This window comes from Glaciecola sp. XM2 (genome assembly GCF_018595715.1).
In the GTDB taxonomy this organism is placed as follows: domain Bacteria; phylum Pseudomonadota; class Gammaproteobacteria; order Enterobacterales; family Alteromonadaceae; genus Glaciecola.
Genome location: NZ_JAHEOJ010000020.1, coordinates 749,730 through 807,400, shown reverse-complemented (window position 1 = coordinate 807,400; position 57,671 = coordinate 749,730). Strand labels below are relative to the sequence as shown.

The 57,671-nt window shown below is 44.5% G+C and carries 52 protein-coding genes (2 of these 52 cut by a window edge); 3 read left to right on the top strand and 49 right to left on the bottom strand.

Annotated elements, in window-relative coordinates; genetic code table 11:
• A protein-coding gene (locus KJ365_RS08140) for a M13 family metallopeptidase (RefSeq protein ID WP_214451116.1) crosses the window boundary here: on the top strand, positions 1-1,839 show its 3' portion. Its footprint begins 243 nt before the window's first position; the window shows 1,839 of its 2,082 coding nt (coding positions 244-2,082); its start codon lies beyond the left edge, outside the window; the stop codon is at positions 1,837-1,839.
• A gap of 220 nt (positions 1,840-2,059) precedes the next feature.
• Here KJ365_RS08140 and KJ365_RS08135 read toward each other — a convergent pair whose 3' ends face one another.
• The 15 genes from KJ365_RS08135 to flhA all read right to left on the bottom strand — a co-directional run bounded on the left by KJ365_RS08135 (position 2,060) and on the right by flhA (position 18,686).
• Positions 2,060-2,677, bottom strand: a complete 618-nt coding sequence (locus KJ365_RS08135) for a DUF938 domain-containing protein (RefSeq protein ID WP_214451115.1) — start codon at positions 2,675-2,677, stop codon at positions 2,060-2,062.
• A gap of 31 nt (positions 2,678-2,708) precedes the next feature.
• Entirely contained in the window at positions 2,709-5,336 is a 2,628-nt protein-coding gene (gene metH, locus KJ365_RS08130) for a methionine synthase (protein ID WP_214451114.1), read from the bottom strand.
• Positions 5,337-5,360: 24 nt separating this feature from the next.
• The gene (locus KJ365_RS08125; protein WP_214451113.1) at positions 5,361-6,440 is read right to left on the bottom strand and encodes a homocysteine S-methyltransferase family protein; all 1,080 of its coding nucleotides are present in this window, start codon (positions 6,438-6,440) and stop codon (positions 5,361-5,363) included.
• An 18-nt stretch (positions 6,441-6,458) separates the two neighbouring features.
• Positions 6,459-7,376, bottom strand: a complete 918-nt coding sequence (locus KJ365_RS08120) for a homoserine O-succinyltransferase (RefSeq protein ID WP_214451112.1) — start codon at positions 7,374-7,376, stop codon at positions 6,459-6,461.
• Between the two features lie 135 nt (positions 7,377-7,511).
• Positions 7,512-7,952 carry a DUF2802 domain-containing protein gene (locus KJ365_RS08115; protein WP_214451111.1) on the bottom strand — a complete coding sequence of 147 codons (441 nt, stop codon included), beginning with the start codon at positions 7,950-7,952 and terminating at the stop codon, positions 7,512-7,514.
• A gap of 163 nt (positions 7,953-8,115) precedes the next feature.
• Positions 8,116-8,607: a chemotaxis protein CheW gene (locus KJ365_RS08110; RefSeq protein WP_214451110.1), complete on the bottom strand. Its 492-nt coding sequence runs from the start codon at positions 8,605-8,607 to the stop codon at positions 8,116-8,118.
• A gap of 5 nt (positions 8,608-8,612) precedes the next feature.
• Complete coding sequence (locus KJ365_RS08105) at positions 8,613-9,371, bottom strand: chemotaxis protein CheW (protein WP_214451109.1); 759 nt, start codon at positions 9,369-9,371, stop codon at positions 8,613-8,615.
• Complete coding sequence (locus tag KJ365_RS08100; RefSeq protein ID WP_214451108.1) at positions 9,361-10,128, bottom strand: ParA family protein; 768 nt, start codon at positions 10,126-10,128, stop codon at positions 9,361-9,363. Before KJ365_RS08100 ends, KJ365_RS08105 begins: the two co-directional genes overlap by 11 nt.
• A gap of 54 nt (positions 10,129-10,182) precedes the next feature.
• Positions 10,183-12,375: a chemotaxis protein CheA gene (locus KJ365_RS08095; protein ID WP_214451107.1), complete on the bottom strand. Its 2,193-nt coding sequence runs from the start codon at positions 12,373-12,375 to the stop codon at positions 10,183-10,185.
• A 12-nt stretch (positions 12,376-12,387) separates the two neighbouring features.
• Positions 12,388-13,152: a protein phosphatase CheZ gene (locus KJ365_RS08090; RefSeq protein ID WP_214451106.1), complete on the bottom strand. Its 765-nt coding sequence runs from the start codon at positions 13,150-13,152 to the stop codon at positions 12,388-12,390.
• 22 nt (positions 13,153-13,174) lie between these two features.
• Entirely contained in the window at positions 13,175-13,558 is a 384-nt protein-coding gene (cheY, locus tag KJ365_RS08085; RefSeq protein ID WP_214451105.1) for a chemotaxis response regulator CheY, read from the bottom strand.
• 47 nt (positions 13,559-13,605) lie between these two features.
• Positions 13,606-14,334: an RNA polymerase sigma factor FliA gene (locus KJ365_RS08080; protein WP_214451104.1), complete on the bottom strand. Its 729-nt coding sequence runs from the start codon at positions 14,332-14,334 to the stop codon at positions 13,606-13,608.
• Positions 14,335-14,344: 10 nt separating this feature from the next.
• Positions 14,345-15,193 (bottom strand): MinD/ParA family protein, encoded by an 849-nt coding sequence (locus KJ365_RS08075; RefSeq protein ID WP_250884073.1) that lies wholly within the window; start codon positions 15,191-15,193, stop codon positions 14,345-14,347.
• A complete protein-coding gene (gene flhF, locus KJ365_RS08070) occupies positions 15,193-16,554 on the bottom strand; it encodes a flagellar biosynthesis GTPase FlhF (protein WP_214451103.1) in 1,362 nt (453 codons plus the stop codon). The genes KJ365_RS08075 and flhF overlap by 1 nt, the downstream gene beginning before the upstream one ends.
• A 32-nt stretch (positions 16,555-16,586) precedes the next feature.
• Positions 16,587-18,686 carry a flagellar biosynthesis protein FlhA gene (flhA, locus tag KJ365_RS08065; RefSeq protein ID WP_214451102.1) on the bottom strand — a complete coding sequence of 700 codons (2,100 nt, stop codon included), beginning with the start codon at positions 18,684-18,686 and terminating at the stop codon, positions 16,587-16,589.
• Positions 18,687-18,873: 187 nt separating this feature from the next.
• Here flhA and KJ365_RS17025 point away from each other — a divergent pair, with 187 nt between their 5' ends.
• Together KJ365_RS17025 and KJ365_RS08055 are read left to right on the top strand one after the other, a co-directional pair.
• Complete coding sequence (locus KJ365_RS17025) at positions 18,874-20,421, top strand: bifunctional metallophosphatase/5'-nucleotidase (protein WP_214451101.1); 1,548 nt, start codon at positions 18,874-18,876, stop codon at positions 20,419-20,421.
• Positions 20,418-22,046: a GGDEF domain-containing protein gene (locus KJ365_RS08055; RefSeq protein WP_214451100.1), complete on the top strand. Its 1,629-nt coding sequence runs from the start codon at positions 20,418-20,420 to the stop codon at positions 22,044-22,046. The genes KJ365_RS17025 and KJ365_RS08055 overlap by 4 nt, the downstream gene beginning before the upstream one ends.
• On the opposite strand, the gene ppk2 is transcribed toward KJ365_RS08055, so the two are convergent.
• The 34 genes from ppk2 to KJ365_RS07885 all read right to left on the bottom strand — a co-directional run.
• Positions 22,043-22,810: a polyphosphate kinase 2 gene (gene ppk2, locus KJ365_RS08050; RefSeq protein ID WP_214451099.1), complete on the bottom strand. Its 768-nt coding sequence runs from the start codon at positions 22,808-22,810 to the stop codon at positions 22,043-22,045. The two genes, KJ365_RS08055 and ppk2, sit on opposite strands and share 4 nt — an antisense overlap.
• A 16-nt stretch (positions 22,811-22,826) precedes the next feature.
• Positions 22,827-22,985 carry a YqaE/Pmp3 family membrane protein gene (locus KJ365_RS08045; RefSeq protein WP_214451098.1) on the bottom strand — a complete coding sequence of 53 codons (159 nt, stop codon included), beginning with the start codon at positions 22,983-22,985 and terminating at the stop codon, positions 22,827-22,829.
• Positions 22,986-23,176: 191 nt separating this feature from the next.
• A complete protein-coding gene (flhB, locus tag KJ365_RS08040; protein WP_214451097.1) occupies positions 23,177-24,310 on the bottom strand; it encodes a flagellar biosynthesis protein FlhB in 1,134 nt (377 codons plus the stop codon).
• Positions 24,311-24,317: 7 nt separating this feature from the next.
• Complete coding sequence (fliR, locus tag KJ365_RS08035; RefSeq protein ID WP_214451096.1) at positions 24,318-25,094, bottom strand: flagellar biosynthetic protein FliR; 777 nt, start codon at positions 25,092-25,094, stop codon at positions 24,318-24,320.
• A gap of 9 nt (positions 25,095-25,103) precedes the next feature.
• Positions 25,104-25,373 (bottom strand): flagellar biosynthesis protein FliQ, encoded by a 270-nt coding sequence (gene fliQ / locus KJ365_RS08030; RefSeq protein WP_214451095.1) that lies wholly within the window; start codon positions 25,371-25,373, stop codon positions 25,104-25,106.
• A 1-nt stretch (position 25,374) separates the two neighbouring features.
• Positions 25,375-26,088 carry a flagellar type III secretion system pore protein FliP gene (gene fliP / locus KJ365_RS08025; protein ID WP_214451327.1) on the bottom strand — a complete coding sequence of 238 codons (714 nt, stop codon included), beginning with the start codon at positions 26,086-26,088 and terminating at the stop codon, positions 25,375-25,377.
• A 49-nt stretch (positions 26,089-26,137) separates the two neighbouring features.
• Positions 26,138-26,647 (bottom strand): flagellar biosynthetic protein FliO, encoded by a 510-nt coding sequence (gene fliO / locus KJ365_RS08020; protein WP_214451094.1) that lies wholly within the window; start codon positions 26,645-26,647, stop codon positions 26,138-26,140.
• Positions 26,607-27,008, bottom strand: a complete 402-nt coding sequence (fliN, locus tag KJ365_RS08015; protein ID WP_214451093.1) for a flagellar motor switch protein FliN — start codon at positions 27,006-27,008, stop codon at positions 26,607-26,609. Before fliN ends, fliO begins: the two co-directional genes overlap by 41 nt.
• 14 nt (positions 27,009-27,022) lie before the next feature.
• Positions 27,023-28,102, bottom strand: a complete 1,080-nt coding sequence (gene fliM / locus KJ365_RS08010; RefSeq protein ID WP_214451092.1) for a flagellar motor switch protein FliM — start codon at positions 28,100-28,102, stop codon at positions 27,023-27,025.
• Positions 28,103-28,165: 63 nt separating this feature from the next.
• Positions 28,166-28,684 (bottom strand): flagellar basal body-associated protein FliL, encoded by a 519-nt coding sequence (gene fliL / locus KJ365_RS08005; RefSeq protein ID WP_214451091.1) that lies wholly within the window; start codon positions 28,682-28,684, stop codon positions 28,166-28,168.
• A 29-nt stretch (positions 28,685-28,713) separates the two neighbouring features.
• Positions 28,714-30,849, bottom strand: coding sequence for a flagellar hook-length control protein FliK (locus KJ365_RS08000; RefSeq protein ID WP_214451090.1), 2,136 nt, complete (start codon positions 30,847-30,849; stop codon positions 28,714-28,716).
• A 126-nt stretch (positions 30,850-30,975) separates the two neighbouring features.
• Complete coding sequence (gene fliJ, locus KJ365_RS07995; protein WP_214451089.1) at positions 30,976-31,422, bottom strand: flagellar export protein FliJ; 447 nt, start codon at positions 31,420-31,422, stop codon at positions 30,976-30,978.
• A 2-nt stretch (positions 31,423-31,424) separates the two neighbouring features.
• The gene (fliI, locus tag KJ365_RS07990; protein WP_214451088.1) at positions 31,425-32,774 is read right to left on the bottom strand and encodes a flagellar protein export ATPase FliI; all 1,350 of its coding nucleotides are present in this window, start codon (positions 32,772-32,774) and stop codon (positions 31,425-31,427) included.
• The gene (locus tag KJ365_RS07985; RefSeq protein WP_214451087.1) at positions 32,755-33,540 is read right to left on the bottom strand and encodes a flagellar assembly protein FliH; all 786 of its coding nucleotides are present in this window, start codon (positions 33,538-33,540) and stop codon (positions 32,755-32,757) included. Before KJ365_RS07985 ends, fliI begins: the two co-directional genes overlap by 20 nt.
• A gap of 2 nt (positions 33,541-33,542) precedes the next feature.
• Positions 33,543-34,592, bottom strand: coding sequence for a flagellar motor switch protein FliG (gene fliG / locus KJ365_RS07980; protein ID WP_214451086.1), 1,050 nt, complete (start codon positions 34,590-34,592; stop codon positions 33,543-33,545).
• A gap of 7 nt (positions 34,593-34,599) precedes the next feature.
• Positions 34,600-36,297: a flagellar basal-body MS-ring/collar protein FliF gene (gene fliF / locus KJ365_RS07975; protein ID WP_214451085.1), complete on the bottom strand. Its 1,698-nt coding sequence runs from the start codon at positions 36,295-36,297 to the stop codon at positions 34,600-34,602.
• 13 nt (positions 36,298-36,310) lie between these two features.
• On the bottom strand, positions 36,311-36,637 hold the full coding sequence (gene fliE, locus KJ365_RS07970) for a flagellar hook-basal body complex protein FliE (RefSeq protein WP_214451084.1): 327 nt from the start codon (positions 36,635-36,637) through the stop codon (positions 36,311-36,313).
• Positions 36,638-36,938: 301 nt separating this feature from the next.
• Positions 36,939-38,300, bottom strand: a complete 1,362-nt coding sequence (locus tag KJ365_RS07965) for a sigma-54-dependent transcriptional regulator (RefSeq protein WP_214451083.1) — start codon at positions 38,298-38,300, stop codon at positions 36,939-36,941.
• A complete protein-coding gene (locus KJ365_RS07960; RefSeq protein ID WP_214451082.1) occupies positions 38,297-39,496 on the bottom strand; it encodes a sensor histidine kinase in 1,200 nt (399 codons plus the stop codon). Before KJ365_RS07960 ends, KJ365_RS07965 begins: the two co-directional genes overlap by 4 nt.
• Positions 39,497-39,640: 144 nt before the next feature.
• Positions 39,641-41,110 (bottom strand): sigma-54 dependent transcriptional regulator, encoded by a 1,470-nt coding sequence (locus KJ365_RS07955; RefSeq protein ID WP_214451081.1) that lies wholly within the window; start codon positions 41,108-41,110, stop codon positions 39,641-39,643.
• Positions 41,111-41,225: 115 nt separating this feature from the next.
• Positions 41,226-42,074 (bottom strand): pirin family protein, encoded by an 849-nt coding sequence (locus KJ365_RS07950; RefSeq protein WP_214451080.1) that lies wholly within the window; start codon positions 42,072-42,074, stop codon positions 41,226-41,228.
• A 101-nt stretch (positions 42,075-42,175) separates the two neighbouring features.
• On the bottom strand, positions 42,176-42,868 hold the full coding sequence (pseF, locus tag KJ365_RS07945) for a pseudaminic acid cytidylyltransferase (RefSeq protein ID WP_214451079.1): 693 nt from the start codon (positions 42,866-42,868) through the stop codon (positions 42,176-42,178).
• The gene (gene pseC / locus KJ365_RS07940) at positions 42,865-44,010 is read right to left on the bottom strand and encodes a UDP-4-amino-4,6-dideoxy-N-acetyl-beta-L-altrosamine transaminase (protein ID WP_214451078.1); all 1,146 of its coding nucleotides are present in this window, start codon (positions 44,008-44,010) and stop codon (positions 42,865-42,867) included. Before pseC ends, pseF begins: the two co-directional genes overlap by 4 nt.
• Positions 44,007-45,005, bottom strand: coding sequence for a UDP-N-acetylglucosamine 4,6-dehydratase (inverting) (gene pseB / locus KJ365_RS07935; protein WP_214451077.1), 999 nt, complete (start codon positions 45,003-45,005; stop codon positions 44,007-44,009). Before pseB ends, pseC begins: the two co-directional genes overlap by 4 nt.
• Positions 44,998-48,573, bottom strand: coding sequence for a motility associated factor glycosyltransferase family protein (locus tag KJ365_RS07930; RefSeq protein ID WP_214451076.1), 3,576 nt, complete (start codon positions 48,571-48,573; stop codon positions 44,998-45,000). Before KJ365_RS07930 ends, pseB begins: the two co-directional genes overlap by 8 nt.
• A 3-nt stretch (positions 48,574-48,576) precedes the next feature.
• Positions 48,577-48,894 (bottom strand): hypothetical protein, encoded by a 318-nt coding sequence (locus KJ365_RS07925; RefSeq protein WP_214451075.1) that lies wholly within the window; start codon positions 48,892-48,894, stop codon positions 48,577-48,579.
• Positions 48,891-49,304 (bottom strand): flagellar export chaperone FliS, encoded by a 414-nt coding sequence (fliS, locus tag KJ365_RS07920; RefSeq protein WP_214451074.1) that lies wholly within the window; start codon positions 49,302-49,304, stop codon positions 48,891-48,893. The genes KJ365_RS07925 and fliS overlap by 4 nt, the downstream gene beginning before the upstream one ends.
• Position 49,305: 1 nt before the next feature.
• Positions 49,306-50,787 carry a flagellar filament capping protein FliD gene (gene fliD / locus KJ365_RS07915; RefSeq protein ID WP_214451073.1) on the bottom strand — a complete coding sequence of 494 codons (1,482 nt, stop codon included), beginning with the start codon at positions 50,785-50,787 and terminating at the stop codon, positions 49,306-49,308.
• A gap of 14 nt (positions 50,788-50,801) precedes the next feature.
• A complete protein-coding gene (locus tag KJ365_RS07910) occupies positions 50,802-51,308 on the bottom strand; it encodes a flagellar protein FlaG (protein WP_214451072.1) in 507 nt (168 codons plus the stop codon).
• Positions 51,309-51,403: 95 nt separating this feature from the next.
• Positions 51,404-52,228 (bottom strand): flagellin N-terminal helical domain-containing protein, encoded by an 825-nt coding sequence (locus tag KJ365_RS07905; protein ID WP_214451071.1) that lies wholly within the window; start codon positions 52,226-52,228, stop codon positions 51,404-51,406.
• 817 nt (positions 52,229-53,045) lie between these two features.
• A complete protein-coding gene (locus KJ365_RS07900; protein ID WP_214451070.1) occupies positions 53,046-53,876 on the bottom strand; it encodes a flagellin N-terminal helical domain-containing protein in 831 nt (276 codons plus the stop codon).
• 747 nt (positions 53,877-54,623) lie between these two features.
• A complete protein-coding gene (locus KJ365_RS07895) occupies positions 54,624-55,448 on the bottom strand; it encodes a flagellin N-terminal helical domain-containing protein (RefSeq protein ID WP_214451069.1) in 825 nt (274 codons plus the stop codon).
• A 357-nt stretch (positions 55,449-55,805) separates the two neighbouring features.
• On the bottom strand, positions 55,806-57,029 hold the full coding sequence (flgL, locus tag KJ365_RS07890; protein ID WP_214451068.1) for a flagellar hook-associated protein FlgL: 1,224 nt from the start codon (positions 57,027-57,029) through the stop codon (positions 55,806-55,808).
• Between the two features lie 4 nt (positions 57,030-57,033).
• Positions 57,034-57,671, bottom strand: the 3' portion of a protein-coding gene (locus KJ365_RS07885) for a FlgK family flagellar hook-associated protein (protein WP_214451067.1). It continues 1,510 nt past the right edge of the window; the window shows 638 of its 2,148 coding nt (coding positions 1,511-2,148); its start codon lies beyond the right edge, outside the window — the gene reads right to left on this strand; it ends in the stop codon at positions 57,034-57,036.

Sequence of the window (57,671 nt, the reverse complement as noted above, 5' to 3'; positions counted from 1 at the left end):
GATAAAACTCGCTTTGGCGCGTTTACTAAGCTAGCCGAGCGCAGCGAAGAGCGCGTAAAAGCCATTATCGAAAACGCCGCACAAGTAGAAAACAAAAGCTTTGAACAAGAGCTGATTGCGAACTACTTCACCGCTTACATGGACGAGCAAGCTATCGAAGAAAAAGGCATCGCGCCTATTCAGAGCATGCTTGACGATATTGCTGCCATAGAAAACATGGAGCAACTTACCAAGGCATTTGGTTATGCATGGCTCACGGGTACCAATAGCCCAATCGGTGGTGGACTTGGCTTTAACCGCTTAAAGCCCGATGAATATCAGCTATCATTAAGCGTAGGTGGCTTAGGTTTGCCAGACCGTTCTTATTACCTGGAAGAAGGCGAGCGTTTTGAAAACATTCGTAACGCTTATGTAGAAAACATCGTAACAATGATGGGTTTTGCAGGTATTGAAGATGCTCAACAAAAAGCCGAAGGTATTTTAGCGCTTGAAACGCAAATTGCAGAGCTTCAATGGCCAAGAGAGAAGCGTCGTAATCGTGACCTTACCTTAAATCAAATTGCGCGCGAAGATTTGTCTAGCGAGTATGCGGGTTTTGATTGGGATACTTACTTTGCACCCTCTGGATTTGTGCTTCCTGAGATCAACGTATCGCAGCCTGAGCCACTAAAAGACGTGATTGCGTTAATCAACGAACAGTCTTTAGATACTTGGAAAGATTACCTGACCTATCATTTGATTCAAGGCAACGCGAGCTTCTTGTCTAACGACATCTACCAAGCGAGCTTTGATTTTTACGCAACCACGCTTAGCGGACAACAAGAGCCACGTCCACGTTGGAAGCGTGCAGTTAGCGCAATGTCTGGCACACAGTCTCTAGGCTTTGCCATTGGTAAAGTATATGTAGACCAGCACTTCCCTCAAAGTTCTAAAGCACAAATGCAAGAACTCGTTGAAAACTTGCGCACTGCGCTTGGGGAACGTATCGTCAGCCTTGATTGGATGGGCGAAGAAACAAAGCAAAATGCCTTGGCGAAATTGGAAGCGTTTAATCCTAAGATTGGTTACCCAGACGAGTGGGAAAGCTTTGAAGGTTTAGAGCTTACAAGTTCCGACATCGTTACCAACATTCAAAATATGCGCAAGTTTTTCCAAGCGAAGCGTGTTGAAGATGAGCTTAAGCCAACTAACCGAAATGATTGGTTCATGCCACCACAGCAGGTGAATGCTTATTATAACTCTTCATTTAATGAGATTGTTTTCCCAGCAGGCATTCTAGAAGCCCCCTTCTTTGATCCAAATGCTGATCCAGCCGTCAACTACGGCGCAATCGGAGCGGTAATTGGCCACGAGATGGGACATGGCTTTGATGATCAAGGTTCAAAATCAGATGCCAATGGCGTACAGCGTAATTGGTGGACAGAAGAAGACCGCGCGGCATTTGAAGTGAAAACCCAAAAATTAGCTGAACAATACAGTGCATATGAGCCTATCGAAGGAAACTTTGTGAATGGCGCAAACTCACTTGGTGAAAACATTGGTGATGTTGGTGGCCTCGCAATGGCTTACCACGCATACCAGTTAAGCTTAAACGGTGAAGAAGCACCGCTGATTGACGGCTTGACCGGCGACCAGCGCTTTTTCTTAGCATGGGCCCAAGTATGGCGTGAAAAGCGTACAGAAGAGAGTATGCTTAATCAACTGCGCGCTGGCACGCACGCACCGGGTCGTTTCCGCGCCCTAGCGCCGCGTAACCATGATGCTTGGTATGAAGCGTTTGACGTACAACCAGGCGATGCACTATACCTAGCACCAGAAGATCGCGTGCGTATTTGGTAGGGCTGCATAAGTCTAATTTAGGTTAAGCCATAATTGTAAGGCCGCTCTCATTGAGCGGCCTTTTTTATGAGTTTGCATTTTCACTAGAGCGAGGCTTGATGCTAAGGGTTGGAGAAAGTATGCCTTCATCAAATCCCGATTGCTTTTTCTCGTTACTCTCTATTATAAAGAGCCTAATTGCGCAACGTTGAGGAAAACGGTTAGCGTACAAAAATGAAGCCTAAGCACGTCTCCACATCAACATCAAATTATTCGCTGGCATATCAATGCACTTTGTTAAAGATAGGTTGGGAGCCCACTTTTGCAGCTCTTGTAAATCACGATAGCCGCCATAGCCATTTTCAATCAAGCTTTGATGGAAGTCGGCATTACTTTGACTATTGAATACCCCGTTTTGTGTAAACGGTCCATACTGACAAAACACGCCATCTACTGGCAGATGCTCATCGATACTATGCATAAGCGCTTGGACTTCATGCTTTTGCATAATGTGTGCGGTATTGGCAGAGAAATATCCGTCAAACACAGCCTCATCGTTAGGCCTTGGCCATCGCTCTTGAGGGATTTTTAAGGATATGGGAGGCACAATATTCGGGGTTGGATATTCTTTTATCCAAGCATTAATGCCCGCGTGGTACTCCACTTGATCAGCACAATGCCATGTAAGATGCGGCAGATGTTTGGCAAAATAGACCGCGTGCTGTCCGGTGCCTGAGCCTATTTCTAACACCTGACTCAGGTTTTCGAAAGCGCCGGTTAGCAAATCTAAGATCGCGCGCTTGTTGTTTTCACACGGTTGACTAAATGGGGCTTGTTCAAAGGGCAAGTCATTGTTCATATGCAGTTCCTGCTCATCAAAAACCCCACCGTTAGTCTTGCAAGTTTGGCATCAGCCATTTTTCAGCTTGCTCAATCGTCCACCCCTTGCGCTGAGCGTAGTCTTGCAATTGATCTTGTTGAATCTTAGCAACCGCAAAATAGCGTGATTCAGGATGCGCAAAATACCAGCCTGACACTGCTGCGCCCGGCCACATGGCATATGACTCAGTGAGTTTCATACCGATACTATTTTCTACATCTAGTAAGTCCCAAATAAGCTGTTTTTCAGTGTGCTCTGGACAGGCGGCGTAGCCTGGGGCTGGACGTATACCTTGATACTTTTCAGAAATAAGCGCGTTGTTATCTAGTTTTTCGTCTTTCGCGTAACCCCATAACTCTTTGCGAACCCGCTCATGCAAATATTCAGCAAACGCCTCTGCAAGTCTATCGGCGATTGCTTTGCTCATAATAGAATTATAGTCGTCGCCATCTTTTTCAAACGCCGCTGCAAGTTCGTCTTCACCAATGCCGGCAGTTACCGCGAATGCGCCCATGTAGTCTCGGCCATAACGGCCTTCGGGCATGACAAAATCACTCAAACAATAATTGAACCCTTTGGGCTTTTCTGTTTGCTGACGGCAATGATGAGCAATGCCAATTACCGTGTCTGGGGATTCAGGAGAAAACACTTTAATGTCCTCATTGACGCTGTTTGCTGGGAAGATACCCACTCGGGCTTTGGCCTGAAGCTTGGCGTTTCTAATAACGTCGTCGAGCATCTTATTGGCATCGGCGAACAAAGACGTCGCCTCTTCTCCTACCACTTCATCGGTTAAAATCCTCGGGTACTTGCCCGCAAGGGACCACGTTAAGAAAAACGGCGTCCAATCAATGTAGGGGCGAAGGGTATTCAAATCCACTGATATGGTTTTTACACCTAAAAAGTTAGGTACTGGCACTTCGTAGTTTTGCCAATCACAGGTAAATCGATTATCACGAGCTTGAGCAAAACCGATGGCTTTTGTGCGAGGACGTTTACGGGCATGCTGCTCACGCACCACTTCGTATTCTTTTTTGATTTGTATTGCGTACTCTTCTCGCGCGTCTTTTGAAATTAACTTTTGGCATACGCCCACCGCACGGCTAGCATTTGGTACATATACCACAGGATGGTCGTAGTTTAATTCAATTTTAACCGCCGTATGAGCTTTTGAAGTCGTGGCGCCACCAATAAGTAAAGGGATGTCTAAACCTAAGCGTTGCATTTCTTGTGCAACGTTGACCATTTCATCAAGGGATGGAGTGATTAAGCCCGATAGACCGATCATATCGGCTTTTTCATCTATCGCGGTTTGAATAATTTTGGCCGCCGGTACCATCACGCCTAAGTCTACGACTTCAAAGTTGTTACATTGCAGCACCACCCCAACGATATTTTTACCGATATCATGCACATCGCCTTTCACCGTTGCCATTATGATTTTGCCGTTGGACTGGGATTTTCCTGATTTTTCAGCTTCAATATAAGGCTGTAAATAAGCAACGGCTTTTTTCATCACGCGTGCTGATTTTACCACCTGAGGCAAAAACATTTTACCTTCGCCAAACAAGTCCCCTACTACATTCATCCCATCCATCAGTGGACCTTCGATAACGTGCAAAGGCTTTTGGGCGTTAGCTCGGGCTTCTTCGGTATCGTCAAGGATGTATTCGGTAATGCCCTTAACCAAAGCATGCTCAAGACGTTTATTCACGCTCTGCTCGCGCCATGACAAATCCTCAACGGCAGCCGCCTTGCCATCACCTTGATATTTCGGAGCAAGTTCTAAGAGTTTGTCGGTCGCATCAGGGTGGCGGTTTAGGATCACATCTTCTACCGCGTCTTTTAATTCTTTGGGGATCTGATCATACACTTCAAGCTGGCCTGCATTAACAATGCCCATGTCCATACCAGCGCGAATGGCATAGTACAAAAACACCGAATGCATGGCTTCACGAACGGGGTTGTTTCCTCTGAACGAAAACGAGATGTTCGATAGCCCGCCAGAAACATGACAATGTGGGAGTTCTTGCCGAATTTGGCGGGTCGCTTCAATAAAGTCTACCGCATAATTGTTATGCTCTTCGATGCCCGTTGCTACCGCAAAGATGTTGGGATCAAAAATAATATCTTCAGGGGGAAAGTTCAGCTTATTGACAAGCAATTCATAACTACGCTTACATATTTCGAATTTGCGCGCTTGCGTATCGGCCTGACCTTTTTCATCAAAGGCCATCACTACCGTTGCCGCGCCATAGCGTTTGATTTTTTTCGCTTGCTCTAAGAACGGTGCTTCGCCTTCTTTTAAGCTAATGGAGTTTACAATGGCTTTACCTTGAACACATTTAAGGCCCGCTTCGATAATTGACCACTTTGATGAATCAATCATGATGGGAACGCGAGAAATATCAGGCTCCGATGCAATCAGCTTTAAAAAGCGCACCATCGCCGCTTGTGAGTCAAGCATGGCTTCATCCATGTTGATATCGATTACTTGCGCGCCGTTTTCAACTTGTTGGCGCGCTACATCTAAGGCCGCCTCGTAATCTTCAGACAAAATAAGGCGCTTAAACATAGCCGAGCCAGTTACATTGGTGCGTTCGCCCACATTAACAAAGGTAGAAAATTCTGCAGTCACTCTTTTACTCGCTTAACATTAACGCTAGTGGACAAATGGCTCTAAGCCCGAAAGCCTGAGTTTAACATCTATTTGTGGGAGCTTTCTTGGGCTGACACCGTCTATCACATCACTTATGGCTTTTATGTGCTCTGGCGTGCTTCCGCAGCATCCACCTACAATATTCACTAAGCCTGAGCGCGCCCATTCTTTTACATGCTCTGCCATTTCATCGGGTTGCATATCATACTCACCAAACTCGTTAGGAAGCCCCGCATTGGGGTGCGCCGATACCAAAAATTCAGATACCCGAGACAGCTCGGCGACATATTGACGAAGTAAATCAGGGCCAAGTGCACAGTTAAGACCAAAGGCAATGGGGTTAACATGGCGAAGGGAATAATAAAAAGCTTCGGTGGTTTGCCCTGATAACGTGCGGCCAGAAGCATCGGTAATTGTGCCAGAAACCATCACTGGTAAGCGCACGTCAAGCTCTTCGAATACCTCATCTACTGCGAAGGCTGCGGCTTTTGCATTAAGCGTATCAAATATGGTTTCAAGGAGAATAATATCGACCTTGCCTTTAATAAGCGCTTTGGTCGCTTGTTTATAGGTGGTTACCAGTTCATCAAAATCGACGTTTCGATATCCAGGGTCATTCACATCAGGCGATATTGATGCAGTGCGGCTGGTCGGGCCTAATACACCGGCTACAAAACGAGGCCGCTGGGGGTTTAAGGCCGTGACTTCATCAGCGGCTTCTCTGGCTAATTTTGCCGCGCAGAGGTTAATTAATTCAACCTCATCTTGCATATCATAATCGGCCATTGAAATGGTGGTCGCGTTAAAGGTGTTTGTTTCAATGATATCTGCACCGGCATGCAAATAGGCCAAGTGGATATCTTTTATAATTTTAGGTTGCGTGACGGCCAACAAATCGTTGTTACCTTTTAAATCACAGTGCCAATCTTTGTATTGCTCACCGCGATAATCAGCTTCGTCTAATTTGTGTGTTTGAATCATCGTGCCCATGGCACCATCGAGCAATAGAATGCGTTTTGCCGCATGTTGATGAAGTAGCTTTGCAGTATCGGTCACTGAAGTATCCTGTAAAATATGGCGCATCTGCGCTGACAAGCTTGTTTAGTTTAACTCGTTTAGGTCGTAAGGCGTGGTTTGATACACATAATAGTTAAGCCAGTTTGTAAAAAATAGATTCCCATGGGACTTCCATCGCACCATCACATCTTGCTGAGGGTTATCATTTCGATAGTAATTCTCAGGAACAGATGGTCCTAAATCAGCCTCTATGTCGCGATGATATTCTTGGTCTAGCGTAAGAGGGTCATACTCTGGATGTCCTGTTACGTATACTTGGCGTTTGTCATCACTAGCGGCGATATACACGCCCGCTTGTTCAGAAGATGCCAATACAGATAGGCCATTTACGCTAGCATAGTCTTGCTCAGGTATTTCACCTACGCGTGAATGAGGTGCCCAAAAGTATGGGTCAAAGCCACGCATGAGTTCGTTTTTCTCATCTAAAACCTGATGTTCAAACACACCCGAGAGCTTGGATTCTCTGAGTATTCTCGGGACCTTGTAAAAATGATACATAGCAGCGTGCGCCGCCCAACATAAAAAGATTGTGGACTGAACATTGCGCTTGCTCCAATCCATCAACAAGGTCATTTTATCCCAGTATTTAACATCCTCATATTCTAAATTCCCTAACGGCGCCCCGGTCACGATGAGGCCATCATATTTTTTGTCTTTCACTTCACTGAAAGAGTGATAAAACGCATCCATATGCGAGGCGGGGGTATTTTTAGGCGCCGTCTCATCGATACGAATCAAGTCAATATTGATTTGCAAAGGCGTGTTAGACAACAAGCGTAAAATTTGTAATTCCGTTTCAATCTTGTTGGGCATTAAATTGAGGATACCCACGTTCAACGGACGTATGTTTTGCTTAGTAGCGCGATCGCTATCCATGGCAAATATGTTCTCAGCGAAAAGACCCTCGAGTGCAGGAAGCTCAGCTGGCGTTTTTATGGGCATATCATTAAACGTGTTAGTAAATAGATGCTGCTATTGTGGCGAAATCAAAAGAAATGTCAACAATAAACGTCTAGACGTCTATACGTTTAATTAGAAGGGTAAAGGCAATGTTTCATTATGCAGTGAATTTGGCATTTAAGATTTGCGCGAATGCAAACTCAACAGCACTTCTACTTCCGCTCGCGGCAAGCCACTCGCTTCCATAATGTCTTCCATCGCAACGCCCTGCTCGACTAATTTGCTGGCTTTACTGTACATCTTTAAGGCTGGATCCTGTTCCTCTAGTCGGTCGATGGTGTCTTCAACCTTTTCTAAACGAATCATCGTTGCCTCTTGCGCCCTATTCATCTCATCTTGTTTTTGCTCGACATCATGCTTCACTGCAGATTGAGCTTGCAGCAGCCCCTGTATCTCTTGTTTTTGAGCGATGGATATTTTGTGTAGTTCATCCATTAAAGTAAGAGATTGCATTAATCGTGCATTGAGATTTCGGTGCGCTGACCACAACACAATTATCAACACGAAGCTTAATAATAAAAAGGAAATGAGCGTCCAGGTAACAGCAAAATCAGACATAACTATCAATCTCTTATACAAAATGGTGCAAGGTATACGAATATTGTAGCTTACCAGATAATAAATGGGCAGATGAATAATATCGGGGGTTATAACCATATGCATAAAAAAAGGAGGTATGCATCGCACACCTCCTTTCTAACACAAAATTTTGCTCGCTCAATTAAATGCTGAGTACATCATCCCACTCTTCATCGCTTAACAACTTGTTTAAGTCAACGAGAATAAGTAATTCGTTATCACGGTTTGAGACGCCTTGAATGAACTTCGCACTTTCTTCTGTGCCAACATTCGGCGCGCTGTCAATCTCAGATGAACGCAAATAAACCACTTCAGCTACGCTGTCGACCAAGATACCCACCACATGCTCGTCAGATTCAATGATCACGATACGGGTGTTGTCAGTAACCTCTGTTGGCGGCAGCCCAAAACGGGCGCGAGTGTCGATTACCGTTACCACGTTACCACGCAGGTTAATAATACCTAACACATAGTCTGGTGCGCCTGGCACAGGTGCTATTTCGGTGTGTCGCAACACTTCTTGGACCTGCATGACGTTAATGCCATAGGTCTCTTCAGCCAAGCGATACGTCACCCATTGCAGGACTTCATCATTTGGATCGGCGGCGGTCGCTGTCGCTCTTTCTTCAGACATACATTTTACTCCGTTACAACACTCTTTGCGTTATTCGGTTGCTGAGGTTGAAGCATCTTTACAAGTTGAGTTGCATCAATCAAAGCACACATCTTTTGTTTAATGGTACCAGCGAGCCAAGGACGTTTGTGCTCTTGGCTGCGCCACTTAATATCGTCATGTGTCAGTTCATGGGTACTGGCTAATGTTTCACACGCCATTGCCCAAGACGACTTTCCTAACTGCACTACGTAATTATAGTGCACCGATGCAGCCATCGCCGCATCATACTTCTCAGGCATCACCCATTGTGCGGTATTCACACAGTGTAGGCGCTCTTGTTGCCTTACCATCACGCCTAACAACCAATCAGGCGTGTTAGGTAACTTACTTAATTCTTGCATCTTGACGATTCCACCGAGTTCAACCAATGGAATAGCCAGAGTCAAACCCGCAACCTCAAAAAATAACGCCTGAAATCGTGCGGGCAATTTATCTTTTAGTGAAGCAACGGTATTTTCATCTTCGCTGTCTATTGTTTCGACCAAATTGGCAAATTCTTTATCACCAATCGTCAATTCATTCGCAATTTTGTGCGTATGCGCAGTAGCGAGTGGTTCTTTGCTGAGAGACTCAAGTTCGTGGGGAGATGAGAGCAAGAGCTCATTAGCTTGCTCGAGTAACTTGTTGGCACGAGCAATATCATCGCTGGGCGCAACTGCATCCTCAACCACTAAATCGGTGAGGTAATCTGCTACTGCCTGCTTTGCCTTATCATACTGCATCTTTAAGCAACTCATTCGTTAATTTGTCGTAAGCAAACGCACCGCGGCTTTGAGGGCTTAGCACGTTGATTGGCACGCCTTTTTGACTGGCTTCACGAAACTTCGTATCCACAGGAATGTAGCCGCGCCACATAGAGGTGTTAAATTCGCTACGCATGCCCGTGTATGTTGCAATGCATGCATTCACTCTGCGATCAAACAAGGTTGCCACCACTAAAGTCATAACACTTGCCTTTAAACTGCCAGTCAATTGTCTAATGGTATCGAGCATACGTTGTAAGCCTCGTATCGCTAAGTGCTCTGTTTGCGTGGGGATAATGATTTTATCAGCAGCGACAAGACCGTTCACCATCAGCACGCCTAACACCGGTGGACAGTCAATAATGACTACGTCAAACATACCTTGAAGTTGATCTAAGGCCTTCTTTATCACTAGCCCCTTACCCGGCTTGCTACCAAAGCTTTTATCTAATGTTGCTAGCGCCATATGCGCTGGCATGAGGGTAATGTTATTCAGGGAGGTTTTATGCAGTGAGGCGTTAGGATGAATATTGTCGTTGGCAGATACAAAAACGTCATACACGCTTTTTTCAAGAGTTTCGGCGTCATAGCCTAGGTAGTAGGTCAGCGATGCATGAGGGTCAAGGTCGATAAGGAGTACTTTATAACCTTGCGCACTCAAACTGCCTGCCATAGAGACAGTCGTCGTGGTTTTACCCACACCACCTTTTTGATTCACAACCGTCCAAATCTTCATACTGTCGCTTGTTTTAGAAGCATTCACCATAAACTAACGGTGAATGCAGATATGCTATGCGTAACGTTTTAACAGGCTCGGAATATCCAGAATAAGTGCTATACCCCCATCTGAGGTGATGGTCGCTCCAGCCATACCTGCGGTACCTTGTAGCAAGGCATCTAGCGGTTTAATCACCACTTCTTCCTGACCAATCAACGAGTCGACGACAAAACCAATTTGCTTGGTACCAATTTGTACCACAACAACATGTCCTTTATGTCGATCGCTGGTAGAGCGAGGATTCAACCAATCAGTAAGATAGAACAAAGGAATTGCCTTTGAACGCACTATCATCGTAAGCTGACCGTCTACTGTATTCGTCTTTTTAATGTCCATATTGATGATTTCACTGACCGAGCCTAATGGCAGCGCGAAGGTCTGCTTACCTACAATAATCATCAATGTTGGCAATATAGCAAGCGTAAGCGGGACTTTAATTTCAAGCGTAGTGCCCTTGCCCATCTCTGAGTTGATGCTTACAGCGCCATTTAATTGGTTAATTTTTGTTTTAACCACGTCCATGCCAACGCCACGGCCTGAAATATCACTGATTTCGGTTTTCGTAGAGAAGCCGGGAGCAAAAATAAGATTAAATGCTTCCACATCTGACATGCGTGCAGCAGCATCGGCATCTAACACACCGCGGTTAATGGCTATCTCTTTTAACTTTTCTGCATCCATTCCTTTACCATCGTCAGCGATGGTCAGTAGGATGTGATCACCCTCTTGTGAGGCAGAAAGACGAACAGTCCCCATTCTAGCCTTGCCAGCAGCTTCTCGCTCATCCGGCATTTCAATACCGTGATCTACCGAGTTACGTACTAAATGCACCAATGGGTCGGCTAAGGCTTCAACAAGGTTTTTATCTAAGTCGGTCTCTTCCCCTTCTAGCACAAGTGTAATTTCTTTTTTCAAAGTACGCGCAAGGTCTCTAACGACACGCGGGAAACGACCAAACACTTTTTTGATTGGCTGCATGCGTGTTTTCATGACAGCGCCTTGCAGATCGCCGGTGACCACGTCTAAATTTGCAATCGCTTTACTCATACTTTCGTCTGCGACATTAATGCCAAGGCTGATCAGACGGTTTCGCACTAATACAAGCTCACCGACCATATTCATAATTTGATCAAGACGCTTAGTATCTACGCGCACCGTCGTTTCTGCTTGTGGTGCAGCAGGCTTATCTGATTTTTTAGCAGGGGCTTTTGCACTTGCTACAGGCTTTGCAGGCGCTGCAGGTTTCGCAGGTTCTGGTGCGCTTACTTTAGGTTCTTGTGCCTTTGGCGCATCGTTATTGGATGCATCGCTTGGAGGTGTCGCAGCAGACGCTACTTGCTCTGCGGGTTTAATCGGCGATTTGCCTTTGCCGTGCAAGTCGTCTAGCAGGGCTTCAAATTCTTCATCTGTAATTTCATCATCACCACTTGGTGAGGCTTTGTCGGCACTTGGCGCTGGGGTTTCAGATGCCGCTTTAGTATCGGTCTTAAAGGTACCGCTACCGTGTAATTCGTCAAGGAGCGCTTCAAACTCATCATCACTGATATCGTCGTTTGAGCTAGTCGCTGGAGAGCTTGGTGATGGTGTCTCGCTCGCGGCTGGCGCAGGCTTTGAAGCACCGGGGCCACCAGGACCATGAAGCTCATCGAGTAATGCTTCAAATTCATCTTCTGTAATTTCAGAGATATCGTCACTATCATCTGCAGCTACTTGTGGCGCAACTTCAACCGTTTCGGTAGCTCGTGGCGCAGCATCAATCACAGCTTCTGGCGCAACAGCTTCTTCATCAGTATCAAAAATCGCTTCATCGGACGATTCAGGCTTACTAAGTTTATGCAGTACTTCGATTAAATGAGCGGGTGCTGGGTCAAGCGGTTTTCGGGATTTTACATCCTCAAACATTTCAACGACAACGTCGGTCGCTTGTAAAATAACGTCCATTAGTTCAGGCGTGAGTGTGCGTTGTCCGTTGCGCATGATATCGAAAACGTTCTCAGCGCCATGACAGATATCAACCAACTCTGTCAAAGCTAAGAAACCTGCTCCGCCTTTAACCGTATGATAACCGCGAAAGATCGCATTCAGCAGATCGCTGTCTTCTGGATTATTTTCTAAATCTACGAGCTGCTCTTGCAACAATTCCAATATCTCTCCGGCTTCCACCAGAAAGTCTTGCAAAATATCCTCGTCAACTTCAAACGACATTCGTTTGCTCCCCTAAAAACCTAAACTGGACAATAGATCATCAACGTCATCTTGCCCATTTACTACATCATCACGCTTTTGTGCGTCAATAATTGGACCTTCCGCTCCTACTTTATCGTCTGATTTTTGAGAAGGTTGAGTGTTAACTGATTTTGCTCTGTTATCATTGCGATGTTCGTCATCGCTAAATGCTGCAAGCATATCAACTAAGCTCACTTCTACATCTTTCACAAGTTCTATGACTCGACGAATAACCTGACCAGTCAAGTCTTGATAGCCTTGTGCCATCAACACCTCTGTCAACATTGAATTAAGCGTGGCAGAGTCATTGCATGCGTCAGTGAGCAAAGTATCTAATTCAAGACACAAGCTTTTAAATTCCCCAAGCTCAATTTGGCGCGACATGAGTTTTTTCCACTCAGGCATAATCGTGCTTAATCGTGCGTTTAGTAATTCTGCTATGGGCATGCTTTTTTCAACCGCATCCATGGTTGAGTTAGCCGCTTTTTCTGTTTCTTCGATCACGTACTCAAGGCGAGACTGCGCATCTGGAATTGCAGATTGCGTCAACGCAGTGATGCGCTCGTCTAGTTGAAAATTGGATAAGGAATCATGGAGTTGGCGCGTGAGTTTTCCAACTTCTGAAAATAATTCGGTAGATTCTCTAAGGGTAATGCTATGCACAATGTCATTGGCGGATTCAACTTCACCAGATTCAAGATGTGCCACTAGCGCTTTCGCCTCTTCAAGCGAAATCAATGGTGCTTCGTTCGTCATTAGACGTCCCTCGTGGTAGGATTTAGCCTAAGCGTTCAAATATCTTGTCTAGTTTCTCTTTCAAAGTCGCCGCGGTAAAAGGTTTTACTACGTAACCGTTTACGCCCGCTTGGGCTGCTGCCACGATTTGCTCTTTTTTCGCTTCAGCCGTCACCATCAACACCGGTAAGTGTTTCAATTTGTCATCAGCACGAATTGCTCGTAACAAGTCAATACCCTGCATACCCGGCATGTTCCAGTCGGTTACAACAAAATCAAAATCACCTTGATTTAACATAGGTAACGCCGTGTTGCCGTCATCGGCCTCTTGCACATTTGAAAAACCTAAGTCTTTTAATAGGTTTTTGATAATGCGCCGCATTGTTGAAAAGTCATCAACAACAAGGATTTTCATATTCTTATCCAAAACTACCTCCGCAATGGAACCTTTTTTATTAAGCTATCAATTGATGTTTACTGTACAGTGCGCCAAGACTGCATTTTTGCCTTTAATTTCAGCATGGCCTGACTATGAATTTGACTGACACGAGACTCGCTTACCTCAAGCACTTCACCGATTTCTCGCAGGTTTAGCTCTTCATCATAGTACAAGGAGAGCACGATCGCTTCGCGCTCTGGTAATGTAGTTATCGCCCGAGCGAGCGCTTTCTGAAATGATCCTTGCATCATTTCTTCAAAAGGACGATCAGCGCCTTTGCTTTCTTCGTTAGTTAAGACATCTTCACTGACACCTAAATCTTCAATCCCCACCAATTTACCAGCATTAACTTCATTGAGCATCTGATGGTATTCTTGCACTGAGACATTCATCACCTCAGCGACTTCAGTGTCTCTGGCATCACGGCCAGTCTCCTTCTCGACGATATTAATTGCTTCGGTAATGGCACGAGAATTCTTATGCACCGAACGCGGTGTCCAATCGCCTTTTCTAATTTCATCAAGCATGGCACCGCGAATACGAATGCCGGCAAAAGTTTCGAAACTCGCACCTTTTGAGCCATCAAAATTCCTGGCAGCTTCCAAAAGGCCAATCATGCCTGATTGAATAAGGTCATCAATTAACACGCTCGCCGGTAGCCTTGCCATGAGATGGTGAGCGATTCTTTTTACGAGCGGCGCATGACGCTCAACTAATTGATTCTTGTCTGTTTGCTGTTGATATACGGTCACTTTATTACTCACTGTCATTCACCTACTCATGCACTGACACAAGATGTTCAATAAAGAACTCCAAATGTCCACCTGCTTGTGTGGGCACCGGCCATGTTGCCGTGCGCTCAGCTAGTTTTGCAATAGCCTTCGCTGCTGGCGAACCTGGGTACGCCTCAACCAATGCTGTTTGCTTTCGAACCGCCTTTCTAACGTTTTCGTCAAAGGGCACAATACACACTAATTCTAGCGCAACATCTAAAAAGCGGCCTGTTACTTTCGATAATTTACTAAACAACTCTCTTCCCTCACGCTCGGAGCGCACCATGTTTGCTACTACTTTGAACTTAAACACGCCATGGTCACGGTTTAAAATCTTCATTAGTGCATAGGCGTCGGTTAATGACGTTGGTTCATCACATACCACGATAATCACGTCTTGTGCAGCGCGTGAAAAGCTCACCACCATGTCAGATATCCCTGCTGCTGTATCTACCAACATCATATCGATGGGTGTTTGCAGCTCACTGAAGGCTCTGATTAATCCTGCATGTTCGTGCGTACCTAACTCTGCCATAGATTGAGTGCCAGAGGTTGCTGGTGCGATTTTGACGCCATAAGGTCCGGTCACGAGCACCTCATCAAGGGTACAATCGCCACTGAGTACGTGAGATAGGTTCTTATCTACACGCAGACCTAGCATGACGTCGATATTGGCTAATCCAAGGTCAGCATCTAAAACCATCACGCGTTTACCTTGCTTGGCTGATGCGATAGCGAGGTTTAAGGTCAAGTTGGTCTTACCTACGCCACCTTTACCACCGGTAACGGCTATCACTTTTACTTGTTTCGCTCGATTCATATTACGTAAGCTGCTTGCCTGATCTTCCATTACACACCACCGGCTAATACAACAGGCTCGGTACTTGTGCTGGGCAGCCCGTATTTTTTGTATAGCTTAGCGGCAACAAGCGTCAAGTTAGCGGCATCGGCTAGTTTGATATCTTCTGGCACTCGCTGGCCGTCAGTGACGTAACTGAGCGATAAATCATTTTCAATAACCACGCTGAGCGCTTCGCCTAGGCTGTAGCATTCGTCTAATTTCGTAAATATGCACCCTTGGATATCGGTGCCCTGATACGCCTTCACTGTTTGATTAAGCACTTGATATTGTGCACCCGCCGGCAAGACTAAATATTTACGGATGTTAACTGACAGGCCCGCTTCATAGTCATTCAATTGAGCAATCAAGCGCGCGTCACGTTGACTGAAACCTGCGGTATCAATCAGTACTAATTTCTTATTGCGCATTTGATATAGGATTTGGTTGAGCTCTTCTGCATTTTGCGCCTTTTTCACGCTGCAACCAATAATGCGCCCGTAGGTCGCAAGTTGTTCATATGCGGCAATTCTGTAGGTATCAATGGTCACCATCGCAACCTGGTCGGCGCCGTATTTCTGAGCGTACTTAGCTGCTAGCTTTGCTAGCGTTGTGGTTTTGCCAGTACCGGTAGGACCAACTAATGCGACAACACCAGACTGGTTTAAAATGTCATTGCTACCAACATGTAAGCGATTCGACAACAAGTTTAGAAGATACTTCCAGCCCTGTTTTTCATCTGCGTTATGAGGTAAAAAGTTGACGAATTGACTCGCTAACTGCGGACCAAGGCCCATGCCAAGAAGTTGTTCGTGTAAATAGTGATGGGTTGGGTTATGGCGTTTTTTACGCTCATCGGCAAGTTCTGATACTTGAAACTTTAATACGTTTTTGATGGATTCTAATTCAGCTTTAATGACATCCAACTGGTCTGGTTCAAGCACACTTGGCGGCGGCGTGAGGCTCGCTGCTTGGCTTTTCTCTAACACTTCGTCACTTTGATAATCAGGTGCAAAAGCAGGAGAGCGAATAATAGACTCGTCCGCGCGGGCATCTTGACGCTCGGCGCTGCTAGGTTGAGTTGCCGGTGAAGGCCTACCGTAGTCTTGCGTCTTGGTCTGCTTATCTAACAAGGCCTGCAAGCTGTCTGGAATATCATCACCAATGACTTCGCTAAGCGTCGGCGCTGGTTTTGCTTTAGCCGTTATCTGTGGGGGAGTCGTTGAATTAGCCGACGGGTCAACTGCCGCTACTAGCTCTACGCCATTAGCCACCTTTTTGTTAGACATAATCACTGCATCCCCGCCCAGCTCATCTTTGACTTGCTTGAGTGCTTCACGCATATCTTTGCCAAAAAAACGTCTAATTTTCATATGTTCCTCTTTAGTGTTGAACGCGTGTCAGTTTATTGACCCACAGATGACACAATTTTTATTTGTTTATCGTCCGGAATTTCTTGGTACGACAATACGTGTAATCCGCTAACAGACTGCTTTAAGAATCTGGATAACACCGGGCGTAACATACCCGAGGTTAATAATACGGCTGGCTCTGCGGCCAATTCTTGCTGCTGATATGCCTGTGACAAGGACTCTTGTAGCCTCTCTGCCAAACCTGGCTCAATACCTGCGCCGTCTTCTCCGCCCGCTTGAAGTGACTTATGCAACATCTGTTCCAACTCAGGGGCTAAAGTAATAACGGGGATTTCTGCCGCGCCATTGGTTATTTCTTGTACGATCAAGCGCTTAAGTGCAATTCTTAATGCTGACACCAACACATCTGGGTCTTGGCTTTTCGGCCCAAACTCCGCGAGGGTTTGCACAATCGTGCGCATGTCTCGGATGGGCACACCTTCAAACAATAGGGTCTGCAATACTTTTACCACGGTGCTAAGCGGCAAGATATCTGGCACTAATCCCTCAACCAATTTAGGATGAGTTTTTTCTAACATATCGAGCAACTGCTGAACTTCTTCATGACCCAATAGTTGATGCGCATGGGTGGTTAATAGCTGGCTTAAATGCGTCGCCACTACCGTCGCTGCATCCACCACTGTGTAGCCCAAGGTCTGGGCGTGCTCGCGTTGATTCTTTTTAATCCATACGGCTTCTAGTCCAAACGCTGGGTCTTTTGTCACCTTGCCTTCTAGAGTGCCAAACACTTGGCCAGGGTTAATGGCTAATTCACTATCGTGGCTAATATCTGCCTCTCCCACACTCACGCCCAACATCGATATGTTGTACGCATTTGGCGAGAAATCGAGATTATCGCGAATATGTACAGCAGGAATTAAAAAACCTAACTCTTGAGAAAGCTTTTTACGCACGCCTTTAATGCGCGTCAGTAATTCGCCGCCTTGGGATTTATCCACTAATGGAATCAGCCTGTAGCCTACTTCTAGGCCAATGATATCTACCTGCTGTACGTCATCCCAACCGAGTTCTTTGACTTCTTGAGAGGCAGTGGTATTTGCAGGCATCGCATCTACTCGAGCGGCTTCTTCTGCTAATTTCTTGCGATTATGTTCTCTATAAAAAGCATATCCACCCACTATCGCTGAAAACGACAAAAAGGCAAAGGTAGGCATGCCTGGCACAATGCCCATGATGAAAAGAATGCCTGCAGTAATATATAGCGCTTGTTTATTAGAGAGCTGCTCTGTGATTTCTTCGCCCATTTCTTGCGTATCGTTTTCACGCGTGACGATAATAGCGGTCGCAACCGATAATAGCAGCGACGGAATTTGTGCAACAAGACCATCACCAATAGTCAGCATGGTATAGACTTCCATGGCATTAGAAAAACCTAAGCCATGCTGGTACATGCCAATGAACAAACCACCCACGATGTTAATCATCATGATGAAAAGGCCCGCAACCGCGTCCCCTTTTACAAATTTTGACGCACCGTCCATCGAACCATAAAAATCCGCTTCTGCGGTAATTTCTTCGCGGCGTTTTCGCGCTTGGTCTTGGTCAATGTATCCGGCGTTCAAATCAGCATCAATGGCCATTTGCTTGCCCGGCATCGCATCAAGGGTAAAGCGCGCATTGACTTCAGAAATTCTTCCTGCACCTGCCGTTACCACTTTAAAGTTGATAATCAGGAGAATGGCAAACACCACCACACCTACTGCATAGTTGCCGCCAATCACCACTTCACCAAAGGCTTGAATCACCTTACCGGCTGCATCGCCGCCCTCATGCCCCTCAAGCAAAACAACCCTTGTAGAGGCAACATTCAGCGCCAGCCTTAAAACCGTCGCAACTAACAAAACCAGTGGGAAGATGCCAAAGTCGATGGGACGTGCGGTAAACACACACACTAAGATAATGACGAGTGACAGTGCAATGTTAAAGCTAAATAGAGCGTCCAACAGCACCGGTGGCATGGGTAAAATAACCATTCCCATCAATGCCAATACGACAATGGGAGCGCCTAAACCAGAAGTGAACTGCTTAAATGAGTTTTTATCTACACGCTGAAAATAAGAGGCTAATTGCATACAACAAATTTTTGACATCTAGTGAGAATTACAGGGTAGTTATCAACTTGCGTGCCAACTTGATCTTTAAAAAGTCCTTTGCATTTTGGGCAGCCTGCCCTGTACTATAAGCACACACAAAATGCCTTATTGTTTTAGAATAGTGCTGAGTTAAACCCCTAAGTTGTTATGTTGGAGAGCGCATACGGTGATCGATCGTTTTGATTCAATACCTAAAAGCATAATCAGCTATATAATTGTGATCATCAGCGGTATTGCATTAATTGCTCCTTCGTATAGCTCAGAAAACCGAACGCATACGCTTATTTTAGCTGCTGATATGCCCGATATCTTTGATGCTCAATCGGGTAAATATGCAGAGCTCAAAACGCTTGTAGTTGACAGTCAAAAAGCATCATCTGTTCGCCCTTTTTTAATATTTGGAGGCGGCTCTCTTGGTCCTAGTGCTATGTCTGCCTTTGATAAAGGGTCACATATCATCGATGTACTCAACACAATCGAGCCAGATATCATGGGCGTCACAAAGCGCGAATTTAGCTATTTGACCGATGAACTGTCTTTAAGAGCCTACGAGGCCGCTTTTCCCATCGTGACATCTAACGTCATAGATACTCGAAGCAAACAAACCCCCGACGGCTTAAATCAATTTTTTCTACTTAAACGAGACAATATCAGCATAGGCTTTATCTCGGTTGTTAATAGTAGATTGATAGAAGAATATCTGCTGACTAACGTCGACGTTGCAGATCCGATTGAAACGATTACCCGAGCGTCAAAAACACTCAAAAGTATGGGGGCGAATGTTGTTCTGCTACATTATTCGTATCCATTTGAATTTATCCCTGAGTTACTCGATAAGAGCGTCATCGATATCGCATTTTTATCTGACACTCGATTGCAAGCACACTATATCGACATGGTTACCGCCCATCCTCACATTTTGCACCTTAAACAACCTGGTGGAGCAATTAAAGCAAAGTTTAGTCTTGCAGACGGGTTTACGCTCATGAGCAATGAGTTTGTGCCTCTAGCTTCGCTAACACCTGCACCAAAAGTGCAAAATGTGGTAAACAATTACTACGCAAGACTCACGCGCATGCTAGATGAGCCTCTTGGTACATGGGCCGCTAACTTCTCTACTCGACGAGAAGCGGTAAGAGGCAAAGAGAATGCCTTTGCCAATTTTATTGTGGATGCTATGAGGGAGTTTAGCGACGCTGATATTGCCATCATCAACGGCGGCAGTATTAGAGGCGATAAAACCTACAAGCAAGGTGATTCTATTTTGAAAAAAGATATTGCCACCGAACTGCCATTTAGATCGCGTCTTCAAGTTATCGAGGTCAGTGGTGATGATGTTTTACAAGCCCTTGAAGTAGGCGTATCAAAAGTCGAAGACCTAAAAGGCGGCTTTCCGCATGTGTCGGGAATGAGTGTGAAATACAATCGCTTTGCGCCGGTTGGGGAACGTATTGTGTCAGTTATGATTGGCAATAGACGTATAGAGCGCGAAAAAATGTACCAACTTGCAACAACCGATTATTTAGCAAATGGCGGTGACGGCTACACAGTCTTTAAACGTGAAGGTTCAATAAGACAAAGGATTGAACACTCAATATTGATTGCCGACTTAGTCGCCGAAACCATTTTAGCCAAGCAAACGCTAAATGGACGCATCGAAAACAGAATGGTTGAGCAAGTTACGCCAACGTCTGTTCAGCGTGGGGCTGAATGATAACCAAACATAAAAAACGCGCAGTGGTAACTTTCATTTATGCTTTGCTCGCTATTTTGGGGTTATTTGCGCTTACTACCATCTACACGATGACCAAATTGCTTGATTTACGTGATAGGTTGAATGTGATCACCACTGAAACCATGCCACAACTCACGCAATCTGCATGGTTTAATAACACAATCCAAATGTTAACAACCGAAATTGCACAATTGACAGGCGCCCAAAGCGAGCCAGAGCGACGCTTAATTAGACAAGAAACCAACAACCTATTGGCTCAATTAAACGCAGGCATCAATGCAGACAACTATCAACTCGTTAGCAAGCAAATCAGCATTATTCAGTTGGAATTAGAAGACCTAAATGTCCTGGTAGAACAAAAGTTAGCGTTAGATAGCAAGTTAAAAGCACAAACGAATGCATTTACAACGTCAGTGACTAATGCCCTTTCAGAGATGATGGCCAGCAAAGAACAAGTTCAAAATTGGGATAACGTGGATACTCAACTTGAATATGACTTACTTGCGATACTGATATCGGTAAAAACGCTAGAAGCAGAAACTAAATTAAACAATGTAAGACAGACTTCAGCACAGCTACATCGTATGGTAGATGACGTTGAAAAAAGCTATCTGATACGCAACGGCAGAGTATTGAATGGACAAATAAAGACTACGCTTGAACAGTATCAGTCGTTAGTGGATATAAAAGCTGAGTACTTGTTGCTAGCGGGCAGAACGCGCGGCAGGGATAGCTTCATCCGTAACCTCATCTCGGATTTAGCCAGTGGATTAGAATATCAAACTCAGCTGATTTACCGAGATATATTGCGCTCTGCAGAAGAAACGTCCAAGCAGGTAACGCGTCAAACGCATATTGTTGTATCGTTTAGTATTCTTACCCTGCTTATTTCCCTCGCATTAGTATATGTCTTGTATCAACGCTTCGTAGTGCGTTTGGTCTCACTAACCGAGCAAGTTGATGCGGCAACCGCTTCAAATGTGACTACTATTAATGTTGCCGGTCAAGATGAGATTTCCTATTTGGCAACGGTCTTTTCAAACTATCTCAGTAAGGTACAAAAACAAGAGCTAAGCCTTATGGAAATGTCGTTGAGTGATCCATTAACCGGCATACCTAATCGCCGCGCCTTTGAAGCAAATGTAAAAGGTGCAATTGATCATGCTAAGCGCCAGCAGTCTTTCCTAAGTATTGTGATGGTCGATATTGACTTCTTCAAGGCCTACAATGATGAATATGGACACAACCAGGGGGATTACTGCCTGCAACAAGTCGCAACAGCGCTACAAGAAACTGTTGCGCGCAACACTGATTTTTGTGCTCGATATGGCGGAGAAGAGTTTATATGTGTGTTACCTGAAACTGATCCTGCAGGCGCAGCGCTTAAGGCTGACCAACTGCATCATGCCATCAAGAATCTATCTATATCACACGCTAAAAGTCACGCGAGCGAACTATTGACACTTAGTATAGGAGTGGCAACCTTTCGCTTTAACGAAAAGAAAACTTGGGATGTTACTACAATCGTGGATGAGGCAGATAAGGCGTTGTACGACGCAAAAAACACTGGACGAAACAAAACCTGCTTTTCCTTTTTTGTTTAATAAGACGGTGTTAGCACAATTGAACTGTCTGGCGGGGTGGCAATAGTCTCATCTTTATTCGCGTAATCAATTTTATCCAGTACATACTTAATGCTATTAATACGCGCGCGCCTTTTGTCATCAGAGCGAATAATTGTCCAGGGTGCATCAATGGAATGGGTTTGTTCTAGCATGCTGTGTTTAGCGTGTTGATAATCATCCCATTTAGCGATGGCTTGCTCGTCAATGGGACTTAGCTTCCAACGTTTTAATGGGTCGGTTCGCCGTGCATCAAAGCGTGCTTTTTGTACCTCTTGAGATACATCAAACCATAGCTTAAAAAGAATAATCTTGGAGCGCACTAACATTGATTCGAACTTCGGTGCTTGATGCATAAACTCTTGGTATTGCTCATCAGAGCAAAATCCCATCACACGTTCTACGCCCGCTCGGTTATACCAACTTCTATCAAACAGGACAATCTCGCCGCCACTGGGCAAATGCTCAACATAACGCTGAAAATACCATTGTGTTCGTTCAGTATCTGAAGGTTTATTTAAAGCAACAATGCGAGCGCCGCGAGGGTTCAAGTAATCCGTAAATCGCTTGATGGTGCCGCCTTTACCAGCGGCGTCAATACCCTCAAAAACAATCACAATCTTTTGTTCGCTCTGTTTCACCCAGCGTTGAAGCTTAAGCAACTCTATTTGTAAGTTGCGAAGCATGGGCTTGTACACTGCGTCATCGAGTGTTGCTTCGTACACAAACGCATCATCGCCTATCATTATGAAAGCACGTCAGCTATCGGGTAACCACGTACAGCGCGTGGATAACACCTGGAATAAAGAAGATGATGCAAAGTACGATATTAATGAGTAAGTCTTTACCTAGGCCGCTTTTCAGAAACACAGCGATAGGCGGTAATAGTATCGCTAAGATGATAAGGAGTATTTTGTTCATGGCTTTTCTTATTTTTGTTGTCGAATGTTCATTAAATCATCTAACGCGAAAAAGGAAAAGTACTATCGCGTCTCCTGACTTGATTTATAACGTCATTCACCGCTACGTAAGTGCACCGACCAGCGCAATATGTTTACAGAAGCGGTGCGCGAAACATGCATTGCTAAGCCCTTAAAAGACGCGTTTTACAGTTAACGTCTCAACTCTGGTGGTATCGGCATATCTTTTTTCAGTGCCTTAGGACGTTTACCCTTACCTTTCTTATAAGCTTTCAATTGATATACATATGCTAGGATCTGCGCGACCGCCATGAATAGTTTTTGAGGTACTTCATGTTTCACTTCGGTGGAGTAGTATATTGCCCTAGCCAGTGCGGGGGATTCTACAATAGGCACATCGTGCGCCTTGGCAATCTTTCTAATGTGCATCGCTAACTCATCAAGCCCTTTAGCCAAAACAACGGGTGCACGATTACCATTTTGATCATATTGGATCGCAACGGAATAATGGGTTGGGTTTGTCACAATAACGTCGGCTTGCGGCACGTCTTGCATCATGCGATTAGCAGCGGCTTGATACTGAAGCCTTCTGACGCGGTTTTTGACTAAAGGATCACCTTCAGAGCTCTTACGCTCATCTTTGACTTCTTGAAGGGTCATTTTCATCTCTTCGGTGTGCTTATGATTTTGATATGGCACATCTATCAAGGCGATGGGGATCATCGAAGCGCATAAAAGTAAAAACGCCCATTCGATCATGTTCATCGCATGGAACAAATTGAGTGGGTACAATTCAATATCAAGATGCAGCGCTTCATCTTTGAATATCAACAAAGCAACGTATGCCATTAAAATAACTACCGCGACTTTACCAACGCCCTTTAGCAGCTCCACCACGGCCTCGGTGCCAAACATCCTTTTGAAACCTGAAACCGGACTCATTTTGCTCGCTTTAGGAGCCGCCGCTTCCCAGCTAAAATTAAAGCCCCCCATGGCGGTGTTGCCATATATGCCGCCAATCATCGCGATGATCATGAAAATTAGCAACGGAATGGCACTTTCCATAACCGACATTTCCAAAATCTGAAACATGTGTTTTAAGTCATACGTTTCGTCTCTTGAGAGTACGAAAGAACGTTGGGTAATAGCGAACATGGCCGTTGCAATGGATTTTCCGACAAACAACAGGGCGACGGCACTGGCCAGCAGTAACATCGCTGTAGAAAGCTCTTTGGATCGCGCAAGCTGCCCTTTCTTGCGGGCATCCTGGAGTTTTTTGGGTGTGGGTTCTTCTGTTTTTTCTTGACCGCTAGTATTTTCAGACATACCGACCTCAGCAAGTTAACAGAAGCTTGCACATGAATTCTTGTGCACGCAACCACTGTAAATTGAAATGATATACTTGGTTAGAAAGTGTGAACCAAATTACTACCAAGCCCATAATTTGTGCTATCGCAAAACCTAAACTAAATATGTTTAACTGCGGTGCCGCTTTGGTCATAACGCCAAACGACAAGTTAACGATTAACAGCGATACAATCGGTGCAAGCGAGATGGTTACCGCTGAAACAAACATCCATCCTGCCCAGTGCGCAATGAGTCTAAACTGCTCCCCCGTCCACCATGGACCGTCAATAGGAAAGGCTTCAAAGCTGATCACAATCATATTGATCAGTAATAAATGCCCATCCACTGACCAAAAAATTAAGGTGGCCAAAATCAAATAGAATTGCCCAACCGCCGGCACGCTAATCCCGTTAACAGGGTCAACAATCGAGGCAAAACCTAAACCGGTTTGCATGGCGATAATTTGACCGGCTAGTACGAAGGTGTTGATTACCATCATCGAGATAAAGCCAATGGCAACACCCACAATCAGCTGTTTTAGGATTTCTATAAACGTGCCCAACGAAACGATATCGGTAATGGGCACGGGCGGAAGCATAGGCACAATCATTAATGTCAGCAGCACAGCCAGCAGGTTTCTCACAGGCGCAGGAATAGAGTTAGCGCTGATGCCGACCATGGCGATAAACAAACCCGAAATACGCATAAACGCCAGCATGTAATCGCTGATCAGGTCCATGAGTGAGCTGCTGAGCAAATCCATCTTTAGCGCTTAACCAATCACTGAGGGAATACTGAGCACCAGATCGTTGGTGTAGTCCATCATTTTGGTGGTTAACCAACTCCCTAGCCAGCTTAACGCAAGCAAGGTAATCACTAATCTTGGCAAAAAACTCATGGTTTGTTCGTTAATGGATGTGGCGGCTTGAAACACTGCTACCACCAAACCAATCAGCAAACCCGGCAAAATAATCGCGCTAACAATCAAAATGATGATGAACATTGCGTCGCGCATGATTTCTACAAAGGATTCTGGACTCATGTCAGGTCCCCATACCAAAGCTTGTGGCTAGCGTGCCGAAGATAAGGTTCCAACCGTCGACCAATACAAACAACATGAGTTTAAACGGCAACGAAACAATCATTGGCGATAACATCATCATACCCATGGCCATGAGAATCGAGGCAACCACTAAATCGAGGATCAAGAACGGGATGAATAACATAAAGCCAATCTGAAATGCTGTTTTGAGCTCACTGGTCACAAAAGCCGGAATAAGCACCGTGAGTGGCACCTGCTCAGGTGAGTCAAACTGCCCCTCATAGCCGCCGATTCGAACAAAGGTATCTAAATCGGTAATACGGGTTTGGCTTAACATAAACTGGCGCATAGGCTCTTTGGCTTGATCAAAGGCTTGAATCGATGTCATTTCTTCATTTAAGTATGGTTGTAATGCGTTTACGTTTATCTCTTCAAATACTGGCGCCATGATAAACATAGACAAAAACAAGCTTACCCCAATCAAGATTTGATTTGACGGTGATTGCTGTAGACCAATCGCTTGACGCAAAATTGACAGAACAATGATGATTCGGGTGAACGATGTCATCATCATCACAAAAGCGGGTATTAAGCTCAGCGCCGTCATTATAAACAGCGCTTGCAAGGTCATTGAGTATTCTTGGCTACCGTCATCGTTAGTGGTTACCGTGACCGCTGATATACCACTTTGCTGAGCAAACACGTCGGCTTGCATGCCAATAAGTAGCAACAAAACAATAGCTAATTTCAACCAAACAGCGCCCCTAATCACGTTGCGTCTCCTTATCTTTTTTGTTTTGACCGGTAATAGATTGCGCCATCGCCTGCACAAGCTTTTGTTGGAAGCCTGCTTTACCATCGACAGCGGAACTTTTTGATGAGGATTGAATAGGATTGTTTAATGTCGCTAAGTGATTAATACTATGCGAGGTGATGCCAACAAGATGCTGCTCGTCACCAACTTCAATCACCATGATTTTTTCTTTTGCTCCAGCCATCATGCTAGCGACGACTTTCATTTGACCATTTCCAGCTTGAGTGACATTAAACCGACGCATTAAGTAAGCAAGCGCAAAAATAATGGCGATCACTAACATCAATGACAAAAATATGGAGATGAATGAAGACATGCCGCCAAACTCAGAAGAAGCGGTTTGTGCGTGTGCAGATGTCCAGAATGAAGATAAAAACAGGGCATAACACCCTGTTTTTAATGTGTTTTTTATTTTATAGCTATTTAAGCTTTTTAATTCTCTCGACTTGACTAATAACATCAGTTAACCGGATACCAAATTTATCGTTGATGACTACTACTTCTCCATGAGCAATCAACGTGCCATTTACTAAAACATCTAATGGCTCTCCGGCAACGCGGTCTAATTCCACTACAGATCCCTGATTTAACTGCAGTAAATTTCTAATGCTAATATTCGTCCTGCCCACTTCCATGGAAATAGTCACAGGAATATCTAAAATGGTATCAAGCTTTTTCTCTTCGCCATCGCTTAAAGCCGATGGTTCGGTTAACTCATCGAGTGCAACAGGCTCTGCCCCTTGGGCATCGGCCGCCTCAGATTCAGCTTGCTCAGCCATGGCTGCGCCCCAATCATCTAAATCATCATTTTCTTCGCTCATATCTTCTACCTCGGTTATTTTTTCTCTAAGGTGCTCATTAAGTCTTCTTCAAGCACCTGTAACTCAGAGTCACTGTCAATTTTCTTACCGCCTTTTGTAAAGGAGTTAAGCTCGGTCTTCACCGACACAGGACGCGGGATTTTGTTGGCTATCTGCAATGCAATATTATCTCTAGAGCGGCCCATTTTGGCTCTAAAAGTGGGTAAATCTTCAATTGAAACAGTCACTGTCTCTGGCATATGAATGGGAATGATATCGCCATTTTTAAAATTCATGAGTTGCTCTAAAGTCACCTCGACATCAAGGAAGTGAGTAGACAAATCTACCTTAACGTCCATGATTTCATCTCTGAGCGCTTTACTCCATCTAAAGTCGGTATCTTCTTTGTCGGTTTGCACACCCGCATCGAGAGTATCTCGGATAGGTTCAAGCATGGCATAAGGGAGTGACACGTGAAAATCGCCGCCACCGCCATCTAACTCAATGTGAAACGAGCTAATTACCACGACTTCTGTTGGCGATACAATGTTCGCCATCGCAGGGTTAACTTCTGAATCTAGGTATTCAAAAGACACATCCATCACGGGCGCCCATGCTTCTTTGTAGTCTTCAAAAATGAGTTTGAGCAGCATTTGGATAATTCTGCGCTCAGTAGGGGTAAATTCCCGCCCTTCTATCTTCGCGTGATATCGTCCGTCACCACCAAAAAAGTTATCCACCATAATGAAGACCAAGCGAGCTTCCATGGTGATAAGGCCCGTGCCTTTTAGTGGTCTAAAGCGCACCATATTAAGGCTAGTGGGTACAAACAGAGTGTGAATGTACTCGCCAAACTTGATCATTTGGATACCGTTTATGGATACTTCTGCACTGCGGCGCATCATGTTAAACAAACTAATGCGCATATGTCTTGCAAAACGTTCATTGACGATTTCGAGCGTAGGCATGCGCCCACGAACGATTCTGTCTTGAGAAGAAAAGTCATATTCTAGCGCGGAGCCGTCGTGTTCGACTTCCTCGACCTCTTCTTCCTCAACATCGTCAACGCCGTGCAAAAGCGCGTCAATTTCGTCTTGTGATAATAAATCGCTCACTTAACATTCCACTTCAATTGATAATACTAAAATTCGTATGCTCATAATTGCTTCCCCAATACCTTATTGGATAACAAATCCTGTAAACAACACCTCTTCAATTACAGGGTTGTCTTCTAAGTCATTCATTACTTGTCTTACTTGCGAGGTTGAACGAGAGCGCAAGTCGGCTTTTCCAACTTCAGTGACTAAATCATCGGCATTAGATGTACTGAACACCCGAAGTAGCGTGCCTTCAATCATCGGGATATGACGTTTTGCTCGCTCTTCATTGACTTGTCCGCGCACCATTAACTGCACCTCTATCTGCACTAATCGTTCTCTTGATACGCCAGGTGCATTAAATTGAAAAGGCCTAGGCATCGCAACAAACAGTGCTCTACCGCTGCTATCACTGACCAACTCATCAGGTTGAGTACCGCCAGTTGCCACCGCTGCCCCTGCAGGCGAATCATCGGCCATTAAGAAGAAATACGCACCTGCACCGCCACCGCCTAGTAAAACGACAGCAATGATGATAATCAGCATCAGTTTGCTTTTCTTTTTACCTTCTTCGCCGGTTTTTAAATCTTCTTCAGCCATACTATTTACCTTTATATTTGTTAATCGCGTTATGCGTAATAATCGATGCCGCCCAAACTACCGCCGGTTATGCGTTGCTCAATCACGCCAACGGGCATATCTTCTTGGGCAACTTCATTACTTCCCATGCCGTCAGTATTATTTGAATGCGAAGCCATTTGCTCATCTTGCTGCGATGCCTGTCCTTTACTATCCTGCTGAACAGATGACTGTCCAAGCTCTATCCCCTGCTCTTGTAACATCTCTCTGAGCTTCGGCAATTGCTGATCAAGTGCCTCTTTGGCTTGCGATGACTGCACTGTGAAGCTCACGGTTGCAGCATCGCTACTCATATTTACTTTAATCTGCATAGCCCCTAACTCAGGGGGGTCAAGGCGTATCTCTGCTGCAGGATTTCGTCCTGCAACCATCCATCGTACTTTTTCAGCCAATTGCTGCTGACCTTCAGGTTTAAAGATATTTACCGCTTTATCAAAGTTACTTGGTGCTTGCTGAGCAAGTTTCGTACCTTCTGTGTGCAAAGCGTTAGATTCTTTTATAATTTGTGTCTCATTCATCCCAAATAGCTGGTGTGCTTGGGCCTGCGCTGACTGATTAAGAGAATTAGCAAGGCTCATCACCGCGCCAAACTGCGTCAAAGCATTGTCTAATTTAGGCTGATTCTGTGCTGGTATTTCGACATTTGCTTGTGCTAATGCTTCAGAAACTAGTGCCTTTAAATCAATCCCCGGCTCTCTGCCAGATTGAAGTTGCTCTTTAAATTCTTTCAATCCGCTTTGCATCGCTGCAACAAACTCATTACCTTTTGTCGCGTTTGATAAATCAGCGGTAAATTTTTCAACACGAGATTTAATGTTTTCAATGGTGTTGGTTTGTGATCTTTCGTCTAGCATAGCCAACTGATTGACTAAGGCCTTACTGTCATCATTGTTCACCTTGATTTGCATTTGCGCGTCAGCACCGAGAGCGCTAGCGCTTGGAGCAATTGTGGTAGCGTCAAGTTGACTGGTATTGCCTTGCCCATCTGCAACCGCTGTTGCTAGAGATTCTTGAACGCCAGAGCCTGTGCCATCTTTGATGAGTTCACCAGATACATTTATGCTATTACTTTGTTTGTTTTGAGCCACTTGCGCTTCGGCTAACTCAGTTTGAATCGTGGCTTTATCTGCTTTCATCGTCAGTGCATCTTGGGCGTCAAGTTTCATGTCAGCCTTTAGGGCGGCTTGTTTGGCAAGCTCAGCTTCAGATGCAACGGCTACTTGTTTAGCAAGCTCACCTTCAGATGCTAATGCCGCATTTAGAGCCTCGCCGGATACATCTTTTAATTCACTTGCCGATTGCTGAATCATGGTTTGCATTAGCGCTTTATCTAACGCTGCAGTCTCAGTATTTTCGCTCAAGCGATCATCTTGTAACTGCGCGCTCTGTTGCTGATATTGGGTTAACATTGAAGTAATCGCTGCATCAAGCTTATCTAACTGTTCTTGACTCAATGCGTCATTTAAATCGACACCGGCTTGCTGAGCGTCCAATACCGCCTGAAGCTCTTGCTGACTTAAACTTACATTGGCAAGGTCGAGTGTTTTCTCGTCATTTTCAATCCCTTCTGTAAGAGATGTCACAGTATCAACCACTTCTTCATTAAGTTGCTGGATTTGAGAGACAAAGTTTACGTAATCAAAATCTTCACCCGCACCATTGTCAGAATCGCTCTGTTGTGAATTAGCATTTAGCAACTCAGCCGCGGGAGTCTCAGCTTCATTAATCTCACTGGTTACGTTTGATTGCACCGCGTTGTCAGGGCTTTCTACTTTGCTTGCTTGTGAGTCTAGCTGTTTATCTGTCTGCTCAGCAATTAAGCCTGGCTTGCTTGGACGCTCTACAGGCTGTGTGGATTTGCCGTCTCTGGTACCCACCCCTATTAACTTCGCCGAATCGTCTTGTTCTAAAACTGGAGAACGCAAGTCGGACGCCGCACTTTCGTTTCTCTTATTTTGACGGAACGCGCCATTCTCGGCATTGATAATAGCTTTTTCAAAGGCGCTCTTTCCTTCACTGAATACTGTTCGCTCATCTGAGGCGGCAGAAGAAGACCTATTATCCATGTTGACTGGCAAGCTACTTACGGCAAGTTTTGATGATTGAGTGGCAAATTGTTGCATCATTACACTAATATCCTAAGTGGATTATCCTTTAATACATTGATATATATAGGTTTTTAAAAAATATCAATGTGACTTAGTGTAGTGTTTTGCAATCGGCGTACCAAAGTGATTATTTTTGATGTAAGTCTATGATATTGCGCGTTTATATTGCGCTAGAGACGATAATTCGTCGAACAGCTTTTGCTCATTTTTAGATTCGATAAGCGCTTGTTTTTGCTTTTGTTTATCCATAAATTTGGCAACTGCTTGGGTTTTAGCCTGCTGCGTAAGCCATTGCTCCTTGCGTTGGTTCGATACCAATACAGCTTGGTTAATCAGTTCAACCTGTTGTTCACAGGCTTTATCAAGCTTGCCTACAAAGCTTTGATGTTGAATGAGTGCTTTGGCATTTAAACCCTCGCTCGCTTTTTGGCGAATAAGCTTTAGATAGTCCAAACGATATTGTTCAAGCGATGACAGTTTTTGTTGATTCGCAAATAGATGATCTTTGGCCTGCTGATATTGCCGAGCGAGCGCTTCATCTTTTTTACGTTCAATGCCTAAAACAAGCTCTAGTTGCGACAAGCTTGCCATTCTTATGACTGCCCTTTATTCGCAGCTTGTAGTCCTGCTCCTAGTGTTTTTAAAGCTTCTTCGCCTTTCTCAAAGCTGATAACTTGCTTCGTGCTTTGTTGTAAAAAGGCGTTGATCGCCGGTGCCGCAGCAATAGACAAATCTATGGTTGGATCGCTCCCTCGTGCGTAAGCGCCTAAGTTGATTAAATCTTTATTCTGTTGGTATGCCGAATATACGCGTTTTATATTGCGCGCATTCTCTTGATGCTCTGGCGTTACGACTTGCGGCATCACACGTGAAATTGACGCTTCGATGTCAACCGCCGGATAATGTCCAGACTCAGCGAGGCTTCTAGACAAGACCACATGCCCATCGAGAATCGCTCTGGCGGCATCAGCGATAGGATCTTGAAGATCATCGCCTTCCGTGAGTACTGTATAAAAAGCGGTGATTGAACCTTGATATTGATTGCCATTGCCCGCGCGCTCGACCAAAGCAGGTAACTTGGCAAACACCGATGGCGGATACCCTTTTGTCGCCGGTGGCTCGCCAACGGCTAAGGCTATTTCGCGCTGTGCCATAGCATATCGAGTCAGTGAATCCATCAACAATAACACGTTTTTGCCTTGATCGCGAAAGTACTCTGCGATGGTGATTGCGGTCTCACTGCCTTTTAATCGCATGAGCGGTGAAGTATCGGCGGGGGCCGCTACCACGACTGCTCGTTTGCGCTCTTCTTCACCAAGAATGTCTTCGATAAACTCTTTCACTTCTCGGCCACGCTCACCAATTAATCCAACAACCACCACGTCAGCACTTGTGCCTCGGGTCATCATTCCCATCAATACACTTTTGCCCACGCCACTGCCTGCAAAAAGCCCCATGCGCTGCCCTTTGCCTACTGTCAGCATCGAATTGATGGAACGCACGCCTACATCAAGAGGTTCATTTACCGGCTTGCGCTGCAGTGGATTAATTGGCGGAGGCTGTGTCGATACTCGTTTTTGCGTAACGATGGGTCCCTTTGAGTCAATGGGATCGCCATTACCATCGATGACTCTGCCTAGCAATGCATCCCCTACAGCCAATCCAGCATCATGCGCAATGGGCTCAACCAATGAGCCTGGCACGACACCTTTTATGGATTCTGTGGGCATCAAATACGTAATGTCACCGGCAAAACCGACAACTTCAGCTTCTACCTTGCCATGTAAAGTCTGCACTCTGCAACGTCCGCCGATGGGAATTTGACATCCCACCGCTTCAAGGGTGAGTCCAACGCCGCGCACCAGTTTTCCTGACGCTACTGGCGTACTTTGACTGACAGATGCGGTGACTTGCTTAATATGATCAACTAGCGCGAGGGTCATCGGCTAAACCTTGGTCAATGAGTAATTGAGAAAATACTTGTTCACATCGTCGAGCGATAGACATATCCACTGCGTTATTATCGGTAACGACCTTACAACCGCCTAGCTCCATATGTGCATTGGCTGTCAGCTTCCAACGTTTATCTTCCAGCGCTTGTTCGCCAAGTGCTTCGGTGATGTTATCTAAGTCTTGTGGATGTAAATGAATATGATAGTGGGTGTCACACATTGGTAAGACCATTACGGCCTCATGAATAATTTTTTCTAAGCTTTCAGTGGATTGTGAAATCTCGGTTTTCAATATCGCTTTGGCTAAACTAACCGAAAGCAGCACAAGCTCTTGCTTGACGTTATCATCAACTTGCTTAAACGGTTGTTGCATGTGCGCCAATATATCGCTTATCGCTTGAATATGGACATTTGCAGCCTCTGCAGCTTCGCTTTCACCTTTTTCCAAACCTTCTATTTTACCCTGTTCAAAGCCTTCAGCCTTACCACTTTCTAGTCCTTCTTGATGACCTTTTTCAAAGCCTTCTTTTTGTCCTGCTTCAAAGCCCTCTTGATAAGCGGCGCTGCGAATTGCCTCAATATCTTCGGCAGTTAAAGGCGCTAAATCTTCTTCTTGCTCGGGTGCTTCGTATTTCCATTTCCCAAGGGGTTTGTTAAACGCATTGGTTTTTGTATCATCTACTTGAGTTTGTTCATCTACGCTAGGCAAATCCCATAACTTGGCGTCATCAAACTGTTTGTTATCAAGATCTGTCATGCTTATACGAACTCTTCGCCGCCACCGCCACTAAGCACAATCTCACCAGCATCACTTAAACGACGTGCAATCGACAGAATTTCTTTTTGGGCTGTTTCGACTTCACTTAAGCGTACAGGTCCCATCGCTTCCATATCATCAAGTAGCATTTCGGCTGCTCGTTTAGACATATTACCGGTAATTTTGTTACGTAACTCTTCGTCAGCACCCTTGATGGCTTTCATGAGCGACTCTTGCTGCACTTCACGTAATATCGCCTGTATGCCTCGGTCATCGACGTCAATTAAGTTATCAAATACAAACATTAAGTCTTGGATTTGTTGTGACATCTCTTCGTCTTGTTCACGCATAGAGTCCATCAATTGCGCTTCGATATTGGTATCTAGGTAGTTCATGATATTGGCAGCAGACTTTAAGCCACCCATCTTCGCGGCTTGCGCACCCGCCTGACCGGCAAATTGTTTTTCCATGATTTCGTTTAACTCTTGTAATGCAGCAGGCTGAACCTCTTCAAGATTGGCTACACGCATTAATAAATCTAAGCGAACTTTTTCTGGGAACTGCGCCAAAATTTCAGCTGACTGCTCTGGCTCGAGATACGACATCACGATGGTTTGAATCTGAGGGTGCTCATTACGAATAATATTCGCAACCTGCTTAGAATCCATCCATTTAAGCGACTCAAGGCCTTTAGCTCCCGCTCCGGCTAGTATTTGGTCTAGCAAATGTGCGGCCTTGTCTTCGCCTAGGGCTGTCACTAGTGTGCGGCGAACAAAATCTTCGCTCTTAAAGCCTATGGTCGAATAGTTCTGAATTTCTTCAATAAAGTGTTTATGCACAGCATTTATTTTTTGCTGAGTCATATCGTCCATGGCCGCCATGACACTACCTAATGCCTGTACCTGCTTAGGTTGCATAAACTTAAGAATCTGCGCTGCATCATCTTCAGACAGACTGAGTAAAAGTATGGCCGCTTTTTCAATGCCGTCTAACTTGCCTACATCATATGCCGGTGCGGCTTCTTGCGTTTGTAATTCTGTGTTCTCTGGCATCTACTTATCACTCATCTTCTAATAACCAACCGCGCACAACTTGTGCAGAAAGCTCAGGCTCATTAGCCACTAAGGCACGAACCACTTTTAGAACATCTTCATCTTTATTTAGATTTGGCAGGGTCAGCGAACCATCTGCGGCAAAGCCGACCTTGGTCTCGTCAAAGTCTTCACTGAGCAAGTTCATGGTTTCGTCACCTAAATCAAGCTCAATATCGTCATCACTCGCCACTGCCGTCATGTCTGCCTCTGGGAATATTAGGCGTTTCAGCATTGGGCGCACCACTGCTAAAATTAAGACAATAATTACCGCAGCCCCCACCACCAACTTCAGCATTGGCATGAAAAAGTCTTTTTCCCACATTGATGGCTCGGCTATCTCGCCTATCTCAACGCGGTTAAAGGGGATGCTAACAACTTCTAATGAATCACCACGAGTGACATCAAAACCAATACCGCCTTGTAGCAATCGACGAATGTTCAATAACTCTTGTTGCGACATGCCCGTAGAAACAGTTTCACCATTTGCGCCGGTGGATGTAACGTGGTCAACCGCCACCGAAACACTTAAGCGTCTGATCACGCCAGATTGCTGTTTGGTGTGGCTAATCGTCGTATCTAATTCAAAATTGCGGGTTTCTTCTTTGCTACTATTGCCTGGAACAGGCTGGCCATTGCCGCCGCCATTAGCTTGTTCCGGAATGTTTGAGTCGGTTGGGGGCTGATTGGTTAATGCGCCAGGAATACCGGCAATGATTGCACCCACGGTATTTTGCTCTGAAATCATTTCGCTTCTAACGGCAGGTAAATCTGGATTAAAACGTCTTTGGGTTTGTTCAACCGCAGTAAAATCCATAGTTACATCAGCTTGTGCCGTGTAGTTACCTAAACCTAAAACAGGGATAAGAATCGAATCAATTTTTTGAAGGTACTCACTCTCACGCTTCTTTTCTAATTCAAATTCTTTGCGGGCACGCGCACTTAACGAGTTTTGTGAGCCAGAGTTGAGGAGTCGGCCATTGCTGTCGGTTACCGTCACTCTACTAGGCTCCATGCCTTGTACTGCGGAGGCGACAATGTCTACGATTGAGTCAACCTCTTCGCTCGATAATACAGACCCTCTCGCGGCGGTAATAACCACCGTCGCGCTAGCTTGCTTTTCTTTACGAGCAAATACATTTTCTTTAGGTAGGGCTAATAACACGCGTGCCTTTTGCACAGCATTGATGTCTTCAATCGTGCGCGCAACCATCTGCTCACGTGCATGTTTAAGACGCTCCATCTCTACACGCTGGCTTACACCAAAGCCCATATCCTGCATAATGATGTCGCTTCCAACGGATTCTTGCAAATTAATGCCTTGGCGAACCATGCCTAAGCGTACATCTTTAAACTGCGACTCTTCTACAAATACGGTAGAGCCCTCAATTTTATATTGAATTTGGTTTTGGTCTAAGTAATCAAGGGTTTCAATCATTTCCTGTGGCGGCATTTGCGCTAAAGGACGATATGTAGGCTCTTTTGACCATAAGAAAATGAAAATCGCTATGGCGACACAAATCACCAACGTGATTACCATCGTCATCTGGCGTATGGTGTCAGGACTGCTCAGAGATTCGATAATCGGATTGCGATTAGCGTCAGCGACTTCTCTTTCACTGATGTCTTCTGAGATTGCTAACTCGGTACTTGCTGATTCAGCCACTGTCTATATCCTTCTATACCGGCATGTTCATGATGGTTTTATAAGCTTCTAGAAGCTTATTTCGAACCTGTACAGTTGCTTCAAAAGCAATTCCTGATTTCTCTTTGGCAACCATCACATCCACGAGGCTCAAATTTGGATCGCCCATCTCAAAGCGTTGCTGCAAGGTTCTAGATTCCTTTTGCATGCCGTTCACATTGTCAACGGCTTGACTAAGCATATCTGCAAACTCACCGCCAGAAGGGCTGACTTCCATTCTCCCCATAGGAGCCGGTGCAGCGCTTGCCTGCATTGCCATGGCCTGCATTTCTTGATATAGAGAATTTGCCTTTACATCCATTACCACTTCCTCACGCGTCAAATTTTTGAGCTTTTAAAACAATCTATGAGCGAATATGCAATCAAAATGCCACATGTTAAAAAAGCGGCAATAATTGTTAATATTGGCAGGCAAAGTATTGCAGGACGATGCAGTTAGAGGATGATGAAAAGCTAAGAAGCATTAAAGTTAGCACAAAAAAAGCCGCCCACTAAAAAGGGGCGGCAATAGGGAGTGATGTCCATATCTTACTGCTTACAAAAAATCGTTTAACGCTCTGCTTTCCTTTTTAGCGCAGAGCTAGTGCGAATCATCTTGTTGTTCACACCGGTAAATCAATGCCAGACTCACGCATTTTTGCGAGTTTATAGCGTAGTGTTCTTGGGCTAATTCCGAGTTTTTCTGCAACATCTTTACGTTTACCGTTGTATGCTTGCAATGCATCAAGGATGATCTGATGCTCTTGGAATTTAAGCTCCGAACCTAATAACTTGTTATCGGTATCTGCTTCATCTACTTGAGCAGAATGTTCATTTGGCGTAGCACTAAATATCGATTGCGCAGGTTCAATCAGAAGATCGCTGGTGTCGATGCTGCCATCTTCTGCCAAAATTAATGCGCGTTGAATCACATTTTCTAGCTCACGCACATTTCCAGGCCAGCTATGATTTAACAACTTATGCTGCGCGGCAGCGCTAAGCTGGGCAATCTCTTTATTCTGCGATTGGCTATGGCGGGCAATCATATGATTGGCCAGTGGGATAATATCTCCCTTACGCTGCCCTAACGGCAACCACGTAATTGGGAAGACATTCAGGCGATAATATAAATCCTCTCTAAATTTGCCTTGTGCTACCGCTTCTTTTAGGTCGCGATTACTCGTCGCAATGACGCGTACGTTTAGAGATATCGTCTTGCGAGCACCTAGGCGCTCTACTTCACGCTCTTGCAATACCCTGAGCAACTTCGATTGCAATGCCAAATCCATCTCTGTAATTTCATCTAGTAGCAATGTGCCATCTTGTGCTTGTTCAAACTTACCTGGGCACGCTTGAATGGCGCCAGTAAACGCCCCTTTTTCATATCCGAACAGGGTAGCTTCAAGCATGTTTTCTGGAATAGCAGCACAATTGATGGCAACAAACGGGCATTCACTTCGGGTAGATTGGTCATGAATGTAACGGGAGATCACTTCTTTACCCGACCCGCTTGGACCTAACACCATAACGGTTGCATCAGATTTTGCGACTTTGCGTGCCAAGCTAAGCATGTCGATACTGCTTTGATCAGCCACGATTGGCGTAGTCGATACTACTTTTTGCGCAGGTGCGTAACGCCCTACTAAGTTAAGCAACACTTGCGGAGCAAAAGGCTTAGATAAATAGTCTGTGGCCCCATCTCGCATCGCTTGAATGGCGTCATTGATGTTTGCATATGCGGTCATTAAGATCATCGGCAACTTAGGGTACTTTTTCTTCACACTTTTTAACAGTGAAAGACCATCCATACCCTGCATTTGAATATCGCTAACAACTAAATCAAATTCGTCTTGCGAGAGCTTTACCATGGCCGATTCGGCACTTTCGACAGGTGTTACCTGATAACCGCCAAGTAATAAGGTATCCACTAACGCCTCTCTTAGGCCGTGATCATCCTCAACAATCAATACTTTGGTTTTAGTCATGCTTGAACTCCTTGCGTGAAGGTTAACTGTGATGAAATTTTGTCGCTCTGCGACGCTGCGCTGGCGGGCACAAAAATACTAAAACATGCGCCTTTTTCGCCCTTTCTATTCGTGCATTTCACAAAGCCTTTGTGAGACTTTGCAACTGTTTGAACCACCGCAAGACCCAGTCCTGTACCTTGTGATTTGGTTGTAAAAAAAGGTTCGAATATACGTTGGATATCAGCTTCGTCTACGCCTGGCCCGCAGTCATAAACGCTAAACTCTATGTAGTCTTTTTGCTTTACCGTCACGTTATTTACTATGAGCGATGCTTGTTTGTTTTCACTTTTTGCATTGGTCATTGCTTGTAATGAATTGCTAAGCAGATTAGCAATGGCACCAGATAAGGCGCTTAAATTACATAGTAGCGGCAATTCGTTTGCTTTATTTTCAAAATTCAGCTTGGCACCGGCTTGCTCAAATTGCGCTTCTACATTGTGTATGCTTGCCTGCGCTATGTCTTTTGCACTCATGGCTTTTACAATTTGCTCATCACCGCTTTTCGCAAACAGCAGCATGTCGTTCACTTGAGACTCTAAATCTTTTAAGCGCATGAGGAGCTTTTCACTAAATCTTGCTGTAGTGCTTTGAGAGGCTTGCATGCCTTTGATGTTCTCGGCATATAACATCGCCGAAGATAACGGTGTTCTTACTTGATGTGCGAGAGACGCCACCATTTTACCGAGTGATGACAAACGTTGCATATGGCTTACGCGATGCTGTAACTGACGAGTTTCGGTTAAATCTGTGATGACAATTAGCTGCCCCTTCTCCTCAATTAATGGCGACATATCGATTTTGACTCGCTTGCCATTGCGCATCGAAACCTCATGGCCATCATCCGCTCGTGGCGTAAACGCTCTGCCAATCACATCGCGCCACAGCTCACCTTCTAAAGGTTCATCGAGTAACGCGCTGGCTTGTTTATTCGCTAAGGTGATGATCCCTTTTTGATCAATGACCACTACGCCAGCGGGCATAATAGATAAAAGGTGAGAGAAACGGTGAGGATTTTGTGATTGCTGCGTATCTTCTTTAGCATGCTCAAGGGAAGTACGCTGAGCATACACGTCTCTGATGGACGGCATTAAAGCATAACTCACTTGCTTATTTTGATTGCTAAGGTCTTTGCTTTGAAACGATAAAGTTGACATCTACTGCGACTCACATGAACATTTTCTTCATGTAATGCATTCTGTGTGCCAAATTTTATATTATAAAAATCAGTGGGTTAGATATTTCGGTGATTTTGACGGTGTCAATTTACCGTCAAAATCGCGAAAGTAGGCTTGCTTAGATTAACTGCTTTCGTCTGTCTCTTTTTGGCGAATAATTTCATATTTGCGCATCTTTTCAACCAAGGTGGTTCTTCGCATACCAAGCTGGTCTGCTGCCCGTGCAACAACCCAATCCTGTTTATCCAATGCTTGCGTAATCAAGCTAATTTCTAAATCAGAGAGGTACTCTTTTAGATTAACGCCATCATTTGGAAGAGTTGTATCAGCGGCATCGGGGAGATTCGCCTCACTTGGTTGCGGCGCCGCTTCAGCGTATTTGAACATAGCCGTGATAGCGTCTTTCTCGGCAGTATCTTCATCCGAACTAGCTTGTTGAACCTGCGCCTGACCATGCTCGTCATATTGATATTTGTGCGGCAAATGCTCAAGGTCGATGACTTGCTTTGGATGCAGTATCGACAAACGTTCAACTAGGTTAGACAGCTCACGCACGTTGCCAGGCCAAGCATGGCAAATCAGTGAGCGCATCGCCTTTTGTGTAAAGCGCACTGACTCTTGTCTACTGCCCTCTAGTCGAGACGCAAGCTCTTGCAATAACAATGGAATATCTTGGGCGCGCTCTCGTAAAGCAGGGGCTTCGATTGGAAAAACGTTCAAACGATAGAACAAGTCTTCTCTGAACTTACCTTCGGTGATCATCTGCTCTAAATTGCGATGCGTTGCCGCGACAATTCTAACATCGCAGGTCATGGTTTTATTCCCGCCAACTCGTTCAAAAATGCGCTCTTGTAACACGCGCAATAATTTAACCTGCATTTGCAGAGGCATATCACCAATTTCATCAAGGAATAGCGTACCGCCTTCGGCCATTTCAAAGCGGCCTTTACGAGCGCTAATCGCACCGGTAAAAGCACCTTTTTCGTGACCGAAAAGCTCACTTTCTAAGAGTTCACCAGGAATGGCACCACAGTTTACCGGAACAAAAGGACCTTTTTGACGTTTTGACATGTAATGAATGTTACGAGCAATAACCTCTTTACCCGTGCCCGATTCACCTAATACCAATACGTTCGCTTCGACCGGTGCAACTTGCTCAATCAGTTCACGCACGTCGGTAATGCCAGCACTGTTACCTACCAAGCTTCTAAATAGCTTAGTTTTGCCTGATACTAAGGCGTCTAAAGGTCGGTTAGCGGTGTAGTAATCACTGCTTTTTTGCAATAGATCATTGAGATTGTCGTAGGTAATAGGCTCGTAAAGTGAACCCATAAGGTTTTTAAATGTGCTTTCTTTACTCAGCTGAAAACCAATATTAATGAAAGGGCTTTCTGGGTAGGCCTGAATGACCTCTTCTGCGATTTCAGGGATATCTCCGTCAATCAATACGCTAAACCAATTCTTACTTTCATCAAAGACAGCATCACAATCTGCATAAGTACAATGTTGAGGCTTTTTGCCTAAAAACGTAAGTATAATAGTAAGATGGTCTACACGCGTTTCATTGTCGCTGATGATCAAGATTTGATTCATGGTAAGCAGAGGGTTCCTGAGGTTTCGCTAATAATTGACGGATATTACCGAAAACGACGGTTTAATGACACCATTAAATCATTACATTTGAACCCTACTATCCCGTAACAATGCATTAAAACGGAATAAACTCTTTGTTGTCGTCTGGGACCGCTGGAAATTTACCTGCACGCCAGTCCTCTATCGCTTGATTAATTCGCTCTTTTGAGTAGCCCACAAAGTTCCATGTAATATGCGGCACTTTTTCAAAACGATCGCCTCCTAACAAAACGACTCGACCAGGCTGAACAAAACTAAACGCGCTCTCATCATCAAATAACACAAAGTCGCCTTTGGTATAAACCTGCCCAGCTATTTCGATTTCGCCGGTAATCACGTAAACCGCCGTTTCTTGTTGTGAGTCCGGTAGGTCTATTGCACTGCCGGCACAAGCGGCGATATCAAGGTAAAACATAGGGCTATACGTTTTAATGGGGGCGCTCATGCCGTAAGCTTCTCCCACTATCAAACGCATCATGATATCTTCTCTGATAAGGGTGGGTAGCAACTGCTTTTTCACGTGTTGAAAACTTGACTCGAGCTCTGCCATATGCTCAGGTAATGCTACCCAGCACTGCAGGCCATCTATTGCATGTTTGTTTGCTCGCACTTCAAAGGTTTCGCGCTCTGAATGCACAATACCCTTGCCCGCGGTCATCCAATTCACATCACCTGGGAATATTTCTAAATGGTTACCTAATGAGTCGCGATGCAAAATACTGCCCGTGAACAAATAGGTTAAGGTGGAAAGACCGATATGGGGATGAGGTCGCACATTAATGCCCTGCCCCGCGGCAAACTCGGTCGGCCCCATATGATCAAAAAAGATAAACGGCCCGACCATCTTTTTTTGCATATGCGGTAACACTCGCCTGACCGTCAACCCGCCTAAATCGTGTTCCTTTGCAACTAAATGCGTCGCCATTGCCCTTCCTTAACCCACCTAAATGAATAGATAGTGTAATACACCGGTAAAGTTGTGCAACATAGAGCAAGAAATGGGTAAAAGGGGGTGCGGCGTGTTAACTAAAGACTCAGCGACATAGCCTTGTGCATTAACTCGGCTCGAAGCCAGTCATCAGGGGTATCTATGTCTTGCACTAAATAAGACGGCAACACAATGGGAATAGAATCGCTAGAGAAAAATGCCTTATCTGATAGTAGGCCGTCTATTGTCCCCCAATAAAATTGCCCTGCGTCGTGATAGGCTGGATTTAAATCTTGGGAGCGCGTATTGCTGTACTGAGGGTAAAGTGCAGATAAATGACCATTTGTGATGCTCAACGCTCTTTGCACCGGAAAGGCAAATTCGGTGACTGAAAAAGCAAACGCTTTGTCAGGGCTGGCGAGCAATTTTTCCAAACCTTGTTTTAAATAAGATATTTGCAATAAGGGAGATGTTGCATAGATACAACAGCAATGGGTGACTTCATCATATCGCTTGGTCATATAATTGACCGCATGAGTAATCACTTCTCTGGTAGTGGCATAGTCATCTGAAATGGCATCTGGGCGCAAAAAAGGCACGTCGGCACCATATTCCCTCGCGACATTTGCGATATCTTGACTATCAGTAGAGACGACAACGTGATCAAACAGTTGACTTTCTATTGCTGCCTCTATGGAGTAAGCGATGATTGGCTTGCCGTTAAATGACTTTATGTTTTTGTTGGGGATGCGTTTGCTTCCTCCTCTAGCGGGAATGAGCGCAAACTTCATTTTAATATGTCACGCAGTGCGGCTATTACAGCATCTTGTTGTTCTAGGGACAAATCAACGTAGAGCGGCAAGGTAAGCGCGTTTTGATAAAAACTTAATGCGTTGGGAAAATCATTTGGTTTGAAGCCTAAAGCAGCGTAGTACGGGTGGCAATGTATCGGGATATAATGCACATTCACAGCAACGCCTGCTTTGTGAAGCTGTTCATATACCGTTTTTCGGTCATGCTCAGTGAGTTCAATCATGAACAAATGCCAAGCGCTAGAGCTTATGCTGTTTGGCTCTGGCAATTTAACCGCCAGCCCCGAAAAGGCATCAAGGTAACGTTTTGCGAGAGCTCGTCTTTTCTCAACGAAGGAATCGACCCGTCTCAATTGGCTAATACCTAATGCCGCTTGTAAATCGCTGAGTCGATAATTGTATCCAAGCACTAGCTGTTGATAATACCAAGGTCCTTCGACTTCACCGAGCAATTTATCAGCATCTCGCGTAATGCCATGTTTAGCATAAAGCTGACAGGCATCATGCAACGCTTGTTGATTAGTAACAATTGCGCCACCTTCAGCAGTCGTAATTGATTTCACAGGGTGAAAGCTAAATACAGCCATATCAGAATATTCACAATTGCCGACATTATGACCGTGATATTGCGCGCCGAGCGCATGGGCAGCATCTTCAATAATGGCGATATTTAAAGGGCGACAGAGTGCAGAAATCGCCAGCATATCGCAACTCTGGCCGGCGAAATGCACAACTACAAGGGCTTTTGGCAGCGTATTATTTTGTTGAGCGATGTTGAGTTTACGCTCCAACTCAGTTGGGCAGAGATTTCGTGTAATAGGATTAATATCTACAAAGTCGACGCTTGCATTACAATACAGTGCACAATTAGCTGACGCTGCAAATGAATTCGGTACTGTCCAAACATGATCACCTTCACCGATGCCAAGCGCCAAACAGGCAACGTGCAAACCAGATGTACCGCTGTTAACTGCCGTACAAAACGTCGCCCCTGTATAATCACAAATAGCCGCTTCAAACTCAGGAACTTTTGCACCCTGAGTCAAAAAGTGATTTTGTAAAACATCGACAACGGCATCGATATCCTGCTCATCTATTACATGTTTACCGTAAGGGATCATAAGGTTTGCTTGTCTAACTCTATTAATTCTTCGACAGTTAAAAAGTGTGGATTGGTGCCAGAGTGATACTCAAACTGGTCGGTGACCCATTCACCCTTTTCTAAGAGTTTGTTCTGGCTGTAGTTTACGGACATTCCAGAAAATTTGATAGCCGGAGTAATCACAAAATGATCTTCAAACTCAACCGAATGATGCGCCATCTCCTCAGGCACCATCACTTCATGAAGCTTCTCACCAGGACGAATTCCAACTAACTCATATTCACGTTGACCACTCATTGCTTCAACAAGATCTAAAATTCGGATAGAAGGAATTTTAGGGACGTATATCTCGCCGCCCTGCATCCTCGCAAAGTTTTTAATAACAAAGTTGACGCCCTCGTCGAGCGTTATCCAAAACCTGGTCATTTTTTCGTGTGTTACCGGTAACGATGTTTTTCCCTGACGCATAAGCTCTCTGTAGAAGGGAACAACGGAGCCTCTAGAGCCAACCACATTGCCGTAACGAACCACAGAAAAAATAGGGCCATCTGCGCCAGCAATATTGTTTGCGGCCACAAAAAGTTTATCCGATGCTAATTTAGTAGCGCCGTAAAGATTAACAGGGTTTGCAGCCTTATCTGTCGACAAGGCAATTACTTGCCTTACATTGTTGGCAATACACGCATCAATTACGTTTTGTGCACCATTTATATTAGTTTTAATACATTCATTTGGATTGTATTCTGCTGCTGGAACTTGCTTAAGCGCAGCGGCATGTACAACATAATCTACCTTCTTCATGGCAGTGACCAAGCGCTCTCGATCGCGCACATCACCTATGAAATATCGCATGCATGGAGCATTAAAGTGCTGCTGCATCTCAAACTGCTTTAGTTCGTCTCGTGAAAATACAATCAAGCGCGCTGGTTGGTAATGCTCAAGCAGATGCGTAATGAATCGCTTGCCGAACGAGCCCGTTCCACCGGTAATTAATATACTCTTATTATCAAACACTTAACGTTTGCTCCTGTAGATTCTTAATCACTTCAACCACATCTTCTCTTACCTGCCAATCCCCGAGCATTTCATAAGGCGCGAGAGCTCTGGTCATTCGCATTCCTCGATTGCCTAGCGCATCGGTCGTAGTCAATGCACCATCGTCTGAACGAGTAAACCCGATATAGTGTTTGAAGACAAACGCAGGCGATTTATTGACGCCATATGTGATGTTTTGCTCAATATATTGGGTGGCCAAAGACGTGTATTCGTCTTTTTTGATATCTAAAGCACGATTTAAGCCAGTTTCACAAAAACGAGGTTTAAACAGTATAAAGGCATATTTATCTACATCGAGCAGCCTAGCGCGCGCAAAATGCAACGCCTCGTTAGCATCAACCAGTGGAAGCTCGCCTTCAAGCGTTTGCTCCAGCTTATCGCCTTGAAAGTCTGCATACGCAGGCATGTAACAAAGGCAAACGTTTAATCTTGCTTCAACTAAGTGAATCAAATCATCCGTCAATGCGTTCTCATTGTTATACATGATTAGCATTGCACTACTTGGCGCAATTGTAGACAGCTTACGATATAGGGTGTTTGCTTGAGCGGCGCTAGTAATAAAGAAAAGTGCGTCGCTATGAAGGCTGTCCTTGAGTTCAGTTATGTTAATGTTGACAGGTGCTTGCCTGACAAAATAATCCTTCACATTTTCATTGAACACGTACATAGGTACCTGCTCAACGGTCTTATTGCGCGCCATTAGCAATGTTTCACGCTTTTGATAAAAGGCGGTCGCGCTGTCAAAACAATAGCTACCGTTCTCTAAAATAGCCGTGAAATCCGCAAGCAATGTTTGCCAATAGCCTAATATTTTTGTGGCATTTTCAATTACGTGTTCTTCTTGCGATGCCATGGCCGCTTTTGATAAAGCCGCACATAGATAATTTAAGCTGCCGTAAAAGTAATAACCGAACATCGATTTACCTTCGACTAGGCAAGCGTTCAAATAATCTCGCAGCTGGTCAACAAGCTCTCTAAGTTGAGTCGCGCTGGTAATAGGCGTTTCGGCAAACGCTTTTAAATCTTCTAACTGTCGCGCCAATAGCGGTTGCGAATATGCGGCCTGATACAAAGCGCGAATATCGCCTTGAACGTCTACAAATGCGGTGCGTAACTGCTCGTGTAACACAGCAGCATCAATAGCATCATTGGTAATCAATACTTGGTCAAGTTGAAGCGGTGTTGCGCCCTTTATAAAAACACCATCCGACAAATTAAAACAGTCTATCTGCAGCTTACTGAGCAACTGCTCCATCATACTGCGAGACATATTAAACTCAGCCTTGGTGAATACCAGCTCTCTAAAGTTGCCACGCACCGGCAAACTTTTGGCTAAATTTTTTTGATAATCAAAAATCGCTTTACCGTCTTCAAAATACCCTGAATGCTTGCTGTGATGATTGTCATAATCCACAAACCCTAAATCGACACCCAATAAATAAAGCTGGTTAAACCCTAAGCTCGTGAAAAAATCGAGCGCAAGGTTAGTCACCGTTGGGAATGATTTGGTCAGTTGCGTAAAGCGCTTTTCACCTAACATAGACATGGCGGTTATCGATGAGGCTTCCCCACTTTTAAAAGCTACCAAGGTACCTTTATAGAGGCTGCTTGTGTCAGGGTGCACGCCATTGATTGACACCAGAGTGATCGATTTTAAAAACTCAGGATCGTCGATGCGCGAGGCCCAATCATAATTGGCGCGATTTTGTTCCACTTCTGCATGAAAGTCTGGTGTGATACCGTATCGATGCATAGCCTGCAACGCGGTGCCACAACTTACCACAATGATACTTTTTCGATTTTCTAAAATAACGTCAATACTGGCGTCTAAAGATGGGCCGTTCCCAATGATAAACAAAGGTAATGCTAGCACTGACTTAGGTAAAATTTGTTGCGGATTGGCTGCCATGGTTGGCACGCCATTGGCCAATCCATATTTGGTATGTTCAATGCCATAAAGTGCATGATCAAGGTTTTCACCAAGGGTAAAAATCACTTTTAATTGGTCTCTTAACTCTTTAACTGCTCGACTTAAGCCCTTATTTTGGTAGCCTTGAATAAAATACGTTTCATTAAGCTGATGCGGGCCAATAGCAACAAATTGAGCATTTAAATCGGTGAACAAGTGTGAACCAGCTTCACCGATATTGATGTAGATTCGTTGCTTTGCCTCATCCACTTGCTTAAGTATGCCCGCCCAATCAATAGCAAACAAAGATGCGTAGAAAAAATCAGGATTCGGCTCGCATACAATTAAACAATCAATGGTGTTTTGTCTAAACAAGTTTTGCGCGGTGTAACCGGTTTCTAGGCCAAAAAATATTAGTACTTTAATATGCTCTGGCAATTCGCCTATATCGTCGGTTTGTGCGCGTAAAACCGTTGCGGTGCGTCTCACAAAGGTATTGTGAAGATAATGCTTTAACTTGTCTTTTTCATATCCAAAAATTAAACCATCGCGATTAGGAAACTTTTGAAAATGTTGTGCTAAACGTTGGGATTTTTCTGCATTATCCTGAGGGTTTAATACACAGCCTGTTGCTAAATGAAACAGGTTAACTTCTCCGGTAACGGCATGTTCAATCGGCTGCCAACCTTGATATGCATAATCATTAAACTGTTCGTACAGCGATGGAAAATAATGTTCTAGTGCGGTGAGGTTATCGCTAAATCGTGAGCTGCTTTGTTTAGCGCTTCGCCAATTTTCAACATTCAGCGATGGTGTCCAAGGCAGTTGTAAATCTTTAAAGTCTTGCTCAACATTAGGTGCAACGGGGAGATGAAGCACCGAAAACTGCTGGCGCCTAAGCTGCGTTAATATAGTATCAAACGTGGGGTAATTGTAATGTTTAAAAAACCAAATGTGTTTGAGTGAAAACGCGCTATTTAGCTCGTTTAAGTCTTCGTAAAGATTGCTAGCATCGTTGCCAAGTTGTAAAAATATTCGTTTATTAGAAATGGCGGCTTTTGACAGTATTTGATGCCAATCGGTGCAGTATAACGAGCAATAAAAAAGCTCCCAGTTTGGCTCGTAAATCACTACGTTTTGCGCGTTACTTTGTTCTATTAGCGCGTCAAGATGCCGCCCCTTTCCCACCCCCATTATCACCAAGGTATCAATATGTTGGGATGCCCGTGACTGCGCTAAATTTTGAGTGAACTGTTTAAACGCATCGAAATTCGCAGTGGGATCGACATTTTTTTGACTAGGTTCAAGATAATTGACTATTGCGCTGTGCGCTGCCCAGTTCTCGACCTGCATGGCAATCTGTTGGTCTACTTCAAAGCCATAAAAGGTATTGCCGGCAGCGATGTCGATGATGTTTATCTGCCCATTTTGGTCAACAAAAATGCTGAGCTGCGTCGACGTGTGCTTTTGGATATTTGCAGCGATATTGGGAATATGTTGGGCAAAAGCCGCCTGATTGGCGATAAACTGATGCTGAAGTTTATCGGCCTGCTCTTTCTCTAATGAGAGTTGCGTTTGTTCGTTTGAATGTAGATGAAGTCTTATGTCATTTAGCATTAGTCACACTTGATGATATTGTTTAATTGCTTTGGAGGCCTTAGCGTATCCCGCTAATTCATCCTTCACCTGCTGGGTTTGCGCTGAGATTAACCGAACCAACTGTTCGTTAACTTTAAGCTCCGCTTTTGCAAAACAGCGTTTTTGCTGATCCTGCATGGTGTTAAGCAATAAATTGACCAACTTCGCGCGTTGGTCAATCAATATCTTCAATTGTGGTTCATCTAACGTTTCTTGCGCCAATACATCCTCTAATGAGACGTTAATCTGAGCTAAGTCTTCTGGTGTGTAGGAATGAGAAAAGTTAAGAGAATTACTCACGCACTCGCTCGCGCATAAGCTTCTTGTTTTGCTGACTCAGGAATTTGTGCCCAAGCATCTTTTATAGGTAAAAACAAAGCAGATACTTCGTCTATTACCGCAATGCCATTATCAGAGTTCAAAGACACCAACTTATCAATGATATAGTTATAAAGTGCAAACAGATTCTCTGAAAAAGACCCACCCACTTCCAAATCCAGTGTGTCACGAAGATTTAAAAATATCGCCATCGCTTTTGAGACGTGCTCAGCGCGACCTTTTAAGTCATTTCTGTCGATGCAACCTTTCGCATAGGCAAGCTTATCAAGCGCGCCTTGCATCAACATCAACGTGATTTTGTGTGGATCAGCGTTCGCTAAATCCTGTTTTAAAGTACCTTTCTGATAAGCATTAATCGCTTTAATTGACATGTTAGAATCCTAATGCTGCAAATAGTGCGTTACCCGTTTGCTGAAGAGAAGCAACGGTCTGGTCTAAACTTAAATATCTTGCGCGAAGCGTCGCCTCAAAGCTTTCCATACGTATATCGAATCTTTCACGCTCGTCTTCTAATTGGCTTTGCTGTTGTTCAATCACCGACTCTCTAGATGATAAAATCCCCGAACTGCTCGTAAACTCTTCAGTAAACGCAAGTAAGCGAGTGGCAATGCCGCTGTCGCTAGTAAACAAAGCAGCAACATCGTCAAAGTTATCAGCGAGAGCGTCATTTAAGCGCTCACTACCTGAACCAAGTCCAAAATCGGTACTGCCAATTTCTAACTTACCATCGGCGGTGAGTTCTACGCCTAACGCAAATAAACTACCGATTACCGATTCTTGAACGTTGCCACCTAAGACATTCGACAATCCCGAACGAATTCCCCGCACGGTGCTGTCTCCCGCCAAAGCGCCATCTTCATCTTCGTCGGTCAAGCCATAGCTGGTGAGTTTATTTAATTCATCGACAAGTTCGTTATAACTGTCAACGAATGAACGAATGTTTTCTTCCAAATTTTCCACATCAAAACCAATGTTTAAACGGGAAGGAATGGGATTACCTAACTCATCTAAGTCCGAGAGCTCTTTTGCGTCAAAACGCACGCTTTGAATGGTGTTTTCAAACTTGTTTGTATCGCTTTGCACTTCAATACCATCAACCGTTGCAATGGCGTTTTGCGCAGAACGAACTGGGCTTAGATATGTTGCTGGTATCAATGGGTCTGTTGGCGGAACCGCAGTTTCAGTGGAATCGGTGGTGGTTAAGCGGTTGAGTTCTGCCACATCATTATTATTCACAATGCTAAGGTCATTGCCCTCACCTGTCACCTGGGATGAGAACACCAGTTTTGCCCCGCCATCAGCCGTACCCGTATTAATGATATTTGCGGTGACGCCGAAGTTATTTTCGTCGTCGTTGATCATTTCTCGCAGTTCAGCAAGCGTCATACCCGCTGTTAAGGTAACGGTAAATTCATCACCCGTGTTACCCACTTTGAATGTAATATCCGCTGTGCCGGTAGTCAGCACCACATCATCGGTCGATGCAAATCCACCGTTGGCAGCGTCAGGGGTTTCTATTCGACTTCCGCCAGCCATTTGTTGGATTGCAATCTCGTAGCTGCCGGTTAAAGCAGAATTTGAAGGGCTTGCTGTGAAAGGCTCGTTGCTTTCAGATGGATTTTCAATGACGGGATCGCGGCCGCTAAGGTTGTCACTATCTTGCAGCGCTTTAACTGCATCTTCAAACTCAGAAAGTTTAGATTTGACCTTACCAACGGCCGAGATTTCTTCGTCAAGGCGGTCTTCACGAGCATCAAATCTTTGGATTTTAGGAGAACGCTCAGCCGCAAGCAGCTGCGAAACCAATGACTCAAGATCTAAACCTGAACCCACACCCAAAGATTGAATACTCATAAATCACCTCATGTTTAAGCCCGCTTATCTAGCAATAGACCAACGCTATTGCCTTCAGTAGACTCTAATTCTCTAACGCGTGCGGCAAAAGTTAGCACCTCTTCGGAGGGTATTTGCCGTATAACATCGCCGTTTGCCGCATCGGTAACAGTCACTACCTGTCGCTCTGACTTTTCATCAACACTGAACTGTAATGCAGTGCCTTTGGTAGACAGAAACTCACCAACATCGCCAAGGGCGTCGCGTAAATCTACGCTTTCCTCTCTAGCACTTATATCGGCTTGCGCATCAGCAACTTTAAGCTTTTTTTGCTGATCGCTACGCTGTTGCTCAGACAATTGTGTTGTCGATTTTTCAGCGTTTTTAACCTGTTGAGTGAGCGCTGGGTTTTCACTTTTTGTGAATGCACTTGCACCTGACGCTAATCCGACGACATTACTTACATTAAATGTTTTGTCGTTAATTACGCTTGCACTATCCCTTGCAATATTTTGACCAATTTGCGAATTGATATTGTCCATAATTTTCTCCTACTCAATTAAAGGAAGAGCGGTTGCACCTAAAGTCACTGGTGAACCGCCCGTTCAACGCAATCGTTAATCCTAATTATTCTGTTTTAGCCTAGCAGCGAAAGCGCTAATTGCGGGCGCTGTGAAGCCTGGCTCAAAACAGAAATAGAAGCCTGTTGCATAATCTGATTACGCGTTAAATTCGCTGTCTCAGCAGCAAAATCAGTATCGGTAATGCGCGAGCGTGCAGCACTTAGGTTTTCAGCCACGTTGCTCATATTTCTAATGCTCGATTGGAAGCGGTTTTCTAAGGCACCTAAATCTGCGCGGGTCGCACCAATTGTTGAAATTGCACCGTCAATAGCAGCAAGGGCTGCGGATGCACCTCCAGCCGATGAAATCGATAGTCCAGATAGACCTAGTCCAGTGATGCCAAACCCTGACGATGACTCTAAATTAACCGAGACAGTTTGACCGGCGTTAGACCCAACCAAAAATACTGCAGAGAAGTTGCCATCAAGTAATTCGACACTGTTAAACTGGGTATCGGTGGAAATTCTGTCGATTTCAGAAGTCAGCGCCGTCACTTCTTTTTGAAGCGCTGCGCGATCATCATCAGAATTAATGCCGTTTTGCGACTGGATCGCAAGTTGGCGAATTCGCTGTAACGCGTTAGTCGTCTCACCTAACGCGCCTTCTGCAGTTTGCGTCAAGGAGATAGCATCGTTTGCGTTGCGAATACCTTGGTTAAGACCTTCCACTTGTGATGTTAAGCGGTTTGAAATTTGCAGACCCGCTGCATCGTCTGCTGCACTGTTGATGCGAAGACCAGAAGACAAACGCTCAAAAGATTTATCTAACGAATTAGATGTATTAAATAATTGACGCTGCGCATTAAGTGCAGACACATTTGTATTAACAAACAAAGACATACTACCTCCAGAAAGCCAGCGTTGCGTGAACGTCTCTACATGGCGTTACACTGGCTACTTTTCTTTTACACCTGAGATGGGTTCACTACACCCAGCTCAGAGACCTCATTTTAGTAATATAATTTTAGGTATATTACCTCTCAACTAAGGGTATCGGCGCCGACAAGAGAATCTTTAGAAAATAATGCAAAAAAATTAAAGATTATTTTAAGCATATGAATTTGAAATGATTTTTCTGGGCTTTTATGAGTGCACAAACACCGTGATAACGCATACTGTATGCAGCGAAGGCATTTTAAAGACTATGTTTGGATTGGATTGGCTCTATATATAGCTGCAAAAACGACACATATAGGGAATAAAACTTAAATTAGGGGTATTTGTGGTGTATTTTGGCATCTTGGCACGGTGTATGCTTTTTATTTTAGTAAAAAAGAATACCGCTGATACCGATTTGAAAAAAAAGCCGAGCCATTGGGCGGCTCGGCAAATTGCTCACGTTAGGAGTTGGAGCAAACCTTTCTCGTCGACTGGCAGGATTGTAGAACGTAAGTACTGGCCTCTCAACCTATCCTACACTCTCAGTCTTGTTGGTCGACTTTTTACCTCTTGTTACGCAAATACCTAATTTTCAAAGCAGCCATCCATGGCAAAGAGAGGGCCTCTCAAGCCTTCAAAAACCGTGCGTAACGTTATACATATGCCAATTGCTTTACTTCCTCTCGCGCATACATCCACGCGAGATAGTATCCTTGAACAATTGACCTTTTTACGTTGTGCAGTCTTATGCACTGTTATTAGTTACCGGATTATTAAATTAACCCTGTAGTAATGATAATGCCGCCTGCGGCCGCTGGTTCGCCTGCGACAAAATAGTGGTACTCGCCTGCTGAATAATCTGCAAACGGGTAAGGTTTGCCGTTTCAACGGCAAAGTCTGTGTCGGTGATTCGTGATCTTGCCGCCGATACGTTTTCAGAAACGTTGGTCAGATTTCGAATATTTGATTGGAAACGGTTCTGTATCGCACCTAAATCGGCACGTTTAGCATTCACCACTTCAATGGCTTCATCAATTCTCGACAACGAAGCTGATGCTCCTCCTGGAGAGCTGACCGATAAAGCAAATGATGAAAATAATCCTACTGTGCCAAAACCCGAGCTGCGCTCAACGTTAACACTAATGGTTTGGTTGGCATTCGCACCCACTAAGAAGCGAGCAGAAAAATCACCCTGTAAGACGTTCACGCCGGCAAACTGGGTCGTTTCCGCAATACGGCTAATCTCAAGCTTAAGGGCAGACACTTCTTTTTGAAGTGCATTTCTGTCTTCTTGCGAGTTAATGCCATTTTGCGATTGGATAGCTAAGGTTCTAATACGCTGCAGCGAATTGGTGATTTCACTCATCGCGCCTTCAATGGTTTGCGACAATGAAATACCATCGTTAGCATTACGAACCGCCTGGTCCAAGCCTTGGATTTGAGACGTCATCCGGTCTGAAATTTGTAAGCCCGCAGCATCATCTTTTGCGCTATTAATGCGCATACCTGAAGACAAACGTTCAAACGCGGTGTTTAAATTAGTGGTAGTGTCGTTTAAAAAGCGACGTGCACTTAACGACGAAATATTAGTATTAACGAACAAAGACATAATAATCTCCTAACGATTTTTAAAAAAGTCACTGCTTTTATTGTTTTTTGTGACTAAAGTTTATTAATTGGCACACAATGTGCTTTTATTTATATGCGAATCATGGACTGATTCTTTTTCATCAACGGTTCACTACCAATGATGAAGCATATATGCTGTAACAGAGCGAAAGCTCTATGCTGACGACAGGTATGATGTTCCAGACCTCATACCTCTCACTACCTCCTGGCATCATTCCTGATCGTTGGCAGTTCAGCGTATATATTCTTCAACTTCCCTTGATTTCGCCTTTTTAGGCAGCACTTTTCCCTCACGCCATGCGCGATGCTTTTGTACATTTTGTTTATTTGACTCAGTATTTTTTAAATCCGTCGAAACGGTGATAGGTATGTGAAAAATGTATCGTGATATTGAGAGCTATTAACGTCGCAATGCGCTTGTGTAATTGATTCTCGGTTCCTAACGTTTTTAACATACTATCGACATCGTTTTTATTATGGTGTTGATGTCTTGCAAGGTATTTTGTTTTTGTTGGTTTGCCTTGCTTAAATAGGTTATCGAACAGACAGGGGAAAACCTTTAGGAAAAAATCTAAATTAGGTAAAAAAAGGGGAAAAGGTTGGCCAGGCAATGCCTGGCCAGTCGCTCTAGGTATAAGAGTGAGCGCGCTCTTTATGCTGTTTGGCTGGTGAAAACAAGTTACTACCTCCTGGCTTCATTCCCCAAACAGTAGGGTCTTGCCTAGGATTAACCTAGAAGCTGAAGCGCAGACTGTGGACGCTGATTAGCCTGTGACAAGATAGTAGTACTAGCCTGTTGGATAATCTGTTGTTGCGTCAAGTTAGCTGTTTCGGCAGCAAAATCAGTATCTCTGATTTGCGAGCGAGCAGCTGACATGTTCTCAGAAACATTCGACAAGTTACGAATAGTAGACTGGAAACGGTTAGTCAAAGCACCTAAGTCAGCACGTGTGGCACCAATTGCAGATATAGCAGTATCAAGTGCTGCAAGAGCATCAGATGCGCCGCCTACAGAAGATACCGATAATGTGTCAATGGCTAGACCAACAGCGCCAAAGCCATTAGATTGCTCTAGGTTTACAGAGATAGTTTGACCTGCATTAGCACCCACAAGGAACGCTGCAGAGAAGCTACCATCAAGGATGTTAGTTCTGTTGAACTGCGTGTCAGACGCAATTCTAGAGATTTCTAATTTAAGCGCAGATACTTCTTTTTGAAGTGCCAAACGGTCTTCATCAGAGTTAATACCGTTTTGCGATTGTACTGCTAACTGGCGGATACGTTGCAACGCGTTTGTTGTCTCACCCAACGCGCCTTCAGCGGTTTGTGTAAGTGATATAGCATCGTTAGCATTGTTTACCGCTTGGTTTAGACCATTGATTTGAGTGGTCATACGATCTGTAATTTGAAGACCTGCAGCATCGTCAGCCGCTCGGTTAATTCTCATACCAGAAGATAAACGCTCAAACGACGTATTTAGTGAATTACTTGAATTGAATAACTGACGTTGGGCATTTAAGGCCGATACGTTAGTATTTACGAACATAGACATAAGTCTCTCCTACACTCTCAGTCCAGCGCTTGCTGGCAGCCGGACGAATTCCGGTGATTTGTTTACAAATTGTAGAACATCACTCTTCAATGTTTGAAAAGTACATGTACTGGCTCTCTCGAAAAGTTTATCGACAAAGAGCAAATTCCCTTTAATCTAATTTTCAAAAAAAATACAAAAGGCGGCAAAATTTTGCCGCCTTTAAAAAATGAACACGTCTAGGAACTGGACAAAACAGCAAGTTATGTCACAAAAAACCAAAATTTAAGGATGAAAAATAATTTTAAAAATATTTTCAAGAAGAGCAAAAAGGCGGTCTAGGACCGCCTTTTTTAAAGAGGAATTGCTTTAAAAGGTTTAGATAAAGTTAAACAGTGAAAGATTAGCTATACGTGGAAAACTCGCAAACGCTGCTTCAAGTGCAGTTTCTTGGCGAGCGAAATCTGAAGACGCTTGTGCATAATCAACATCTTCAATCGCTGAGCGAGCTCTTTCGTTAGTGACTTGGCTATCGAGTAAAGAGTCCTCAACTGCTTGTGCAATATTAAGCCTCGCACCAATTGATGAATTTTCTCTAGATAATGTCGACATAGCATTGTCGATACCCACTAAGGTATCGTCAATGATGCTCGCTAAACCTTGTTGATTGATCCCATCGTTTTGTAGCGCAAGCATCATGGTGTGCAGCGTTTCTGCGATATTCTTTTTTTCTGGTCGATTTAAATCGAGCACGACAGAGTCGTTGGTCACACCGGTAATGTTGAGGGTAATACCGTTAAACTGGGTGTTTTCACCTGAGCTAAATGGAATAGATTCGACCAATGCGCCGGTGCCGACATTTGTTACATCAATTTGAGTGGCGCTTACAATGGTAAATGCATATTGATTGTTCAGCGCATTCACCGGGTCAAAGTTTTGCTTATGAAAGGTATCAAAAGTCCCTTGGTTACTCACGCCATTTGCATCTAATGTTGCGCCATTAGTTGCACTAACAGAATATGACAAGCGAGCAGGAACATCTTCGAACAAAGTCTTACCTGAGGTAGTCGTGCGAATTTTTACGCTGTCGGACAGCTGAATTTCATTGGTGCCATCATCGCCTGTAAATGCAATGACGTTAGTTTGTGCCGATGGATTAAACTCAAATGCTTGAGACTCAGACTGATACCCAGCAAAAATGTAATCCCCTGCTGCGTTTTGCGTATTCATTAAATCAATCACTTGATTTCGAATTTGCTCAATTTCAGACGCTATCGCGGCCTTATCATTACCAGACAAAATACCATTGCCAGATTGCACCACCAGCACACGGGCGCGATTGACGACATCATTAATGCTGCGCAAGGAGGTTTCTTGTAACTCTAAGTTGTTAGTCGCAAGATCTACGTTACGCTGATATTGCGTAATCTTATCGAGTTCTTCAGTTAGCCTTACCACTTGTGCTGCGCCGACGGGGTCATCTGAAGGGCGCAGTAACTTTTTACCACTGGCTAATTGCGTTTGAATATCTGACAACTGCCCTTGGCTGACATTAATTGCCCGTAAATTCTGATCATATATAAGGTTGGTCGTAACGCGCATGATATTACCTTGCTACTGCTAATATTGTGTTGAACATTTCTTGAGCCGAACTCAAAATCTGTGCGGCGGCGGCATAAGACTGCTGAAACTGAATCAGATTAGCCGCCTCTTCATCTAAACTGACGCCCGCGGTAGATTCAAACCATTCTGACGATTGCACCTGCATCACTTTAGCTGCTTCTAAATTGACATCTGCCCGAGCCGTTGCCGAGCCAACAAAACCGACCAACGATGAATATGCTTCATTAAAGGTGGAGCGATTCGTATTGCCAGCATTGCTTTGGCGAACAAAATCCATTTGCTGCAGCTCACCAAGCGCAACAGCATTGCTGTTATCGTTAAATCCGTTGGTATTAAATTCGACGGTAAACACATCACCCGGTGAAGGAATACCTTGTAATGATAAATCGTAACCTGGGTAGTCAGTTAGCGCGGCAAAATCTGCGGGCCAAGCAGGTGAGCCAGACGTTTTTGCTTGTTCAATCAAATTATTCAAATCAGTGACGCCACTGACGGTGGTAATCACATTGGCTGGGCTTGAGTTATCTAACACCTCATACGAAGTATCGCTAGTAAAGCGGACCGTCACGGGCGCACCGAAGACGCTCGATGGTGAAGTGGCAACATCTTGAAAGCCACCAT

Coding starts and splice junctions, on each gene's coding strand:
- KJ365_RS08135 (WP_214451115.1), bottom strand. CDS start 2,677: ATGAACAATGACTTGCCCTTTGAACAAGCCCCATTTAGTCAACCGTGT.
- KJ365_RS07965 (WP_214451083.1), bottom strand. CDS start 38,300: ATGACTAAAACCAAAGTATTGATTGTTGAGGATGATCACGGCCTAAGA.
- KJ365_RS08120 (WP_214451112.1), bottom strand. CDS start 7,376: ATGCCCATAAAAACGCCAGCTGAGCTTCCTGCACTCGAGGGTCTTTTC.
- flhB (WP_214451097.1), bottom strand. CDS start 24,310: ATGTCTGAAAATACTAGCGGTCAAGAAAAAACAGAAGAACCCACACCC.
- pseF (WP_214451079.1), bottom strand. CDS start 42,868: ATGAAGTTTGCGCTCATTCCCGCTAGAGGAGGAAGCAAACGCATCCCC.
- KJ365_RS08105 (WP_214451109.1), bottom strand. CDS start 9,371: ATGCAGTATGATAAGGCAAAGCAGGCAGTAGCAGATTACCTCACCGAT.
- ppk2 (WP_214451099.1), bottom strand. CDS start 22,810: ATGATAGGCGATGATGCGTTTGTGTACGAAGCAACACTCGATGACGCA.
- KJ365_RS08095 (WP_214451107.1), bottom strand. CDS start 12,375: ATGTCGTTTGAAGTTGACGAGGATATTTTGCAAGACTTTCTGGTGGAA.
- KJ365_RS07985 (WP_214451087.1), bottom strand. CDS start 33,540: ATGACAGATCTTGATAACAAACAGTTTGATGACGCCAAGTTATGGGAT.
- KJ365_RS07905 (WP_214451071.1), bottom strand. CDS start 52,228: ATGTCTTTGTTTGTTAATACAAATGTGTCTGCACTTAATGCGCAGCGT.
- KJ365_RS08125 (WP_214451113.1), bottom strand. CDS start 6,440: ATGCGCCATATTTTACAGGATACTTCAGTGACCGATACTGCAAAGCTA.
- fliI (WP_214451088.1), bottom strand. CDS start 32,774: ATGACCCTCGCGCTAGTTGATCATATTAAGCAAGTCACCGCATCTGTC.
- pseC (WP_214451078.1), bottom strand. CDS start 44,010: ATGATCCCTTACGGTAAACATGTAATAGATGAGCAGGATATCGATGCC.
- KJ365_RS08100 (WP_214451108.1), bottom strand. CDS start 10,128: ATGAAGATTTGGACGGTTGTGAATCAAAAAGGTGGTGTGGGTAAAACC.
- KJ365_RS08075 (WP_250884073.1), bottom strand. CDS start 15,193: ATGGAAGATCAGGCAAGCAGCTTACGTAATATGAATCGAGCGAAACAA.
- fliE (WP_214451084.1), bottom strand. CDS start 36,637: ATGGATGTAAAGGCAAATTCTCTATATCAAGAAATGCAGGCCATGGCA.
- fliJ (WP_214451089.1), bottom strand. CDS start 31,422: ATGGCAAGCTTGTCGCAACTAGAGCTTGTTTTAGGCATTGAACGTAAA.
- fliL (WP_214451091.1), bottom strand. CDS start 28,684: ATGGCTGAAGAAGATTTAAAAACCGGCGAAGAAGGTAAAAAGAAAAGC.
- fliG (WP_214451086.1), bottom strand. CDS start 34,592: ATGCCAGAGAACACAGAATTACAAACGCAAGAAGCCGCACCGGCATAT.
- KJ365_RS07960 (WP_214451082.1), bottom strand. CDS start 39,496: ATGTCAACTTTATCGTTTCAAAGCAAAGACCTTAGCAATCAAAATAAG.
- fliN (WP_214451093.1), bottom strand. CDS start 27,008: ATGAGCGAAGAAAATGATGATTTAGATGATTGGGGCGCAGCCATGGCT.
- KJ365_RS07895 (WP_214451069.1), bottom strand. CDS start 55,448: ATGTCTATGTTCGTAAATACTAACGTATCGGCCTTAAATGCCCAACGT.
- flhF (WP_214451103.1), bottom strand. CDS start 16,554: ATGAAAATTAGACGTTTTTTTGGCAAAGATATGCGTGAAGCACTCAAG.
- fliS (WP_214451074.1), bottom strand. CDS start 49,304: ATGTCAATTAAAGCGATTAATGCTTATCAGAAAGGTACTTTAAAACAG.
- KJ365_RS08090 (WP_214451106.1), bottom strand. CDS start 13,152: ATGACGAACGAAGCACCATTGATTTCGCTTGAAGAGGCGAAAGCGCTA.
- KJ365_RS07900 (WP_214451070.1), bottom strand. CDS start 53,876: ATGTCTTTGTTCGTTAATACTAATATTTCGTCGTTAAGTGCACGTCGC.
- KJ365_RS07930 (WP_214451076.1), bottom strand. CDS start 48,573: ATGCTAAATGACATAAGACTTCATCTACATTCAAACGAACAAACGCAA.
- KJ365_RS08055 (WP_214451100.1), top strand. CDS start 20,418: ATGATAACCAAACATAAAAAACGCGCAGTGGTAACTTTCATTTATGCT.
- fliR (WP_214451096.1), bottom strand. CDS start 25,094: ATGGATTTGCTCAGCAGCTCACTCATGGACCTGATCAGCGATTACATG.
- KJ365_RS08110 (WP_214451110.1), bottom strand. CDS start 8,607: ATGTCTGAAGAAAGAGCGACAGCGACCGCCGCCGATCCAAATGATGAA.
- flhA (WP_214451102.1), bottom strand. CDS start 18,686: ATGCAATTAGCCTCTTATTTTCAGCGTGTAGATAAAAACTCATTTAAG.
- KJ365_RS08115 (WP_214451111.1), bottom strand. CDS start 7,952: ATGTCTGATTTTGCTGTTACCTGGACGCTCATTTCCTTTTTATTATTA.
- KJ365_RS08045 (WP_214451098.1), bottom strand. CDS start 22,985: ATGAACAAAATACTCCTTATCATCTTAGCGATACTATTACCGCCTATC.
- KJ365_RS07955 (WP_214451081.1), bottom strand. CDS start 41,110: ATGAATCAAATCTTGATCATCAGCGACAATGAAACGCGTGTAGACCAT.
- fliO (WP_214451094.1), bottom strand. CDS start 26,647: ATGTTATTAGTCAAGTCGAGAGAATTAAAAAGCTTAAATAGCTATAAA.
- fliP (WP_214451327.1), bottom strand. CDS start 26,088: ATGCAAGCCGACGTGTTTGCTCAGCAAAGTGGTATATCAGCGGTCACG.
- fliQ (WP_214451095.1), bottom strand. CDS start 25,373: ATGAGTCCAGAATCCTTTGTAGAAATCATGCGCGACGCAATGTTCATC.
- KJ365_RS08000 (WP_214451090.1), bottom strand. CDS start 30,849: ATGATGCAACAATTTGCCACTCAATCATCAAAACTTGCCGTAAGTAGC.
- fliD (WP_214451073.1), bottom strand. CDS start 50,787: ATGAGTATTCAATCTTTGGGTGTGGGTTCAGGTTTAGATCTTGAGTCA.
- KJ365_RS07910 (WP_214451072.1), bottom strand. CDS start 51,308: ATGGACAATATCAATTCGCAAATTGGTCAAAATATTGCAAGGGATAGT.
- flgL (WP_214451068.1), bottom strand. CDS start 57,029: ATGCGCGTTACGACCAACCTTATATATGATCAGAATTTACGGGCAATT.
- KJ365_RS07950 (WP_214451080.1), bottom strand. CDS start 42,074: ATGGCGACGCATTTAGTTGCAAAGGAACACGATTTAGGCGGGTTGACG.